The sequence below is a fragment of the Glycomyces halotolerans genome (assembly GCF_054779575.1).
Map to the genome: position 1 here is coordinate 115,344 of NZ_BAAGXZ010000004.1, position 56,666 is coordinate 172,009.

Here is a 56,666-nt window from a genome sequence, read left to right on the forward strand (position 1 = left end):
GGGCAGCGGGATGACGCGGACGCCGAGCCCGCCGCAGACGACCAGCTCGCCGGCGCGCACGTCGGACACCGGCAGCGTCCTCGCCGAGCCGTGGTCGGGCGCGACGATGATGCCGCAGTCCATCTCGGAGTTGTCGACGTCGATCCAGCCGCCGTTGACCCGCACCTGCGTGTCGAAGTTCGTCGTGGAGTAGAAGTCCTCGGGGAACACCCCGTCGCTCGGGGCCGGTTTGAGGGTCGCCACGCCGGGGTCGACCGGGTTCGCCCCGTGGGTCTGCAGCCGCATCACGATGCGTTCGAGCTGCTCGGGGCTGTCGGCCGAGACCGTCAACTGGACGTAGGACTCGTCGGTGTGGTGACGTCCCACGTCGAACCGGTCGATCGAGTAGGCCCCCGAGTATTCGAGGACGTCGTCCATCACCCGGGCGAAGACGCCCTGGTCGATCAGATGTCCGCGAAGCTCGATGGTCTTGCTGTGTTCCACGACAGATCTCCTGTGATTCCCGGTCACGACGACGCCAGTGGGGCCGTAGGTGTGCACGTTCGCCGAGTCGAGCCTAGTCCCCGCGACGGGGCCGGGGACGGCGAGTCCCTTGAAATCAGGACCGCGCCGGAGCGGCGGCCTCCTTCGCCGAGCGGATCTCCTCGGCGCTCGGCCAATGCCTGGTCACCAGCGCCATCACGCCGAGCCCGAGCAGCCCCCAGACGCCGACGACGTACGGCACCGGCACGCCGAGTTCGGCGACGGCGCCGACCGCGGCGATCGCCGCGCCCTGCGACAGCTGCAGGCCGCCGTTGGCGGCCGCTACGATCCTGCCGCGCCATCCGTCCGGGATGCAGTGCGCCAGGGTGGCGTTGAGCGGCGCCATGATCGCCGTCGACAGGCCGATGCCGATCGCGATCGCGATGACCCCCGGCAGCGGGGGATCCAGCAGGGCCGTCATCAGCACGACCGGAGCGGCGAACGCCAGCGGACGTATCAGCCGGTCGCGGATCGACGGGGACACGAAACGAGTGAACAGGAGCAGGCCGACGACCGCGGCGCCGGCGTCGATCGCCATGATCGATCCCTGCGTGATCGAACCGCCGCCCAAGTGGACCGCCCACAGCACCGCCACGCCCTCCGGCACGGCCGCGAGCGAATACAGCCCCCAGATCGCGAACGAGACCGTCCGCAGCACGCGGTTGTCGCGCAGCATCTTCAGGCCCTCGGCGGTCTCCACCAGGACATGGCGGCGCTCTTCCCGCTTGTTCACCGACGGACGGTGCTTGACCAGCGCCGCGACGGTCACGGCGCTCACGGCGAACAGGATCGCGTTGATCGCCAGAGCCGTATACGGGTCCAGGGCCGCGAGCAGGCCGCCGGCCAGATAGCCGACGATCTGCGAGATGCCGGTGGCGCTCAGATTCAACGCGATGGCGACCGACAGCGCCTCACCGGTGAGGATCTGCGCGAGCGTCGCCGTCCGCGCCGCCGAATAGGCCGGCTGGACCGCCGCGATGGCGAACACGATCACCATCATCATCGGCACCGGCATCCCCGGAATCAGCAGCAGCGCCACCAGAGCGGCCCGCAGCAGGTCGCACACCACCATCACGTTCCGGTACGCGTAGCGGTCCACGATGGCGCCCAGGATCTGCGCCAGGCCCAGATACGGCGCGAAGCTGATGGCGAAGGAACCGGCCGCCAACGCCGCCGAACCGGTGGTGCTCCAGACGAGGAACGTCACCGCCACCCGGTTGAGCATCGCTCCCGCGCTCGACAGGCAGTAAGCGGCCAGGAACGCCGCGGCCTCCCGATTGCCGAAGACGTCGCCGAAGGTGGGGGAGCGCTCCTCCTCTCGCTCGTCTGCCGGGCCTGTCCGGGGCGCTTCGGGGTTCTGATTCGACACAGGGCCTTCCTTGCCAATTTATGGCTCCGCGGGCGTCGCCATGGGTGCCAAATCTATGGCTCCGCGGGCGTCGCCATAGGGGCCTCTCCGCGGCTCCGCAATCGTCGCCGGGACCATGAGAAGCCGGAAGGGGAGGTAAGCGACAATCCTCCGCGATTGCCGCAAGTGTCACTAGTCTGACGGTGTGGCACCTCGATGTCAAGAGCCCCAGTGTGTGCAATGTGTAAAAACCGGGGCGGACGTGAGAACCCGCCCCCTCCAGGTCATATTCTGCGCCATGGCAATTCAGTTATTCATCGGGCGCGGACCCGCCGCCGCGCCGAACCGGCCCGCACGCCGCCGACCGCCGATTGGCATAGACTGCCAACGGAATTTGTAGGAACCTGCCAACAGGAGACGACGATGACCACCAGCGCCGAGTGGATCGCCCGAGACGCCGCCGCCGTCTGGCACCCGTTCACCCAGCACGCCAACTGGATCGACGACCAGCCGACCGTCGTCGACCGCGCCGAGGGCCCCTGGCTCGTCGACGTCGACGGCAATCGCCACCTCGACGGCGTCTCCTCGCTGTGGACGACCACCCTCGGCCACTGCCACCCCGACATCAACGCCGCCATCGCCGAACAGCTCTCCCGCCTCGACCACTCCACCTTCCTCGGCACCACCCACACCCCGGGCATCGAACTGTCCGAGGCGCTGCTCGCGCTCGCCCCCGAAGGACACGGTCCCCGACTGACGAAGGTCTTCTACGCCGGCGACGGCTCCTCCGCCGTCGAGGCGGCGCTGAAGATCGCCTACCAGCACTCCACCCAGACCGGCCGGGCCAAAGCCAAATTCGTGCGCCTCCAGCACGCCTACCACGGCGACACCCTCGGCGCCGTCGCCGTCGGCGGCCACGACCTCTTCCACAACGCCTACAAGCCCCTCCTGCTCGAGACCATCGGCGTCGCCTCACCCGGCGACCGCGCCCTCGGCCCCGACCGGGCCGACATCGCCGCCGCCGAACTCGCCCGCGCCATGGACGAACACGGCGAGGACGTCTGCGCGATCATCGTCGAACCGATGATCCAGGGCGCGGCCGGCATGTTCGACTACGACGCATCATTCCTGCGCACCGCCAGGGAGCTCGCCGACTCCCACGGCGCGCTGCTGATCCTCGACGAGGTCGCCACCGGCTTCGGCCGCACCGGCACGATGTGGGCCGCCGAGCACGCCGGCGTCGTCCCCGACCTCCTCACCTGCGGCAAGGGCATCACCGGCGGATACCTGCCCCTATCGGCCGTCCTCGCCGCCGAACACGTCTACGAGGCATTCCTCGCCCGACCCGGCGACACCGCGCCGCGCACCTTCTTCCACGGCCACACCTACACCGCCAACCCGCTCTGCTGCGCCGCCGCGCTCGCCAACCTCGCCGTCATGGCCGAAAACGACGTCATCGGCCAGGCCGCCCGACTCGGCGAACGGCTCGGCAAACTCCTCGAACCCCTCGCCGCCCACCCCGGCGTGGTCGAGATCCGGCGCCTCGGCACCATGACCGGCGTCGAGGTCGCCCCCGTCCGCGAACGCACCGGCTTCGAGGTCTGCCGCGCCGCCCGCGACCGCGGCGTCGGGCTCCGCCCCCTCGGCGACACCGTCATCGTCATGCCCCCCTTGACACTCGGCGACACCGAAACCGAGCTGCTCGCCACCGCCCTCGCCGAAGCGGTCGACGAGGTCTGCGCGTGAAGACCTGGGACCGCCTCGCGCGCAAGGCCGAACTGCGCTCACGCGCCGGCCTCACCCGAACCCCCCGGCCCCGCGCCGACGCGATCGACCTGGCCGGCAACGACTACCTCGGCCTCAGCCGACACCCCGACGTCGTCGCCGCCGCCACCGCCGCGCTCACCGAGCACGGCCTCGGCGCGAGCGGCTCCCGCCTCGTCCGCGGCACCGTCGAAACCCACCAGACCTTCGAAGCCGGCTTCGCCCGCCACGTCGGCACCGAGACCGCGACACTCTACTCATCCGGCTACCTCGCCAATCTCGGCGCCGTAGTCGCGCTCGCCGGTCCGGTGCTCCTCGACGAGCACGCCCACGCCTCACTCCACGACGCCGCCCGCCTGGCCGCCGTCCCGGCCGACACCTTCGCGCACAACGACCTCGACGACCTCGAACGGCGGCTGATCGAACTGCGGCCCGCCGTCGTCGCCGTCGAATCGGTCTACTCCGTGCTCGGCGACGCCGCCCCGCTCACCGAGATCCACGCCCTCACCAGCGCCCACGACGCCCTCCTCCTCGTCGACGAGGCCCACGCCATCGGCACCGTCGGACCGGCAGGAAGCGGCGGCGTCGCCGCCGCCGGCCTCGCCGGCGAACCCGGAGTCGTCATCACCGCGACGCTCTCGAAAGCGCTCGGCGCCGCAGGGGGCGTCATCGCCGGACCGGCGGCGCTGCGGCGCCACCTCACCGACACCGGGCGCACCTTCGTCTACGACACCGCGCCCCCGCCCGCGGTCATCGCCGGGGCGGGGGCCGCGCTGGCGCTCGCGCGCGCATCCGACGGGGCCCGAGCCGAACTGGCGCGGCGTGCCGCGCGAGCCGCCGCCCTGCTCGAAGCCCCCGCACCGGCCGCCGGAGTCCTCTCCCCGCCCGCCGGCGACGCCCACGCGGCCGCGGAATGGGCCGCCCGCTGCGCCGAACGCGGCGTTGCCGTCGGCTGCTTCCGCCCCCCGTCCACACCCGACCACCGCTCCCGGCTGCGGATCACGGTCAACACCGGCGTGGACGCCGACGACTTCGACAAGGCCCTGGAGACGGTCAAGGAGACGCGCCCGTGATCGAGTTCGACGGACCGGTGATCATCACCGGAACCGACACCGGAGTCGGCAAGACCATCGCCACCGCCGCCATCGCGGCCCACCTCATGGCCAAAGGCAAGAGCGTCGAAATCCTCAAGATCGCCCAGACCGGCGGCGACGACGACGCCACCACCGCGGGCCGCCTCAGCGGTGCGCCCGCCCGCTGCCTCATCGGCTACCCCGACCCGCTGGCCCCCTTCGCGGCCGCTCGGCGAGCCGAGGCCCCGCTATTGAAACTCACCGAAGTCGCCGACGAGGCCCTGGACGGCTCCGCCGACGTGACGCTCCTCGAAGGCGCCGGCGGCCTGCTGGTCCCCATGGGCGAGGGCGGTTGGACGGTTCGCGACCTCGCCGTCGAACTCGGCTGCCCCGCCGTCGTAGTCGCCCGAGCCGGCCTCGGCACGCTCAACCACACGGCCCTGACCCTCGAAGCGCTCGCCCGATGCCGGATCGCGTCCGCGGTGGTCATCGGCGCCTGGCCCCACCGTCCGGGCCTGGCCGAACACGAGAACCTCCACGACCTCCCCGGCGACCGCCTCGGCCGGATCCCCGAGGGCGCGGGCAAGCTCGAGCCGGAGGTGTTCCGGTTGAGCGTGACCGAGTGGCTGGATCTCTAAAGCGGTATCAATCTATGCAGGTTCGTCTATTGACCCGTGGGCTTGTGAGCGATAACCTCACCGAAAACCTTTTCGGACTTTTCCGTGCCGCGCTCCTCGAACGCGGCCGATACCGGAGGACCACAATGCGAAGAAGGCTCCTCGCAATCACAGGCACGACTCTGATGCTCACTTCCACGGCACTCGTCGCGAACGCCGTCCCTGGCGCGGGCGAAGCACCCGCGCCCGACCCGACGACCCTGACCATCGACGTCTCCAAGCCCGTCAAGGAGGTCGACCACGCCGCCTCCGGCTCGCTTTACGGCATCGGAGACGACGGCTGGCCGCCCGACGAGTGGATCGCCCCCACCAGCCCCAAGATGTTCACCCAGCCCCCGCCCGGCGCCACCCACCTGCCGAACGGCGAACCCGAGCCGGTCGGCGACACCCTCGACGTGTGGGAGAGCGCCTCCCGCAACGGCGCGACGGTCACCGTCCGCCTCCCCGACATCTTCCCGACCTTCCCCTACCAGTGGCTCGGAGACGAATACTGGTACGACCAGGTCGAACAGATGGTCACCGCCGTCCAGGAATCGGGCGCCGACAACATATACGGCTACGAGATCTGGAACGAACCCCAGTGGACCTGGAACGACGACTGGGGCGACTACTTCGAGATGTGGGACGACACTTACCGCCTCATCCGGGAACTCGACCCCGACACGCCCATCATCGGTCCCAGCTACGACCGCGACTACGAGAGCGGCCTGCGCGAGTTCATGGAGCACGTCGTCGAGGCCGGCACGGTCCCCGACATCGTCTCCTGGCACGAACTCGGCCCCGTCGAGGGCCTCAGCGTCGAACAGCACGTCGACTTCTACCGCGACCTCGAGGCCGAACTCGGCATCGAGCCGCGCCCCATCAGCATCAACGAATACGGCTCCCCGCGTGATGCGGGCGTGCCAGGCTGGCTCACCCGCTTCGTCGCCCGCATGGAACGCGCCGGCGTCGACACCGCCAACCTCGCCTTCTGGCACAAGCCCGGCCGCCTCTCGGACCTGCTCGTGCCCAGCGGCGGCGGCTCCGGCCCCGCAACCGACCCGCAGCCGACCGCCAACTACTGGCTCTACAAGTGGTACGGCGAGATGACCGGCCAGATGGTCGAGACCACGCCGCCGACCAACACCGGCCGCTACATCGAGATAGGCGAACCGGTCCCGCTGCCGTCCGATCGCACCGCCGGCCAGGACGGCTTCGGCAGCGCCCTCGGCCTGGGCGGCGACCACCCCAACGCCTACGTCGCACTGCCCGAGGGCATCGTGTCCGGCCTGGACGACTTCACCGTCGCCACCTGGGTCAACCTCAGCGCCGACTCCCAGTGGTCGCGCGTATGGGACTTCGGATCGGGCACCGGCACGAACATGTTCCTCACCGCCAACGACGGCAACGGACCCCGCTTCGACCTCAAGGTCGGCTCGACCACGATGACCATCGAGAGCCCGAACGGCCACCTGCCCACCGACGAGTGGGTCCACCTGGCCGTCGCCAAGACCGGCTCGGAAGCCACGATGTACATCGACGGCGAGGCGGTAGCGAGCAATCCCGACATGACCCTGAGCCCGGCCGACATGGGCGCGACCACCCAGAACTGGATCGGCGAGTCCCAGTACGGGGCCGACCCGCTGCTGCGCGGCATCGTCGACGAATTCCAGATCCACGGCAGCGGGCTCACCCAGGCCGAGATCCAGTCCCTCATGGACAGCCCGGGCGGCACCGTCGGCGGCGGCGACGTCGCCTGGTACCGCTTCGACGAGGCCGACGGCACCACCGCCCTCGACGCCTCGGGCAACGGCAACGACGCCACCGTCACGACCGGAACGACCGGGGTCGAACAGATCCCGGTGCTCGAGGGCTTCGCCAGCGCCGACACCGACACTTCCACGGCCCGAGTGGTCTTCGGCGGCGGGGAAGGCGACATCCGGCTCCAGATCAAGGGCCTCGAAGCCCTGCCGGCGGTGCACCGCAAGGTCGACGTGCAGGTCTACGCCACCGAGTGGACCGGCACCGACGGCGTCTCCGACGGCCCGACGGCGCTGTTCGAGGGGACCTACAAGGTGAAGAACGGCGCGATCTCGGTGCCCGTCCAGGGTCTCAAGGAGACCGACGCCTATCTGGCCGTCGTGACTCCATCAGGCGAGGGCCCCGACTTCGACGGGCACCAGCGCCGCCACGAGGCCGAGGAGGCGGCCGGCGGGCGCTTCTCGGTCGACCGGAGCGCGCTGGCCTCGAACAACCAGTACGCCGACCCCCGGCCCTCCGGCGGCGAGCTGACCTTCACGGTCGACGCCCCCACCGCGGGCGCCTATGACCTGGGGATCCGCTACACAATGCCGAGCGACTCCGATTCCTCGGCAGCCTTGACGGTCAACGGCACCGAAAGCGAGCTGAGCTTCGCTCCGACCGATGTCGACCACCCGTTCGCGACTCACGAGACTCAGGTCGTCCTCGCGGAAGGAGACAACGAGATCCGCCTGAACGTCGACGACGTCGGCATCGACTACCTCGACGCGGTCCCGTTCCACCAGCGGTATGAGGCCGAGAGCGGCGAATGGACCGGGGCCGACCTGGTCGAGGTGGACATGTCCGAGGGCAACTTCTTCGCGGCGTACTTCTCGGGGTCCGCCTACGTCCGCAACCTGGCCGAACCCGAGAGCAGCCTGAGCCTGCCCGTGGACGTCCCCGCGGCGGGAACCTACGAGCTGACCATCGGCTACTCGACCGCCGGCACCGAGGAGGAGCGGCGGGCCCAGATCGCCTCTGGCCACCTGCTGCAGGTCAATGGTGTTCAGGCCCAAGAGGTGACGTACACCCCGACCCAGTACCGGGACATGGTCGGGCTGACCAAGGTCACCGTCGAACTCCCCGCCGGGGCATCGACATTGACCTTCACCAAGGCGGACCGACCGGGAATCGTCGACCTCGACTACGTCGACGTCGAACTCGCCCGGTAAGGGTGCCGGAACCGGGATGCCGGGCCCAGAGCCCGGCATCCCGGTTCCGGTCGTCGGATAGTGCGAGTCCGGTTGTGCCGCAATCGGTTCAAGGGCCAAACATGAATGAATTGCCACCGGTCGGGTGATGGCAGACCAGCCCTGATCGGGGATCATTGAGGTATCGAACGAACCGGCGGAAACACACCGAAGGTTCGAAATACTTCAGGCCTCAGCGAGGAGGTGAACGGCATGGTGGCGACCAAGACTCGGCAGGCACGGTTGAATCCGGGCGAGCGGACCGAGAAGTCCGAGGCCATCCACACCGAACTCGACCGGGCCGGGGCGTTGATGAACGCCGCGCACGCGCAGGTACTCAAGCGCGTGATCGAGGCCAAGGACTGGAACATCCACCGCGACTTCGACGGCTTCTCGGCCCTCCGCGATTGGCTGATGGAGCGGTTCGACTTCCATGTGCGCATCGCCGCGGATCTCGCCGCCATCGCCCGCCTCTCCCGCAAGTTCACCGTCCTGACCGAGACCGCCACTACGGGGGCGGCGCGGATCGACCGGGTCGCCTACGCGGTCCGCCAGTTCGAACACACCACCGCCCTGCGCCGCCACGCCACCACCCCGTACCCGGCCCCGGTCACCTCCCCCTTCGATGAGCAGATCACCTGCCCGACCCCGGAGGCGCTGGCCGCCCAGTACTGCATCCACGCCCCTTTCAGCGAGTTGAAGGCGCACCTGGCCGAGCTCGAGGCAGCCCTGACCGCCCATGACGAGGTCCTCGACGACCTCTCCCAGCAGACCCTGCAGCGCCTCGACATCTGGCAGACCGGCAACGGCATGTGGGCCGTCGACGGCCTCCTGACCGGCCCGACCGGGCTCATGCTCGACAAGGCCCTCAAGACCGCCGTACCGCCACCGAGGCAGGACGAGACCGATGAAGACGGGATCCTCCCGGCCGCGGCGAACCGGAATGCCGAGGCGCTGCATCACATGCTGGGGGTCTACGGCTCGGACCCGAAAGCCACCAGGCGGCACGGGGAGACCTGTCAGCTGAACCTCACCGTCGATGTCGAGACCCTCCAAGGCGTCGACACCGGCCGGGTCCCGACGCTCGAGGGCCGCCCGATCTCCCTCGCGATGGCCCGGCTGCTGGCGTGTGAGGCCTCGGTGGTGCCGATGGTGTTCGACTACCGCGCCGGTGAGGCTCTGGAGCTGGGTCGGGCCGAGCGGCTGCCGAACGCCGCGCTGCGGCGCAAGCTGGTCGCCGAGCAGCCGCGCGGCTGCGCCTGGTCCGGCTGCGGGCGCCCGTCGGTGCAGTGCGAGGCGCACCACATCCGCCCGTGGTGGGCCGGTGGCGAGACCAATGCCGAGAACCTGATCCTGTTGTGCCGGTTCCACCACGGCAGGGTCCACACCCCGGACTGGACGGTGTCGAAGACCGCCCCGGGCCAGGCATTGACCGTCCACCACGAAGGACACGAACACCGACACGACACCACCGGCACGAGCACCGGCGGGGTCGGTGGTGAGGGCGGTCCTGTTTGCGGCTGCGAGGACTGGCGCAGCGATGCCGACCTCGACGCCGACTTCGCCGACGACATCGCGAACGTGTTCCCCACCGGCCTCTACCCCGAGGAGTGGGGGCCGAAGCTGAGGGACGATCTCAACACCGCCGCCGAAACTATCGAGCAGCAACGCCTCGAAGCCGAAATCCGGGCTTCACGGGCCCGGCTGCGAAAGAAGTTCGCGGCCCCGGCCACACAGACCGCCCCCGAGCCCGCACCAGAGGCTGCCTCAGGTAACCAGACCGAAGCTGCCTCAGGTAACCAGACTGAGCCCGACCCGAGAGGCTGGCCGCAACGCGAACCGGTATCGGCTTCGGCCTCAACGGTCTCCGATCTGGGGCCGCCCCCGTTCTTAGGCCGCCCCGCCCGGATGCCGCGGCGGGGAGGGAGCACTCATACCGCGCTCAGCTCGGCAGCCACCGGCTCTCGGGCCTTTTCCCATGCCCGGCTCCGAAAACCCCAGTCACCGCCCCGCACAGGCCCGCGATCAGCCGCCAGCAGGCCCCCAATCGGCCACAAGACTCCGCAGTCGGCCATAGCCGACAGCCGACCGACCGGCCCTCACCAACCACCCAGCACTCATCGCCGATCCGTTTGAGCCACGACCGAAACGGACCAGAACCCGCAGACCCAGCCCGCCTCAACCCCTGCCTAGTAGTCGCTGACGCTTGAAGCCCGACCCACACGAAGCCGAACCCGCAGACCCAGCTCAGCCCCACCCACCCTCGCGGTCGCCGATGAGATTTCGGTGATCGTTCCTCGGCTCAGCTTCCAAAAGCGACCAGTAGCGGAGTCGGCATTCGAAAGGAAAGGTTCTCGATGCTCGTCGGGGCCTCAACGACCTTGCAGCGGCCGAGGAGAGGCGCCAGCTCGGTCACGACGACCTCCGCTTCGAGCCTCGAGAGTTGACTGCCCAGGCAGCGGTGGGCGCCCGCGCCGAAGGCCAGATGTCGCCTGCTTCCCCGCTGACCCGGGACCATGCGGTGCGGGCATTCGGCCACGTCCTGGTCGACTCCAGCGGCCGCCAACCACACCAGGACCGATTCGCCCTTGCCGATCGGGAATCCGGCTATCTCCGTGTCCTCCGCGGCCACTCGCCGCCAGGAGGTGATCGAGGAATGCATCCGCAGACCCTCCTCGACCACCTCGGCCGGAGTCGCGTTCAGCAGCTCGGGATTCTCGATCAGCTGGTGCGCCAGGAGCGTCAGGAACTGGGACGTCGTCTCCTGCCCCGCCACCAGCAGGAAGAACAGCGCCGCCGTCGCCGCGTCTTCTCCTTCGCGATCGCGGACCTCCGCGACCGTGCCTCCCGCTCTCGCCGTCCAGGAGCGGAGTTCCCGGTGGCAGGGGCCCACGATTCGGGCCAATTCCATCTGGCGGTCCAGGTCCGGCCTGCCCCAGAAGAGCTCCAGCGCCGCCCTCGAGAATCGTTTGACCTCTTGCGTCGCCCCCACCTCCAGGCCCGCGAGCCGCGCCAGCGCCGCCAGCGGGACCTCCGAGGAGACCTCCCGGTCCAGATCCACCGTCGCTCCTCGGCGCAGCCGCCACGCGACCCCGGCGACCGTCCGCCGCACCAGTCCCGTCAGCCACGGGCGCAGCGCCTCCACGCGATCGGGCCGGAACACCTCCCCGAACGTCGCCCGGATCCGCTCGTGACTACCGGTGTCGTTGTTGGCCAGCGTCGGCGGCAACCGGAACCGGTGCCGGGTCAACTCCCGCAGCACCGCGGGAGGCAGGGGAGTGATCGCGTCGAGCGCGTTGGCGGGGGAGAAGCGCGCGTTGTCGGCCAGCACCCGCTTCGCCAGCCGATGCGACGCCACCACGACCTGTCCTTCCTGGCGGAACACGCCGGCCGCGGGTCGAGGATGTTTCCACAGCTCGAACAGCACGTGCGGAGCCTACCTCCCCCGAAAGTACGAGGTCTGCTCACGGTAATCTGCTCTCAGTCCTTCGACGCCTCCTGGCGGATCCACGGCTCGCAAGCCTTCTCGCCGAAGCTTGCCGACGCGGACCGCACCTCCCGGAAGGCGCGGAGCCCGGCCCGATTCGACGCCCCAGAGAAGGAGCAAGTCCGTTGCAGGAGTACTCCTCGCAAGCCGCCTACGACCGAGGACAGGCCGTCTGCGTCATAGGCGCCGGAGCCTCGGGCCTCATCGCGGTCAAGAACCTCCGTGAAAACGGCTTCGAAGTGGACTGCTACGAACGCGACACCGTCCTCGGCGGCCTCTGGAATCCCGAGAACCAGCACTGCCCCCTGTACCCCAACACGCACCTGGTCACCTCGCGCTCGCAGACCGAGATCCCCGACTTCCCCATGCCCGACCACTGGCCCGACTACCCCTCGTCGGCCCAGATGCTCGAGTACCTGAAGAGCTACGCCGCGCACTTCGGCCTCGGCGAGCACATCTGGTACGGCTCCGAGATCTCCCACGTCGAACCCGTCGAAGGCTCCCGGTTCGAAGTCGTCGTCAAACCCGCCGCGGGCTCGGCCGCCCGGCGCCTGCGCTACGGCGCGGTCATCGTCGCCACCGGCCACCACTGGGTCCCGAACCTGCCCTCCTACCCCGGTCAGGACCAGTTCCGCGGCACCGTGCTCCACTCCTCGCAGCTCAAGGACGGCTCGCGGCTGCGCGGCAAGAACGTCCTCGTCGTCGGCGGCGGCAACTCCGGCGTCGACATCGCCTGCGAGGCCGCCGTGGTCGCCTCCCGCTGCGTCCACTCGGTCCGCCGCGGCTACTGGTACCTGCCGAAGTACCTCGGCGGCGAACCCTCGGACTACGCGGTCGCCCGGCTCAACGCCCGGCCGCGCTGGATCCGCCGCTTCCTCACCGAGCGGGCCCTCAAAGGCCCCAAGGGCCTCGCCGCCCGGCTCGGCATGGAGACGCCCGACCACGGACACACCGACGAGGAACCGATCCGCAACGGCCGCTACATGGAGCACGTCGGCGACGGCTCCATCGAGCGGCGCGGCGAGATCGCCCGCTTCGAAGGCAACGCGGTCGCCTTCACCGACGGCGCCGAGATGCGACCGGACGTCGTCGTCCTCGCCACCGGATACAAGCCCAAGATCGGCTGCGTCCCCTCCGGCCTCCTCGGCGTCGACGGCGACTCGCCGCACTCGAAACTGCTGGCCCGCATGTTCTCCCCGCGCGTGGAGACCCTCGCCGTCGCCGGCCTGGTCGAGCCCGGCGTCGGCGTGCTGCCGATCGTCCACTGGCAGACCCACGCCATCTCGCATTGGCTGCACATCCGCAACGGCGACCCCGAGCGGGCGGTCAACTTCCGCCAGCAGGTCGTCAGCGAATCCGACCAGTACGCGGTCGAATCGACCGGGACCTCGCCGCGCCACCGGCTCGCCGTCGACGCCGAGGAGTACCTGGCCAGCCTCGGACGCATCATCGACACCCTCGAACAGGAGCCCGCGAAGTGAGCCTGCAAGCCTGGGTCCGCCGCACCCGCACCCCCGAGCCCGCGCCGGTCCGACGCGAGATCGCGGTGGTCGAGCCCGCCGACCTGTTCGACGTGGAGACCGTTGACGACCCCGACGCCTCGCCCGTGCTCTGCTGCACCGGCGACCAGGCCGGCGCCGCCGCGTTCGGGGTCCTGTGGCTCAAGCGCATCGCCGCATCGGGGCGCTACGCGGCCGCCGTGAGCGTCCGCGGCCAAGGCAACACCCCCGCGGCGCCCGGCGGACCCGAGGCGTTCGCGCACGATGTGGTCCAGGCGGCGATGACCGTCCCGCGCCAGACCGTCCTCATCGGCCACGGCCTCGGAGCCGGATGGGTCGCGCTCGCCGCGGCACGCTACCCGGCCGCCGCGGTCGTCCTCGTCTCGCCGAGGAAGCCGCCCAAGCAGCTGCCGAAACCCGTCGGCTCCCCGCCCGTGCTGCTCGTCGTGAGCGAAGCGGACGCGCAGTCCAAGGAGACGCAGGCGATCACCGACGCCTACGGAGTCGCGCCGCTGACCTTCCCCGGCGCGGCCGACGACGTCTTCAAAGGACCGGGCGCCGAGGGACTGCTCGACGCGATCCTGTCCTGGCTCCAAGGGAAGCAGGACTGAACACACGATCAGTCTCGGCACCGAGGCGGGCAGGACTGAACACACGATGAGTCCTGCCTCCGAGGCAGGCAGGACCGACTACACGATCGCGCCGTCGCCGTCGTCCTCGGCGGTGTCGTCCTTCAGACGGCTGATGAGCATCCACACCCCGACCAAGAACACCAGGAAGCCGACCAGTCGGCCCGGGTTCGTGCCCAGCGGGGCCACGTCCGGGCGCACCAGCAGCAGCACGCCGCCGAGGATGAACAGCACCCCGCCGATCGCCGGGAGGCTCGGCCACGGCAACGGCGGCGGCTCCGGAGGAACGTACTCATCCTCGTCGTCCTCGTCGTCGGGAAGCTCGGCGTCCCACAGCTCCAACAGGGTCGGTTCGTCCTCGTCGTCGCGCGGGGGAGCCGGCTGCGCCGCCGGCTCGGGAACCTCGTCCGGCCCGTTCGCGTCGAGGTCGCGGATCAGCTCGTTGAACCGCCGGTCGACGTCCTCGGGGCCCATCCCTCCGCCCGACTCGGATTCCTCTTCGCGATCAGTCATGAACACCTCGGGTCTTGGCCAACTGCCTGGTCATGAACTCGACGGTTCCGGAGAAGATCGTCTCCGCGTCGTAGTCGAGGGTCGCTACATGGTAGCTGCGCGGCAGGATCGTCGACTCGACCTCCTTCGAGCGCACCCCGGCCCGCACGATGGCGCTGTTGCGAGGATGGACGACGTGGTCGACCGCGCTGGTGAAGACGCTCAACGGGATCGTCACCCGCGGCAGGTCGGCGCGGGTGACCTTCCACAGCTGACGGGCCGACGCGAACGCCGCCAGAGGCGTCCGGTCGCTGGTCTTCTCCCGCACGTCCGGCTTGGCCAGATCCGAGCCGATCGAGCCGACGCTCGGCACGATGTAGCGCAGCACCGGAGCGAGGAACCCGTTCGGCTTGTCGTCGTAGATCGCGGGATTGACCAGCACCAGGCCGCTCAGCTCCGCGCCGCGCAGCTCGGCCAGCCGCAGCGCCAGCGAACCGCCCAGCGACAACCCGCCCGCGAACACCGGTCGGCCGAAGTCCAAGGCGCTGTCCAGACCCCGCTCGACCGCGCCGTACCACTCCGGCCAGCGCGTCCGGGCCAGCTCCCGCCACGGCAGCCCGTGGCCGGGCAGCAGCGGGGCCACGACGTTGAATCCCGCGTCGCGCAGGTGCTCGCCCCACGGGCGCATGCTCGAGGGGTCGCCGGTGAAGCCGTGGCACAGCAGCATCGTGGCCTCGGCGTCGGGACCGACGTCGAAGGTGAACGCTTCGGATCCGTTTGCCACTGCGCCTCCCGGTCGTCGTGATGCCGCCCGCCAATTCTCGCACGATCGGGCTCGCGGCGGCGAGCGCGGACCCACGGGCCTGCGGTGCATTGAACCGGGCCTATACGCTTGGCTCCGTGATCTACCGGGTGTTGAAGGCGGTGCTGGGGCCGATGCTGTGGGCGATATGGCGTCCGCAGGTCGAGGGGCTCGAGTACGTGCCCGAATCCGGACCGGCGATCCTGGCGAGCAACCACCTGGCGGTGTTCGATTCGGTGTTCCTGCCGCTGGTCGTCAAGCGGCACATCACGTTCATCGCCAAGTCCGACTATTTCACCGGCACGGGCCTCAAGGGCTGGCTGACGCGCACGTTCATGCACCTGGTCGGTGCGATCCCGGTGGACCGGACCGGCGGAGACGCCGCGCACGCTTCACTCGGCACGGGCAAGCGGGTGCTGTCGGAGGGGCAGCTGTTCGGGATCTACCCGGAGGGGACGCGTTCGCCGGACGGGCGGCTGTACCGCGGGAAGACCGGGGTGGCGCGCCTGGCACTGGAGACCGGGTCGCCGGTGGTGCCGGTGGCGATGATGAACACCGGGGAGCTGCAGCCGATCGGGAAGCGGCTGCCGCGGCTCGGCCGGGTGCGGATCAGGATCGGCAGGCCCATGGACTTCAACCGGTACAACGCCCTGGTCGGCGACCGGCTCGTGGAGCGGGCGGTGACCGACGAGGTCATGGACGCGCTGCGTGAGCTGTCCGGGCAGGACTACGTCGACGAGTACGCCGCGAAACGCAAAGACAAGGACCAGGACTCCTAGCCCCGGTCCGCTTCACCACTGACGCCTACGATTCGGCTCCGCCACTGCGCTCACTGCTCGGCTCCGCCGCTGGATTCATTGCTCGGCTCCGCCGAAACCCGCCCTCCTCCGCAGCGCCGGGAGGTCGACGACCACGATCTTGCGGCCCTCGGTGCGCAGCCAGCCGCGGTTGGCGAAGATCCCGATCGCCTGGTTGACGCTCTGACGGGAACCGCCGGCCATCTCGGCCAGCTGCGTCTGGTTCAGCTCGATGGTCGTCATCGGAGAGGAGTGCTGCTCTGCCAGGCGCACCAGGGTCTTCGCGACCCTGCCCGGCAGGTCGAGGAACACGTGGTCGCTGGACTGCTCGGTCAGGCGCCGCACGATCATGCCCATCGACCGCAGCACCGCGTCGAGCATCTTCGGGCTGCCGTGCACCAGCTCCAGGAACGACGAGCGGGCCAGTGCCAGCGCGGTGGTGTCCTCCAGGGCCTCGGCCGAGGCCGAGCGCGGCGAACCGTCGAGCAGGGAGACCTCGCCGAGCACTTCCGGGGCGCGCGCGACATGGAGCATGGCCCGCTCCCCGGTGGCGGCGGTGCGGAAGACGCTCACCGCTCCCGAGCGGATCATGATCAGGGACTCTCCGGCCTCCCCTTCGAAGAACAGCAGGCGACCGCGGCGGTAATGGCGGGGTACCGCCACATCCGCGATCTTCCGCCGGGCCTGCGGGTCGAGGCCGGCGAACATGGCTACGCCTGCTAGCGGGTCTTCAGATGGGTTTACACCCATGGTTCTTCCCCCTTCGGTGGGACCGATCCGCTGGTTCCCTCCGATGATCGCTGTCTTTTCCGTCGTTGTACAGAGCCTAGTGTCGGAAACTTCACGCTCCGTTGACGCCCGTGTTCGGACGCCGCTCCTGTCGCTCGGCCGGCTGTACGATCGACCTCGCGTATTTTATCGCTCAATGTCCGGTATTGCGGTGCACGCATGCGGAATGACTGGTCGGATACCGGCCCCCAGATCGTATGGCGTAGCGTCGACCCAAGTCCGGCGACATACGGGCGAGGACGGAGAGGGTCCGGACCCGCCGCTCGTGATCCGAGGAAAGGCCTGTGCGTGGCGTACCGATACTTCTACGACTGCGAATTCATCGAGGACGGTCGCACCATCGACCTGATCTCCATTGCCGTCGTGGACGAGGCCGGTCGCGAGTACTACGCCGTCTCCACTGAGTTCGATCCGTCGAGGGCCATCGACTGGGTGCGCCGCAACGTGCTCGACAAGCTTCCCGGCCCGGCCAGCCCGCTGTGGAAGGACCGTTCGACCATCCGCGACGAGCTCTACGACTTCCTGGTCGCGCCGGTGCGCAAGAAGACCGGCACGCATCCGGGGGAGCGGATCGAGATGTGGGCCTGGTACGGCGCGTACGACCATGTGGTGTTCGCGCAGCTGTGGGGCACCATGCCGGAGCTGCCGCGGGTGCTGCCGCGCATGACCAAGGATCTGCGGCAGCGCTGGGACGACCTGGGACGCCCGGACCTGCCGGCGGGCGACGACGTGGACCTGCACGACGCGCTGGCCGACGCGCGGTTGAATCTCGAGCGGTGGCGGGCGCTGGAGGCGGCTCGCGCGGACCTTCAGCTGCCGAGATAGGCTGAGCCGAGTTTCGGCAATGAGGCCGCCCAGTTACAAGTTCTCACTCTAGAGGAGTTCGACGCATGCGCATTGGCGTGCTCACCGGCGGCGGTGACTGCCCCGGTCTCAACGCGGTCATCCGTGCCGCGGTCCGTAAAGGCACCAAGGAATACGGCCACGAGTTCATCGGCTTCCGGTACGGCTGGAAGGGCCCGATCGAGGGCATCACTCAGCCGTTGGACTGGGACTCGGTCGAGAAGCTCCTCGACCAGGGCGGCACCGTTCTGCACTCCTCCCGCACCAACCCCTACAAGATCGAGGGCGGTGTCGAGGCGATCAAGAAGAACATGGCCGAGCTCGGCGTGGACGCCCTGATCGCGATCGGCGGCGAGGACACGCTCGGTGTGGCCACGAAACTGACCGCCGACGGCGTCAACTGCGTGGGCGTGCCGAAGACGATCGACAACGACCTGTCGGGCACCGACTACACGTTCGGCTTCGACACCGCGGTGAACATCGCGACCGAGGCGATCGACCGGCTGTGGACGACCGCCGAATCGCACGACCGCTGCATCGTCGTGGAGGTCATGGGCCGCCACGCGGGCTGGATGACGCTGCACGCCGGCATCGCCGGCGGCGCGAACGTGGTGCTCATCCCCGAGCTGGAGTTCGACATGCAGCAGGTCGCCGACTTCGTCAAGGACCGGATGGACGTCGGCAAGTCCACCATCGTGGCCGTCTCCGAAGGCGCGATCGCCAAGGGCGGCGAGATGCAGCTCAAGGACGGCGAGGTCGACGCGTTCGGCCACGTGAAGCTCGGTGGCGTGGGCGACTGGGTCGCCGAGGAGATCAAGAAGCGCACCGGCTCGGAGACCCGCGCGATCATCCTCGGGCACCTGCAGCGCGGCGGCACGCCGACCGCGTTCGACCGCGTGCTGGCCACGCGCCTGGGCCTGGAGGCCGCCGCGGCGGTCAATGAGGGCGACTTCGGCAAGATGATGGCGCTGCGCGGCACCGACGTGATCCGCATTCCGATCAACGAGGGCACCGACGTGCTCAAGACCGTCCCGGTCGAGCGTTACCGGGACGCGGAGGTCTTCTTCGGGGCCTAATCGACGCAACCGTGGGCACGCCGAGTCGTTAGACCCGGCGTGCCCACGGCCTTTTCAGGAGAAATCGGTGAGCTCCCGCAGCTCGCCGACTTCACGTTCCGCAAGACGCTGCGCGATGTCGACTTCGACGGCCACCCGGTGCCGGGCCTGGTCGCCGACTTCTACCGACGGCCGGTCGCCGGCCGGCTGCTGAGCGTGGGCGTGTACCGCTTCGGCGGCGCCGAGACGCATCGGGCATGGGGCTGGGTCGGCGAGGCGCACTGCTCGTGGCACGCCTACCGGGACCCGGCCGGCGCGTTCATCGGCCCGTTCCCCGGCTGCCCGGCGTTCCGGGTGCTCGTCGCCGACGGCCGCGCCTTCGGCTTCGACCTAGGCGGCGGGTGTCTGCGCCGCCGCTTTCTGCTCGGCGCGGGCGGCCCGGCGGGTGCAGACGATCGCCGCGACGGTGATGCCGAGCCCGATCGCTAGGCCGGCCCCCTTGAACGCGTGTGAGGCCGCCGGCGCGAACGCGAGGATCGCCACCGGTGCCTGCACTCCGCCGATCAGGGCGACGAGTGGCCATGTGCCGCGCCCGGCGCCCCACAGCAGGGCCGTCCAGACCGGGGCGACGACGATGGCGAGGCTCGCGACGTCCAGCGCCCAGTGCAGCACCGGGTTGTCCACCCGGTCGTGTTGAAATGCCGCCGCCGGTTCGGCGGCGGCCACGAGTATGCCGGCGACGGTCGCCATGAACACGAATCGACGTCCCATACCAGACCTCCCTCAGTACTACGACCCCTGAAACTACGCTCAGTAGCCGATGATGTCTGTCGGGTATCCGGCACTTCGCCCGCCGGATTTCGGCCCGCTCAGGGCCGCGTCAACGTGATCTGGGCGGCCTCGACGGTGTGGCGCAGCAGCAGCATCGTCGTCACCGGGCCGACGCCGCCGGGCACCGGCGTGATCGCGCCGGCGATCGGCGCGACCGACTCGTAGTCCACGTCGCCGACCAGGCCGCCGTCAGGAGTCGGGTTCGTGCCCACGTCGATCACCGTCGCGCCCGGCTTCACGAACTCGGGGCCGATCATCGCCGCCCGGCCCACCGCCGCGACCAGGATGTCGGCCTCCCGGCAGACCGCCGCGAGCTCCTTGGTCCGCGAATGGCAGACCGTCACCGTCGCCGACTCCGCCAGTAGCAGCAGCGCGGTCGGCTTGCCGACCACCGTCGAACGCCCGACCACGACCGCCCGGGCGCCGCTCAGCGCCGCGCCGTCGCGCCGCAGCAGCTCCAGCACCGCCGCCGACGTCGCCGGCGCCCACGTCCGCAGGCCCGCGGCCAGGCGGCCGAGACTGTGCGGATTGGCCCCGTCGACGTCCTTGTGGGGGTCGATGTGGCCGCCCAGCTCGGACAGCGACACGCCTTCGGGCAGTGGCGTCTGGCAGATGACCCCGTGGACCTCCGGATCGGCCGAGAGCTCCCGGAGCTTCGCGGCGATCTGGTCGCGGTCCGGGTCCTGCAGCTGCTCGATACGGCAGCGCAACCCCAGCTTGTCGGCGGTCTTCGCGATCGAGCGGACGTACCAGGCCGTCCCCTCGTCGTCGGTCGGCACCACCACCGCCAGCGTCGGCAGCACGCCCTCACCGCGCAGGCGCTCGGCCGCCTCGCCGACCTCCGCGCGCAGCGCCTTCGCGACCGCGCGCCCGTCGATGTCCCTCATGCCCTGATCCTCTTCGCCACCGTCTGCATGATCGCCTCCGCCTGCGCCTTCGCCTGGAGCGCCTCGTTGAGCGCGCCCGCGAGCCGCTCCCGTTCGCCCGCGTCCTTGATCGACGCCAAGTTGATGTCCACGTTCAGCGCCGCCGACTCCAGCGCCGACTTCGCGCTCGAGGCCGCCACCGCCACGTCGGAGAGCACGTTCGGGTTGGACCCGTCCAGCACCCGCCCCGACAGCCGGATCACCTCGGCGGCGACCTTCGCCGCCGCCAACGGCACCTCGGCCGCCTCGACCAGGCCCTTCTGGATCGCCGCGGTCCGCGCGGCCTTCTCCTCGTCGGTGCCCTTGGGCAGCTTGTAGGCTGCGACCACCCCCGAGAACGCCTCGGCGTCCTCCTCGGCCAGCCGCAGCGACTCCCCGCGCAGCCGCTCGGCCTCGGCCAGCGCTTCGCGCATCACCTGCTCGTGCTCTGCGAACTTCGGTTTGCCGATGGTCAGATTGCACACCATCGAGACCAGGGCCGCCCCCACGGCCGCGTTCAAACCCGCCGCGGCGCCCCCTCCGGGCGCGGGTCGTTCCGATGCCAGATCGGCCAGCCACTCTTCAATCGTCGTCTTACGCACCAGGCCAGCCTAGACGCGCCCGCAAAGATGGGATGTCCGAGTGCGCGACCCAGGTGCGCGGGTTCACCCACTGGGACGCCGAAAACAACTTTGGACCCGGGTGACGAGCCCGCGTACGATATGCGCGTGAAACGTCAATGGCATGATCTGCGCAATCCAGGACTCGTCCCCGTCGTCGCCGACGCGGAGGAGGCCGAACGCTATCAGCTGGACGCCTGGCGCGACCTTCCGCGGGAGCAGATGCCGCCGTGGCCGGACTACGCCGAGGTCGAAGAGGTCGCCGGGGTGCTCGCGGGCGTGCCGCCGATCGTCGCCCCCTATGAGGTCGATCACCTGCGCAATCTGCTGGCCGAGGTCTGCGAGGGCCGGGCGTTTGTGATGCAGGGCGGCGACTGCGCCGAGACGTTCCTCGAGAACACCGAGCACCACGTGCTCGCCAACATGCGCACGCTGCTGCAGATGGCGGTCGTGCTCACCTACGGCGCCTCCATGCCGGTCATCAAGGTCGGCCGCGTGGCCGGCCAGTACTCGAAGCCGCGCTCCAAGCCCACCGACGCGCTGGGCCTGCCGGTGTACCGCGGCGACATGTTCAACTCGCTGGAGCCCACCGAGGAGGCCAGGGTCTGCGACCCGCAGCGGATGATCCGCGCCTACGCCAACTCGGCGGCGGCGATGAACATGATCCGCGCCTACCTGCGCGGCGGACTGGCCGACCTGCAGGCCGTCCACGACTGGAACAAGGACTTCGTGCGCACCTCCGCGGCCGGCGAGCGCTACGAGGCCATCGGCCGCGAGATCGACCGCGCCGTGGCGTTCATGGCCGCCTGCGGGGTCGAGGACGACGCGCTGCACACCGCCGAGGTCTTCGCCTCCCACGAGATGCTCGCCATCGAGTACGACCGGGCGCTCACCCGCATCTTCGACGGCAAGGTGTACGGCCTGTCGGGCCACATGCTGTGGAACGGGGAGCGGACCCGGCAGCTGGACGGGGCCCACCTGGACTTCCTGTCGCGCCTGGCCAACCCGGTCGGCTGCAAGATCGGCCCGACCGCCACGCCCGAGTGGGTCGTGGAGATGTGCGGCAAGCTCAACCCCGAGAACCTGCCGGGCAAGCTCGTGATCATCACCCGCATGGGGCACAAGAACGTCCGCACGGTGCTGCCGCCGATCATCGAGAAGGTCGAGGCCGCCGGCTGCAAGGTCGTGTGGCAGTGCGACCCGATGCACGGCAACACCTACGAGGCCGCCTCGGGTTACAAGACCCGGGCGTTCGACCAGGTCGTCGACGAGGTGCTCGGGTTCTTCGAGGTCCACCGCCAGACCGGCACGCACCCGGGCGGCATCCACATCGAACTGACCGGCGAGGACGTCACCGAGTGCGTCGGCGGCGCCCAGGAGATCCGCGACGACCAGCTGTCCGACCGGTACGAGACCGCCTGCGACCCGCGATTGAACACCCAGCAGTCGCTGGAGCTGGCGTTCCTCGTCGCGGAGATGCTGCGTCACTAGGGCGCGCACCGTGCCGCGAATGAGCGCATTCGACCTGTTCCAGCTCGGCGGAGTGTTCCCCGGCGTCTCGCCGGCGGCGACGCTCCGCCGAGCCGTCGCTTACGCGCGGTCCGCCGAACGGGCCGGTTTCGCGGGGACGTGGGTCGCCGAGCACCATTTCATCGAGTACGGGGCCAACCCTTCGGCCACGCTCCTGGCCTCGCACCTGCTGGCCGCGACCGAGCGCCTCCAGGTCGGGACGGCGGTCGCGGTGCTGTCGAACCGGCACCCGGTGGCTCTGGGGGAGGAGGCCGCGACTTTGGAGGCGCTGGCGCCGGGCCGGTTCCGGCTCGGCGTGGGCCGCGGCGGCCCCTGGATCGATCTGGCGGTGCTCGGCTCGGGACTGGAGCGGTTCGAGCGCGGCTTCGAGGAGGGGCTGCGGCTGCTGGTCCGGTGGCTGTCGGGTGAGGCGGAGGTCGAGCACGCCGGGGAGTTCTTCGACGTGCCGCCGGTGCGGGTCATGCCTCCGGGCGCGGGCCGGCCGGTGTGGGTCGCGGCCACGAGCGCGGGCACGGCCGGACTCGCCGGGAGACTCGGGCTGCCGCTGCTGCTGGGCATGCACGCGAGCGACGAGGAGCACGTGGCGCTGATCGGGGCCTGGGAGCGCGAGGCGGAGGCCGCCGGTTTCGATCCGGCCGGGGTCGAGCACGTCTCGACGCACTTGGCGCAGGTCACCGACGGGCCCGCCGCGACCGCTCGCCTGCGCGAGTCCTTGACCGAGCTGCTCACTCGCGGCGTCGGCCAGTACGTGAGCCTCAAGCCCGGCCGGAGCGAACGCGACCATGCGGCCTATGTGGACTGGATGATCGGGCGGCACGCGGTCGGCTCGCCCGCAATCGTGGCCGAGCGTCTGGCCGAATCGGCCGCGGCGACCGGCGTCGGACGGCAGCTGCTGCTGGTCGAGGGCAGGGGCGACCGGGCCGCGGTGCTGGAGAACATCGCCGCGCTCGGCGAGGCGCTCAATAGGGCGCCGGAGCGGGGTGCGGCTGGAGCGGCCGACGGCCGCCCTGCCTGAACCACTGGTTCGCCGAGCCCGTGAACAGGCAGATCATGGTGATCGCCGGCATCGCCAGCGACAGCAAGGCCCAGACCAGGTCCGAGGTGTCCACGGGCTTCCCGGCCCGCTCCTCGACCTGGAATCCGGTGTAGACGGCGATGAAGCCGAAGTTGATCGTCGCGAGCATGATCGCGATCGTCATGACCTGCGCCCAGCGCCGCCCGGCGCCGATCTTGGCGGCCAGGATGCCGAACAGGATCGCGGTCCCGACGATGCCGAGGACCACGACCGCCGCTAGCGTCACCAGGTTCTCTGCGCTCTCGGTGACGTCGCCGGTCATGCCGATCTCGGCGAGCAGTCCGGACCAGAACAGGGCGATGAACGTCCCGCCGGTGCCGCAGCAGACCAGCAGCGAGAACTGGATCCACATGAGGGTCTGCGCCGCGGTGACGGTGCCGGGCTTGCGGAGCAGCGGCTCGGGCCGCGGGGACTGCGGCGGCGTCACGGGCACTCCCTCCGACGATCGGGGCGACGCCTCAGTGTAGTGGGGCACCGCCATCCGGTCACCGGCCGAGCGACCACTCCAGGGCACCGAGGACGGTCGTGTCCTGGAAGTCGAAGTCTTTGGACCGCAGGACGGTGGGCCTTACCCTCGCCCCCCGGAGCAGCTCTTGGGCGACCTCGCCGGCGACGAGCTTCGCGGCCCAGCCGGGGATGACCCAGGGCGCGGGCCGGTGCAGCACCGCCGCCATCGCGCGGGTGAACTCGCGGTTGGTCGTCGGCGTGGGTCCGACCAGGTTCACCGGTCCGGTCACCTCGCCTTCGAGGAGGAAGCGCGCCGCGCCGACCCAGTCGCGCAGCGAGATCCACGGCATGTACTGGCGGCCGTCGCCGAAGCGTCCGCCGAGGAGGTACCGGAAGGCCGGCACCAGTTTGGCCAGCAGCGGGCTGCCGGGGCCGAGGACGTGGCCGGTGCGCAGCCGGACCACGCGAGCGCCGGCCTCCTGGGCCGGGCCCGTGGCCGACTCCCAGGCCAGGCAGGTCTTGCCGAGGTAGTCGGACGAGGCCGGAGTGGACTCGTCGACCGGCACGTCGGCCCTGTCGCCGTACCACCCGGTCGCCGAAGCGTTGACCAGGAGCGGGACCTCGGCCCGCGCGACCGCTTCGGCCAGGACCCTGGTGGGGACGACGCGGCTGACGCGGATGCGTTCCTTGTAGGCCGCGTTCCAGCGGCGACCGCCGACCGGCGCGCCGCACAGGTTCACGACCGCGTCGACGCCGTCGAGGATGGCCGGGTCGAGCGGGTTGCGGTACGGGTCCCAGCCGATCTCGTCGTCGTCGCCGGGCGTGCGTCGCACGAGCCTGACGATGTCGTGGCCCTCCAGGGCCAGCCGCAGGGCGGTGCCGAGGTAGCCGCTCGATCCGGCGATGACGATCCTCATGCCCCGAGCCTAGTCACAGACCGAGCCTCGATGGGTCGAGCCTGCCGAGTGGGACCTGCCAGTCGACGCCGGCCTTGATCCCTTCGATGAGCGACCTCTGGAGAGTGTTCTCGGTCGGGAGCAGCTCGACCGGCGTCCCGGGGGTGGCGGTGAAGACGAACCGCCAGACGTCGTCGTGGCCGTTGGTGCCGGGCTGCGAGCGCGGACCGATCAGGTCGAACAGGGCCGCGAACTTCAGGATGTTCGACCGCTCGGGCAGCCAGTCGCGCAGCTGGGGGTCCAGCAGCCAGGACGTGCAGGTGAACGTCAGGTCGGCGGCGCGGCCGAACCGCTCGGGGAAGGTGGCGGGGAAGAACTCCATCGCCTCGGCGACCGATGCGCGCACGGCCTCGGGCCCCAGCGATCCGCCTTCGCCGCGGATGTGGAGGCCGATCAGCGGGGACCTCTCGGTGCCCTCGAGGCAGAACTGCAGGCGTCCGAGCTGGTAGAGCGAGCCGCGGACGTGCGCGGTGAACCAGAACGACACGTCGAGGCCGGGCCGCCCGTACAGGGCGCGGTTGAGGCGAAGTTTCTCGCCGACGTCCTCGAGGATCGGGCGTGAGCGCTCCTCGGGGACGCCGAGCCGCCGGTGGTGGTCGCGCATGAGCGGCACGGCCGCGAGGACCGGGAACAGGCCCAGCAGCGGGTGGTCCTCGGGGGGTTTGGGCCAGGTGAGCCATTTGCGGCCGCCCATGTCGGCGGCGATCGACTGGTACATCCGGTCGGCCAGTTCGAGCGCGTCGCCGTCGAGCCGGTCGAGGGCCGCGATGGCGGCCTCGGTGTCGTCGCGGTCGGCGCGGCACCATTCGGTGAGCAGTTCCTCGACGCGGTCGGCGCCGGGGAGGGGGAACGGCCGGACGCGGCCAGCCGGCGGGAGTTCGTTGATCACCGACACATGTCACCACGGGCCCACCCGGCCCGGACGGGCCGGGTGGGCGGCCATAGTCTGGTTTCGTGCGACGGTTGCTGACGCCTCCATGGCTCGTCCTCCACTTCTTCGCGGTGGTGCTGACGGCCGGCTTCGGCGTGCTCGGCTGGTGGCAGCTGGGCCGCGCGCAGGCCGGGAACGCGATCAGCTGGGGCTACGCGTTCGAGTGGCCGCTGTTCGCGCTGTTCACGGTGGCGCTGTGGATTCGCCAGATGCGCCTGGAACTGCGCCGGGACGAGCCCGAGGACCGTCGCCGCCGCGGCGAGCCGCCGCCTGTGACCTCACCGTTCGAAGCCGAGATCGTCCGGGCCAGAGAGGCCGGGACGGACCAGGAGAGCTCTGTATGAACGCCGCTTTGAAACGCTTCCGCATCGTCGCCTGGATCGTCGGCACGTTCCTGATCGCGCTCATGTTCGTGGCCATGCCGATGAAGTACTTCGGCGGCGACGACACGCTCGTGCGGGTGATCAGCCCGATCCACGGCCTGTGCTACATGGTGTACCTGGTGCTGGCGTTCCACCTGGCGCAGCAGGCCGGCTGGCGGTTCTGGCCGCAGACGGTGGGGCTGCTGCTGGGCGGCACCGTCCCGGTGGCGTCGTTCTTCGTCGAGCGTTGGGCGCACCGCAAGATCCTCGCCGACCACCCGCAGGCGGCCGACCCGAAGGTCCGCCAAAGCGCATAGGCCCCGAACGGGCAGGGCGGGGCCTCGGTCGCGTGTCGCGGCCGTCAGGCGAAGCCGAACAGCGGCGGGAACAGCAGGACCACCGTCCAGGCCCACAGGGCGTATACGGCGAGGTAGTCGGTCTGCCAGCGTTCGAGCCGGGCGAAGCGCCTGCGGCCGCGGACGACGGCCAGGTACAGCCACGCCGACCAGGCGAGGTTGGCGAAGAGGACGACGTTCTCGCCGAGCGCGGCGGTCTTGTTGGCGCTGAATCCCCATTCGCTGATGCGGCCGGTGATGGCGATGAGCACCATGATGTCGATGAGCAGGGCGCTGATGACCAGGGCCAGCTGCATCCAGTCGAAGAGGCCGGGCCGGGCCTGCGGGTCGCGGGCGGAGATCGCGTACAGCACCAGGCCGAGCACGACGACCAGCAGCAGGTCGAACAGGATCAGCATGTCGCGTTCGACGTCGATGCCGCTGTCGGTGACGATGATGGCGGTCAGGACGGCCAGGAGCGTGGCGGCGAACAGGGGCGTGAAGACGCGGGTGAGCACGGGCGCCATGTTCTCGACGACGCTCTGCTTGGCCTCGACCAGCCATGCGGCGACCACGACGGCGGCCATGGCCCCGCACGGCAGGAGCCAGGACTGTATGAAGTGCTCGGCGTTGAGGCCGATGGCTTCGAACGTGCCGAGCGTGATCGCGGTGAGCACGCCGCCGCCGAGTGCGATGAGCACGAAGTAGATGAACCATTCTCCGGTGAATCGGATGAAGTCCATGCGCCGGCGTTCGGAGCGCCACTCGCCGGCGGTGTAGGCCAGTCCGACGACCAGCCAGAGCGCCAGGGGCAGGTGGAGTGCCGTCAGCACGGTCGTCTGGCCGTCGTCGGCGACCGGGTAGGCGTTGGCGCCGACCGCGCCGAGGGCGAACAGCGCGGCCATGACGCCCATGGTGCGCAGGCCGACGCGGCGGCGCCACGCGAAGTAGACCGTCAACGGCGCCAGGGCGAACAGGCCGAGGTTGCGCGCGTAGAAGCCTTCGGCGGTGGCGAAGTCGAGGCCGAACCAGGAGGGGGCCTTGATGGCGAGCGCTCCGAGGGCGGCGCAGGCGATCATGGCCAGCAGTTCCCGTCTCGGTCCGCTCGGGGCCGACGCTGCGGGGCCGGTGGGGAGGACGAGCTGCTTCCACAGGCGGTCGGAGTGCTCGCGGGCGAACTCGCGGGAGAGCTCGTCGAGGCCGCCCATGCGTTTGACGGCGATGAGGAAGGACTCGTCGGGCCGCAGCCCGGTCGCGCCCAGGTCGGTGATCCGGCCCCTCAGGTGGTCTTCGAGTTCGTCGACGTCGGTGTCGTGGACGGCGCGGCGGCGGCGCATGTAGGCGCGCCATTCGGCGATCTGGGCTTCCAGGTCGGTGTCGCTCTCGGCGGTCATCGGTCAGCCTTCCAACGCCGGGGCCGGGCCCGGTTCGAACGACCGGGCGGCGTCCCAGACGCCCTGGAGGGCGTCGACGACGGCGGTCCACTGGCGGCGCTGCTCGGCCAGTTCGGAGCGGCCGTCGTCGGTGATGCGGTAGTACTTGCGGCGGCGGCCCCCGGACGGCGTCCGCCAGGTCGACTCGACGTAGCCGAGCCGCTCGAGGCGGTGCAGCAGCGGGTACAGCAGCCCTTCGGTCCATTCGAGGCGGCCTCCGGACCGCTCGGCGACCTGTTTGAGGATCGCGTACCCGTAGCTCTCCTCTTCGGCGAGGATTCCCAGCACCAGTGGGGTGGCCGAGGCGGCGACGAGGTCTTTGGCGATGCGCATGCACGCCCTCCTTACCCTAGAACTGTGATGCATAATAGTTCTAGGGTCAGTGGTCCGTCAAGCCGCGATCGTTCCCGTTGCCGGGGCCGCGCGCAGAACCGCCTCCGGTCGCGGGGCCGGAGGCGGTCAAGTGGAAGTGCGGCTAGTCGCCGCTGGCGAGGTAGGAGCCGGCCTTGACCTGCTCCCAGTCGAGGTCCCAGGAGGTGAAGCCGTCGCCCTGCGGCAGCCCCAGACCGGTGTTCTGGACGACGACCGGGTCGCCCCAGCGCACGAAGTTGTAGAGCCACTCGCCCATCTCGTCGGTGACGTTGATGCAGCCGTGCGAGATGTTCTCCTTGCCGAGCGCGTCGGCCGCCCACGGCGCGCCGTGGATGAACTGGCCCGAGAAGGTCAGGCGCATCGCCCATTTGACGTCGGTCTCGTAGTCGTAGAGCTCGGAGACGAACGTCGACTCCTCCTCGCGGCTCATGATGATCATGTGCCCGGAGTAGGACCGGGCGTCATGGCCGTCGATCTCGCGGGCGCCCAGCGAGATCGGGATGGTCTGGACGATGGCGCCGTCCTGGTAGGCGCGCAGCTGCTTGGTGGAGTCGTCCGCCTCGAGCCGCCGCAGCTCGGTGTCGGTGCTGAAGCTGCGGACCACGTCGTACTCGCCGAAGCGCCCGCCCAGGTCCATGCCGCCGATCCCCAGACGGACGTCGACCCGGGTGCCCGGCTGCCAGTACTCCTTGGGCCGGTACTCGAGGGCGCGGCCGGTGATCCAGTGCCAGGAGCCTTCCTGGGCCGGCTCGGAGGAGACGAACAGGCGCCGCTCGACGGCGGCGCGCCGGTCCTCGGGGACCTCGAAGCCCGCCTCGAAGCGGAAGGCCAGGACGCCGGCCTGGCCGACGACCATGTCGTTGCCGGGCAGGTAGTCCTCGATCGTGACCCGGTCGGGCGGTGAGGAGATGGTGGTGAAGGTCGACGACACCGTGACCGGGACGCCGGCGTCGTCCTCGGCGCTGACCGAGGCGGTGTACGTCGCGTCCCACTCGAGCGGGTCCGACGGCACCCAGGTGGTCCCGTCGGGGTGCATGTCGCCTTTGACGGCGTTGCCCTGGGCGTCGGTGAGCTCGAAGCCGGTGAACTCGCCATCCTCGACCGTCCAGGAGATCTCGGTGGCGGCGGTGGCGTCGGTCGCCCCGTCGGCGGGCGTGACGGTCACCTTGGCGGCGCTGGTCGGCTCCTCGCTGGCCTCGTCGCCTTCGCCGTCGCTGATGGTGCCCGACTCGTTCGAGCAGGCAGCTAGAGTGACGGCGGCCACACCAGCGGTCAGTGCGCCGCGTCTGGTGAGGGGGGAACGTCCGATCATCATGCCTCCCACAGTACACAGCGCGAGCCTCCTTCACGCGTGCGCGGAGACGCTAGCGGATGGACAGGTGGACGTGGTTGGTGTGGTCCGAGGAGGGGTCGCCACCTGCGAGGGAGTACGACTTCCAGCCGCTGGAGGGCATCCAGATCTGGCGATACCAGATGACGTATTGCACGCCGAGTTCGCTGGCGTTCTCCACCAGCCAGGCGGCCAGGTTGTCGCCGTAGGCCTTGTCGTCGCCGTAGGCGTCGCCGCCGAAGCCGCCGGCCTGGGCGGAGAAGTCGCAGGCCCGGCCCTTGGGGTGCTCGCCCCACGAACCGTTGCGGTAGCAGCTGACGAAGCGGGTGAATCCGGCGATCTGGGACTGCTCCAAGGCGTGGAGCGTGCGCGGGGTCAGGCACCCGCCGGTGGTCGGATCGTCCTCGGTGCACCCCTCCCAGGGAAGGGTTCCGTCCGAGTTGCGCGGCGCGTCCTCCGGGTCGGGGAAATCGCCCGGCGAGGGGCCCACCGCGCTGTCGCCGCCGGAGGCGGCCAGTTCGCGGGCCGCCTCGTCCCTGGCGGCCTCCATCTGCGCGGCCAGGTCCTCCTGCTCGGCGATGTTGTCGTCCAGGGTCTGCTGCGTGGCCTCGATCTCGGCGAGCCGGTCGATGAGCTGGTTGAGCTTCTCGGCGCGCGACTGGCCGAGGAACTCCAGCATGGTCATGGCGTTGAGCGAGTCGGTGGGGCTCCCGGAGGCCATGAGCGCGGCGGTCGACTGGAGGTCGGAGGTGGTGTAAGCGATGTAGGCGTACTCGTCGAGCTCCTCGTTGAGCCGCGCCACCTCGGCCTCGGAGTCCTCCAGCTCCTGCTCGAGGTCCTCCTGCTCCTGCTGGAGGGCCGCCAGCTCGTCCTGGGCGTTGAGGTAGTCCTCGATCGCCTGGCTCAGCCCGGCCGAGGCCGAATCCTCCTGCGCCGTGGACTGGGAGGCGGGGGCGACCAGGAACAGGACGGCGGCGACGGCGACGACGGGCAGGGTCAGCAGCCGTCGGACAGGATGCGGGTCATCAGTCTTCGCGGCGACGTTCAAGGCGGGAGGATCCTTCGGGAGCTTGCGGCCGACTGGGCGGTTCGGCGTTCAGGGTAGAACGCGAGCCTTGTTCCGCGGTGCCCGGGGTTCGGCGGCGACCGCACGTAGTCCGACTGCTACGAAAACCGGCCTCAGTGATATGGCTCCGATTACTCGGACCTGCCGCAACGCCGTCGGACTGGTAAGGTTGTTCGAAATTGAACCACTCGCCGTCGCCGAGTGAACGCGGTCCGGAAGGGAGGTCGGGAATGAGCGAGGGCAGTTTCGAGGGCCGATGGCTCGCGCCGGACGTCAACGCCGTCTGGAACAAGTTCCTGACCGTCACCCACCGCCTCGAGCACCACCTCGACCGGCGCCTCCAGACCCACCACGGGATCACCCACACCCAGTACGAGATCCTCGTGCGCCTGGCCGACGCCGACAACAGCGCGCTGCGCATGAGCGAGCTGGCCGAACGCATCGTCACCGCCAAGAGCGCGGTCACCTACCAGGTGGGCAAGCTCTGCGAGGCCGGCCTGGTCGACCGCAGCAAATGCGACCAGGACAGCCGCTCCACGTGGGTCCACCTCACCGCCGCCGGGCGCGAGCGCCTCGAGCAGGCCGCGCCCTGCATCCTGTCGCTGGTCCGCGAGCTCTTCCTCGACTCGATCAACTGCGACCAGGCCCGCGAGCTCAACAAGCTCCTCGAGACCTGGTCGGCCAACCTCGACGACGTCGACGCCCGATCGGACTCCGAGAAGCCCCAGTGATCATTTGCGGTGCGGCGCGCCGGTGTAGGGTCAGGCCGTGTCAACGTTTCCGCGTCCTCGCAGCACCGGTCCCTACCGGGTCGCCGACCTCGCTGACCTGGTCCCCGACGCGGCCGGATCGGACCTGACCGTCACCGGCGTCAGCCTCGCCGACGCCCTCGTCGAACCGGGCGACCTCTACGCGGCCCTGCCGGGCTCGCGCCGCCACGGAGCCGAGTTCGCCGCCCGCGCCGCCGAGCGCGGCGCCGTGGCCGTCCTCACCGACGCCGCCGGCGCCCGGATCGTCGGCGACCGGCTCCCGGTCCTGGTCACCGAGGACCCGCGCGAACTGACCGGCGCCGTCGCCTCCCGCGTGTGGGGCTACCCCTCGCAGCGGCTCAACCTCATCGGCATCACCGGCACCAACGGCAAGACCTCCACCGCCTACCTGGTCGAGGCCGCCCTCGCCGAAGCCGGCCGCGTCACCGGCATCATCGGCACCGTCGAGACCCGCATCGCCGGCGAGCGGATCAAGACCGAGCGCACCACCCCCGAGGCCCCCGAACTCCAGGCGCTCCTGGCCGTCGCGCTCGAACGCGGCGTCACCGACGTGGTCATGGAGGTCTCCAGCCACGCGCTCGTCCTCGGCCGCGTCGCCGGATGCTCCTTCGCCGCCGCCGGATACACCATGTTCGGCACCGACCACCTCGACTTCCACGCCGACCTCGACGACTACTTCAACGCCAAGGCCAGGCTCTTCGACGGCAGGGCCCGCACCGAGATCCTCAACGCCGACGACCCGCGCGTCGCCACCCTCATCGGCGAACACACGCTCACGTTCTCCCTGAAGGACCCCGAGGCCGACTACGTCGCCGACCGCATCGCCACCGACGGCTTCGACCAGACCTTCCGCCTGCGCGGCACCAAACGGCACGCCCGCTGGCCGGGCCCGGCCGTGGAGGCGAACGGCCTGGTCCACATGCCCGGCCGGCACAACGTCGCCAACGCCGCGCTCGCAGCGGCACTGGCCGAAGCGGTCGGCGTCGACCTGCCCCAGGCCCTGACCGGCATCGCCGCCTGCCGCGGCGTCCCCGGCCGCATGGAGCTGGTCTCCGGCACCGCACCCGTCCGCGGCGTGGTCGACTACGCCCACAAGCCCGAGGCCATCAGCGCCGTCCTCGAGGCCCTCCGCGAGTCCACGCCCGGCCGCGTCATCGCCGTCCTCGGCGCCGGCGGCGACCGCGACCGCTCCAAGCGCCCCCTCATGGGCGCCGCCGCCGCGTCCGCCGATCTGGTGATCGTCACCGACGACAATCCGCGCACCGAGGACCCCGCCCGCATCCGCGACGAGGTGGCCGCCGCCGTCGAGGCCGTGCCCTGCCGTAATATTCCGGGGCGGGAGACCGCCGTCCGCGAGGCCGCGGCGATGGCCGCCCCGGGCGACACCATCGCCTTGCTCGGCAAAGGCCACGAGACGATCACCGAGACCGCCGCCGGACCGGTGGAGGGCGACGACCGCGAGCTGCTGGCCAGGGCCCTGCGCGATGTCGGCTGGGTCGAGCCGGCGGCGGCGGACCGCGCGCGAAGTGGGCCCGGCGGAGCGAGTCTCTCGAGCCGCAAGTTCACACCGCGCGCTTAGCAGCGAACCGAACAGGAGGAGACCGCCGAGTGATCCCCATGAGCCTGGCCGAAGTCGCCGCCGCAGTCGGAGGCGAGCTGAGCGAGACGGCCGACCCCGAGGCCGTCGTCACCGGCGGGATCGAATACGACTCGCGCAAGATCGGCCCCGGCGGACTGTTCCTGGCGCTTCCCGGCCGGCAGGTCGACGGCCACGACTTCGCCGACGTGGCCGCCGAGCGCGGCGCCGTCGCCACCATCGCCAGCCGCGAGATCGCCCGCCCGGCCGTCTACGTCGAAGACGGCCTCCGCGCCCTCGCCGAACTCGCCCGCACCGTCGCCCGCCGCAGCGGCGCGACCGTCGTTGGCGTCACCGGCTCCAACGGCAAGACCTCCACCAAGGACCTCATGGGGCAGCTGTGCGCCTCCCTCGGCCCCACCGTCGCCACCGAGGCCAACTTCAACAACGAGCTCGGCCACCCCTACACCGTCTGCCGCGTCGAACCCGAAACCCGCTACCTCGTGCTCGAACTGGCCGCCCGCGGCGTCGGCCACATCACCGAACTGTGCGAGATCGCCCCGCCCGACATCGGCGCGGTCCTCAACGTCGGCATCTCCCACCTCGACGGCTTCGGCGACATCGAGACCACCGCGCGCGCCAAGAGCGAACTGCCGCGGTTCCTCGCACCCGAAGGCACCGCCGTCCTCAACGCCGACGACCCCCGCGTCGCCCGCATGGCCGAACAGACCCGCGCGACCGTCGTCACCTTCGGCGTCGAACACGACGCCGACATCGTCGCCACCGGCATCGACCCCGGCGACGGCCGCCACCGCTTCACCCTCCGCACCCCCGACGGCGAAGCCGAAGTACGACTCCGCCTCTGGGGCGGCCACCACGTGTACAACGCGCTCGCCGCCGCCGGAGTCGCCTGGCGGCTCGGCGCGAGCCCCGAGCACATCGCCGCGCGCCTGTCCGAAGCCGGACGCCGATCCGAGCGGCGCATGGACGTCTACACCCTTCCCGACGGCACCACCGTCATCGACGACTCCTACAACGCCAACCCCGCCTCGATGGGCGCGGCCGTCCGCGCACTCGGGCAGGTCCCCACCACCGGACGGCGCATCGCCGTCCTCGGCCTCATGGCCGACCTCGAAGCGCTCAGCGACGACTGCCACCGCCGCCTCGGCGAGCAGGCCGCCGAAGCCGGCGTCGACGAAGTCATCGCCGTCGGCGACGGCACCGAACCCATCCTCGCCGGATTCCGCGGCGACCGCCCCAACCCCGCCGACGGCGCCGAAGACGTCGCCGAGGCCACCCACGTACCCGACCAGACCGCGGCCGTCGAACTGCTGCGGACCCGGCTGCGCCCCGGCGACACCGTCCTGGTGAAAGGCTCCCGCTACCGCACCTGGGACGTCGCCGACTTCCTGCGCGCCAAGGAGGACAACCGACAGTGAGAGCTGTAATCATCGCCGCGTTCGTGGCGTTCGCGCTCACCATGGCGCTCACCCCCGTCGCCGCCCGCGCCTTCCGCAGGCTCAAGGCCGGCCAGCCCATCCGCACCGACGGCCCCCAGACCCACCTCACGAAGGCCGGCACCCCCACCATGGGCGGTGTCGTCTTCATCTTCACCACCGTCGTCGCCTACGTCGTCGGCCACCTCGTCCTCATGGCCCTGCCCGAGGCCGAGACCGAGCAGTTCTCACGGCCGACCAACTTCACCGCCACCGGCATCGTCCTCATCGGCCTGTTCGTCGCCTGCGGCTTCGTCGGCTTCATCGACGACTGGCTCAAGATCCGCAAGAAGCACTCCGGCGGCATCTCCGGCAGGATGAAGATCCTCGGCCTCACCATCGCGGCCATCGTCTTCGGCGTCATCGCCCTCTACTACACCGGCTCGGTCGACGACCCCGCCATCTCCGATACCGTCGCCACGCCCTTCCTGTCCTTCACCCAGGACATCACCGACCTCCCGCTGACCAAGATCGGCGCGGTCATCCTCTTCGTCTTCGTCGTCAACGCCACCGCCAACGGCGTCAACCTCACCGACGGCCTCGACGGCCTCGCCACCGGCGCGTCCATGATGGCCTTCGCCGCCTACCTCATCATCGGCTTCTGGCAGTACCGGCACTGGTGCGGCGGCGCCGGCGAGAACCTCTCCCCGAACTACTGCTACGACGTCCGCGACCCCCTCGAGATCGCACTCATCGCCGGAGCCGCCGCCGGAGCCATGTTCGGCTTCCTGTGGTGGAACACCTCGCCCGCCAAGATCTTCATGGGCGACTCCGGCGCCCTCGGCCTCGGCGGCCTCATCGGCGGCCTCGCCCTCGCCTCCAAGACCATCCTGCTGCTGCCGATCATCGGCGCCCTGTTCGTCATCATCACCTTCAGCGTGATGATCCAGATCACCTCGTACAAGCTCACCGGCCGCCGCGTCTTCCGCATGGCCCCCCTCCAGCACCACTTCGAACTCGCCGGATGGTCCGAGGTCAACATCGTCGTACGCTTCTGGATCATCGCCGGCATCGGCATGGCCATCGGCCTGGGCTTCTTCTTCGCCGACTTCCTCCGAATCGCCGGCTAGGCCATGGAGATCGCCGACCACCTCCTCGTGGCGGGCACCGGCGTCGCCGGCGCCGCCAGCGCCGAAGCCCTGCTCGCACTCGGCAGGCGCGTCAGCGTCTACGACCGGCGAGCCTCCGAACGGCTCGACGCCCTGGCCGACGCCGGCGCGCGCGTCTACACCGACGAGGACTTCGACCCGGATATGTTCGCGTCGGTCGGCCAAGTCGTCGTCTCACCCGGCTTCTCGCCGAGCCACCGGCTCGTCCGAGCCGCCCGGGCCGAGGGCCTCGAAGTGTTCTCCGAGCCCGAACTCGCCTGGCGTCTGCGAGCACCCGACGCCCCGCGTTGGCTCGCCGTCACCGGCACCAACGGCAAGACCACCACCACGACCATGCTCGCCGCGATGCTCGAGGCCGGCGGCCTGCGCACCGCCGCGCTCGGCAACATCGGCCAGCCCCTCGTGTTCGCCGCGAACGGGCCCTACGACGTCCTCGCGGTGGAACTGTCGAGCTACCAGCTGCACTGGTCGCACCACCTCGCCCCCACCGCCGGGGCGGTGCTCAACCTCGCCCCCGACCACCTCGACTGGCACGGCGGCTTCGACGCCTACGCCGAGGCCAAGACCGCCGTATGGCGCGGGGGAGCGGCCGTGGTCAACCTCGACGACCCCGCCGTCGTCGCCCTCGGAAAGCGCACCGACGCCGAGACCACCGGCTTCACGCTCGCCGAGCCGGCGCCCGGCGAGTTCGGGGTCGCGCTCGGCCACCTTGTGGACTACACCGGCGGAAAGCCCGAGCGGATCTGCTCGGTCGACGACGTGCGGCCCGCCGGGGCCCACAACGTCGCCAACGCGCTGGCCGCCGCCGCGCTCGCCGCCCGCGTCGGCGTCGGGCCCGAGGCCGTGGCCCGGGCGCTGCGCGCCTACACGCCCGAACCGCACCGCAACGTCACCGTCGCCGAGGCCGGCGGCGTCACCTGGGTCGACGACTCGAAGGCGACGAACCCGCACGCGGCCGCCGCCGCGCTCGCGGCCTACGACTCGGTGGTCTGGATCGCCGGCGGCCAGCTCAAAGGCGTCGACATCGACGGCCTCGTCGAACGGTTCGCCCCCCGCATGCGCGCGGCCGTCCTCATCGGGCAGGACCGGGCCGCGATCGCCGACGCGCTGGCGCGACACGCCCCCGACCTCCCCGTGACGGTCCTGGACGGCGGGGACGATGCGGTCATGATCGACGTCGTCGCCGCGGCCGAGACCCGCGCCGAGGCCGGGGACACGGTGCTCCTGTCGCCGGCCGCGGGCTCCTACGACATGTTCGCGAACTACGCCCACCGCGGCGACGCCTTCGCGGCCGCGGTCAGGCGGACCCTCGGCACGGCGGACGAGGGCGGAGCCGAGTGAGGACCGGGTTCACCGAGATGCTGCGCGGCCTGCTCGGCAGGCCGCTCGCCTCGTACTACCTGCTGCTGTCCTCCAGCGCCCTGCTGCTGACCATCGGTCTGGTCATGGTGTTCTCGGCGACCATGGTCGAGTCCTACGCCGAGCACGGCTCGGCGTTCCAAGTCATCGTCCGGCAGGCGACATGGGCGCTCATCGGCCTGGTGGCGTTCTGGATCGCCCAGCGGCTGCCGCTGCGCACCTACCGCGCGCTCGCCCGCCCGCTGCTGGTGCTGTCGCTGCTGCTCGGATTCATCCTGCTGGCCCCCGACTTCGGGAACTCCGTCGTCGGCACCGACGACCTGTGGATCCACGTGGGGACGATCCAGTTCCAGCCCGCCGAGCTGGCGAAGTTCGCACTGCTGCTGTGGGTCGCCGACTCACTGGTGCGACTGGGCCCCAACATCGCCTCGTGGCGCGAACTGGCCATCCCCATGTTCCCCATCGTCGGGCTGTCGATGGTCGTCATCGGCTACTCCGACCTGGGCACCATGCTCATCATCGTCGCCATGTTCATCGGCCTGCTGTGGTCCGCCGGCGTCCCGATGCGGATCCTCGGGGCACTGTTCGCGGTGGCGCTGGCCGGATCGGCGCTCCTCATCGCGTTCCAGCCCTACCGGATGGCGCGCCTGCTCTCGTTCTACCGGCCGCGCGAATTCGCCGACGACGAGAGCTACCAGGCGATCCAGGGCTACTACGCGATCGCCGACGGCCGATGGTTCGGCGTCGGGCTCGGCGAGAGCCGCCAGAAATGGGAATGGCTTCCGAACGGCCACAACGACTTCATCTTCGCGCTCATCGCCGAGGAACTCGGCGTCGTCGGCTGCCTGGTGATCCTGGCGCTGTTCGGCGTCCTGGTGTACACCGGCTTCCGCATCGCCCGGCGATCGGTCGACCCGTTCCGCACCCTCCTCGCCGCCGGCGTCACGATCTGGCTGGCCGGGCAGGCGTTCATCAACATCGGCGGCGTCCTCGGCCTCATCCCCATCACCGGGGTCCCGCTGCCGTTCATCTCCGACGGCGGCACGGCGCTGGTCGTCGTGCTCGCCGCGGTCGGCATGCTCGCCGGGTTCGCCCGCGCCGAACCCGACGCCGCCGCGGCACTGCGGGCGCGCAATCCGTCCCGCCTCGTACGATTCCTGTGGGCCCCCCTGCCGCCCGCGCCCCGCGACAACCCCGATACCGACACCGTCCCTTCGACCAGAAAGCCTTGACGTGCCTCAGCTACGATCGGTCGTCCTCGCCGGAGGCGGCACCGGCGGCCACATCTACCCGCTCCTGGCCTACGCCGACTGCCTGCGCCGCCACGACCCCACCGTCCGCGTCACCTGCCTCGGCACCGAGAAGGGCCTCGAGAACGACCTCATCCCCAAGGCCGGATACGACCTTCGCAACGTTCCCGCGCACCAGTTGCCGCGCAAGGTCAACGTCGACCTGCTCCTGACCGCTCCGAGGATGCTCAAGTCCATGAAGGCCACACGCGCGATCCTCGACGAGGTGGAGGCGGACGTCGTGGTCGGATTCGGCGGCTACGTCGCCGTGCCCGCCTACCTCGCCGCCTGGCGCCGCAAGACCCCCATGGTCATCTTCGAGTTCAACGACCCGCCGGGGGTCGCCAACAAGCTGGCGCTCAAGTTCAGCGACAACCTCGCGCTCGGCTTCCCGCACCTGCCGCAGACCTCGCCGCTGCTGGCCGACGGCACCATCACCGGCGTGCCGCTGCGGCCGGAGATCTCACGGCTCGACCGGGCCGCCCGGCGCGCCGAGGCCTGCGCGCACTTCGGTCTCGACCCGGGCCGGCCGACCCTGTTCGTCTACGGCGGATCCCAGGGCGCCAACTCGATCAACCAGGCCGTCTCGGGGGCCGCCCGGTCGCTGACCGGACGCGGCATCCAGGTCCTCCACATCATCGGCGCCCGCCGCGACGAGCCGGTCCACGTGCCGAACGACCTGCCGGTCGCCTACCGCACCCTGCCGTACCTGGACCGGATGGACCTCGGCTATGCCGCCGCCGACATGGTCATGGGCCGCGGCGGCTCCATGACCGTCGCCGAAGTGACCGCGCTGGGGCTGCCGACCGTGTTCGTGCCCATGCCGTGGGGCAACAAGGAGCAGTACCGCACCGCCGGCCCGGTCGTGGCCGCCGGCGGCGCCGTCTTCTGCGACGACGAGAACCTCAACCCGTCCTGGATCGAGGCCAACCTCATTCCGCTCATGAGCGACCGTGCGAAACTGGCGGCGATGGCCCAGGCCTCGGCCGCGTTCGGACGCCGCGACGGCGACGAGGCGCTGAGGCAGTTCACGCTGAAAGCCGTGGACCGATGAGGCACGGGACGCTGAAAGCCGTGGACCGATGAGGCACGGGACGCTGAAAGCGGTGGAGCGACGATGACCAAGGACCCCAACGACCTGTCCTCGCCGATCGACGAGGGCGTCACCGCCGAGGACCTCGGCCGGACGCTGTTCATCGGCGTCGGCGGCGTCGGCATGAACGGGCTGACCCGCCTGTACGCCACGCGCGGACTGCCGGTTTCCGGATCGGAGACCAAGGACTGGCCGAGCCTGCCCGAGCTCGAACGGCTCGGCGTGGAGCTCCACCGGGAGCACGCCGCCTCCAACCTCGACGGCATCGACACCGTGATCCGGTCGACCGCGATCAACGACCGGCACGTCGAAGTGGTCGAAGCGCGCGAACGCGGCATCCCGGTCATGCACCGCTCCGAAGCGCTGGCGGCGGCGATGACCGGACGCCGGTCGGTGGTCGTGACCGGCACCCACGGCAAGACCACCACCACCGCGATCATCGTCCAGATGCTCGAGCACGCGGGAAAGGACCCGTCGTACGTCAACGGCGGCGAGATCATCGGCGCCCACACCGGCGCGCACGGCGACGGCGAGTACTTCGTGGCCGAGGCCGACGAGTCCGACCGGTCGTTCCTGCGCTACCGGCCCGAGGTCGGCGTGGTCACCAACATCGACCTCGACCACCTCAACACCTACGGCGACGTGGAGTCGCTGACCGTGGCGTTCGATCGGTTCTGCCGCAACACCGGCAAGGACGGCCTGCTGGTGCTGTGCGCCGACAACCCGGGCACCGCCGCGCTGGCCGAGCGCTTCCGCGGTGAGGGCCGCACCGTCGCCACGTACGGCTTCGCCGAGGCGGCCGACATCCGGGTCGGCGAGGTCGAGTCCCACAAGGACGGCGTCGACTACTCGGTGCTGGTGCACGGGGAGCGGCTCGGCCGGTTCCACCTGCCGATGCCGGGCGCGCACATCGCGTTGAACTCGGGCGCGGCGATCGCGGTGGGCCTGCACCTCGGCCTCGACGCGGACACCATCGCCAAGGGCATCGCCTCGTTCGGCGGTGTCAAGCGCCGCTTCGAGAAGCGCGGCGAGACCGGCGGATTCCACGTCTACGACGAGTACGCCTACCACCCCACGGCGATGACCGCTGCGATCGAGACGTTGAAGGAGGTGGCCGCGCCCGGCCGCCTGATCGTGGTGTTCCTGCCGTACCGGGTCTACCGGACCGTGGAGATGCGCGCCGAGATCGCCGAGGCGCTCGGCAAGGCCGACAAGGTCGTGGTGATGGAGATCTTCGGGCCCGGCGAGGAGATCCCCGAAGGGGAGGGCGGCGCGAAGCTCGCCGAGGTCATCGACCTTCCCGAGGAGGACAAGGTCTTCGTCGCCGATTGGGACGACGTCCCCGCGGCCGTGAGAGGCCTCGCCTCCGCGGGCGACATCGTGGTGACCATGGGCGCCCCGCCGATTTCGCTGATGCCCGACGACATCCTGCGCTGACCGACCGGGCCCGCGGAGCGGCCGCGGGCCCGGAATCGGGCTCTAGGCGGCGGCGCGGCCGTGGCGCCAGTAGCCCATGAAGGCGCCGCATGCCTTCGGCAGCCCCAGGTCTTGGCGGACGGTGCGGCGCAAGGTCTTGACGACACCGGCCTCGGCGGCGATCCACACGTAGGAACCGCACCCCGCCGGCTCGGCCGGCAGGTCCCACAGGGTCTCGCTGTCGACGTCGATCTCCTCGACCGCTTCGGGCGTCCTGGGCAGGTCGAGTCGCTTCGCGGCCTCGGCCACCGCGGGCACCAGCCGGTCTCCCCACGCGCCGCCGTCCCGGGGCAGCCAGTGCACCGCCAGCTCGGGCGGGCCGTCCAATTCGAGCGCGTCGGCGGGCTCGGGCACCTCGATGAACGCGTTGCCGCGGGCCGTGATCGGGAGCCGCTCGAGGATCGCCGCGATCGCGGGCGCGGCGGTCTCGTCGCCCGCGATGAGCAGCTCGGCGCCGTCGGGAGCGTGGAAGTCGACGCCGCCGTGGACGCCGTCGAAGCGCGCGTCCGGACCCAGCAGCACCAGCTCGTCACCGATGCGCGCGTTGCGGGCCCAATGCAGCGCGGGGGCGGCGCATCCGGGCTCGGGTTCGTGGAGGACCATGTCGACGTCGACTTCGGCGGCCTCCCGGCGCACCGCCCGGACGGTGTAGGTGCGAACCTGGCACTGCTCGTCCTCCGGCAGGGCCCGCAGCTCGGAGTACCAGCGGTCGCTCGTCGGCAGCTTCGCGAAGCCGCACGCGGGGGCCGGGAAGATCAGTTTGATCCGCTGGTCGTACCCGTTGTCGGCGAAGTGCCGCAAGGCATCGGCGGTGAACGTGACGCGCAGGAACGACGGGCTCAGGTGCCGCAGCCCCTTCACCCGGGAGCGGAACGGCTGCCAGGGACGGACGGTCTCGAGAGCCGGGTCGGCGGTCTGCGTCGTCACGCGCATCTCCTCCATCAGGGTAAGGTTTGCCTAACCTTATACGAGCTCGCGGGCATGTCGCCACCCCCGTCCGGCGATCGCGTGGCATCATCGAGCGATGCGGGGTCGACGCGAGCAGACCGATCAGGGCCCGTGGCGACTGGTCCACGTCGTACGGCGCGGTGTCCCGGGCCGCCGCGCGCGCCTGTGGCTCATCGGGATCGTCGCCGTGGTCGCGACCGCCTTGATCGTCGTCCTGACCACGCCGCCGTTCGCCGTCAAGGACGTCCGCGTCACGGGTACGAGCATCCTCGATCCGGCCGTCGTGGCCGAGGCCGCGGACGGTTCGCTCGATCGGTCGATTCTGCTCGCCGATCTCGACGCCATCGCCTCCGAAGTGGCCTCACTTCCGGAGGTGAAATCAGTCGACGTCGCTCGGTCATGGCCGAGCGGAGTGCTCATCAAGGTGACCGAGCGCGAACCATATCTGGCCGTGCCGACCGGCGACGAGACTTTTCTCATGGTCGATTCCGAAGGAGTCGTCTTCGACGAAGTCGCCGAAATATCCGAGACAATTTGGAACGTCGACCTCGCCGCGCCGGGCCCGGACGACCTGGCCACCCGCGAGTCCATCCAAGTCCTGCAATCACTCCCGTCCGACCTCGCCGACGAGGTCGAACGGGTCGAGACGCCCTCCCCGGCCGCGGTCACCCTGTATCTCGAAGGTGGACGGACGCTCGTGTGGGGGGACGGAAGTCGAAACGACGAGAAATCCCGCATCGCCGATCGATTGTTGGCGAGCGGGTACGAACATGTCGATGTCAGCGCACCGGATGCACCCACTGTGAGTTAGCGTTAGGGGGAACGGGCGTGTTCGCACATCCCGTTTGTCGCACCATGGGGCCGGTCAGGGAAGGAAGGCAGCCGCGATGACACCACCGCACAACTACCTCGCCGTCATCAAAGTCGTTGGAGTCGGAGGCGGCGGGGTCAATGCTGTCAACCGGATGATCGAGGCTGGGCTCAAGGGAGTCGAGTTCATCGCGATCAACACCGACGCACAGGCGCTGCTGATGAGCGACGCCGACGTGAAACTCGACGTCGGCCGCGAGCTCACTCGCGGCCTCGGCGCCGGAGCCAACCCGGAGGTCGGGGCGAAGGCCTGCGAAGACCACCGCGACGAGATCGAAGAGGTGCTCAAGGGCGCCGACATGGTGTTCGTCACCTGTGGAGAGGGCGGCGGCACCGGAACCGGCGGCGCGCCGGTCATCGCCAACATCGCCCGCAAGCTCGGCGCGCTCACCATAGGCGTCGTCACCCGCCCGTTCGCCTTCGAGGGCAAACGGCGCCAGACCCAGGCCGTGTCGGGGATAGAGGATCTCCGCAACGAGTGCGACACCCTCATCGTCATCCCCAACGACCGCCTCCTCCACCTCGGCGACCGCACCATCTCCATGATGGACGCCTTCCGCCTCGCCGACCAGGTACTGCTCTCCGGTGTCCAGGGCATCACCGACCTGATCACCACGCCGGGGCTCATCAACCTGGACTTCGCCGACGTCAAGAGCGTCATGAGCGGGGCCGGATCGGCGCTGATGGGCATAGGCTCGGCCAGAGGGGAGAACCGCGCCGTGGAAGCCGCCAGAGCCGCGATCGAATCGCCGCTGCTGGAACAGAGCATGGAAGGCGCGCACGGGGTGCTGCTGTCCATCGCGGGCGGCTCGGACCTCGGCCTGTTCGAGATCAACGACGCCGCCGAACTCGTCTCCGACTGCGCCCACACCGACGCCAACATCATCTTCGGCGCGGTCATCGACGACGCCCTCGGCGAGGAGGCCCGCGTGACGGTCATCGCCGCCGGCTTCGAGACCGACAACGCCGAATTCGAACTGGCCCAGCCCAGCCGGATCGGCGCCGGCGCGCCGGAGCCGGAGAAGAAGCCCGAGCCGCCGGCCGAACCCGAGCCGCTGCGCGAGTCCGCCGCGCCGGAGCCGCGCAAGGTCCTGTTCGACGACGTGGACGTCCCGGACTTCCTCAAGAATGGCTCCTGACACCGAGCGACGAGAGCAGCTGAGGGCCAACCTGGCCCGGACCCGCGCGGACATCGACGCCGCCTGCGCCGAGGCGGGGCGCGAACCGGAGTCGGTGCGGCTCATCGTCGTCACCAAGACCTTCCCCGCCTCGGACGCCGCGGCGCTGGTCGAGGCCGGCCAGGCCGACCTGGGGGAGAACCGCGACCAGGAGGCCGCGCCGAAGGCCGCCGCGCTCGCCGAGGCCGGCTTCGATGCCCGCTGGCACTTCGTGGGCCAATTGCAGCGCAACAAGGCCCGCTCGGTCGCCGAGTACGCCCACTGGGTCCACTCGGTGGACCGGGCGCGGCTGGTCGACGCCCTCGACAAGGCCGCCGCCTCCCATGACCGGGACCTCAACGTGCTCCTGCAGGTCAGTCTCGACGACGACACCTCGCGCGGCGGGACCTCGATCGGCGACCTCCCGGTCCTGGCCGAGAAGGCCGCGGCGGCCGAGCGTCTGCGGCTGCGCGGGGTGATGGCCGTGGCGCCGCTCGGCTGGGAGCCGGCCAAGGCCTTCGAACTGCTCGCCGACTGCTCAGCGGTGGTGCGGCGCATCGAGCCGTCGGCAGTGGAGATATCGGCGGGCATGAGCGGCGACTTCGCCGCCGCCGTCGCATGTGGGGCCACAATGGTCAGACTGGGGAGAAACGTACTCGGTGAACGTGAACCGATGGCGTAAGGTATGGGCATTCGATACCGGTCCTCCCCGCGTCCGGCGGGTATTGGATCAAAAACACATCCGTGTAAGGAGTCGGCGCTAGGATGAGACCGCGTACCTGACTCAACAGGGGCGGCCCGAGGAGGGAGCACGATCGATGGGCGCGATGCGGAAGGCAGGCGTATGGCTCGGCCTCATCGAAGACGAAGAGGACCGCGGCTATCCCGCCTACGACGACAACGACGAATTCGCTGATGAAGAGCCGGCCCGCAGCCGCCACACCCAGCGCACCACCGGCCGGATCGGGCGCGGCGACGATCGAGGCACCGTCCGGCAGCTCAACCGCGGGTCCGGATCGGTGACGCCCCTGACCCGGGACAACCTGGCCTTGGCCGACGTGCCGCCGGTGCGTCCGGTGCCCTCGGAGGAGGAGTCCCGGCAGAACTACCGGATCACCACGCTGCACCCGACGACGTACAACGAGGCCCGCACCATCGGCGAGCGCTACCGCGACGGCACCCCCGTCATCATGAACCTCTCGGAGATGGAGGAGGCCGACGCCAAGCGTCTGGTCGACTTCGCCGCCGGGCTCATCTTCGGCACCCGCGGCTCCTTCGAGCGGGTGACGAACCGAGTGTTCTTGCTCTCTCCCCCGCACGTGCAAGTGACCGCCGAGGACAAGGCGAAGATCGCCGAGGGCGGTTTCTTCAACCAGTCCTGACTGAGGGATACTGCCTACCGTGAACCTGGCACTGCAGCTGATCTATCTGGCGCTCTTCGTCTTCTACCTGTTCCTTCTGGCGCGTCTGGTCGGCAGCGTGGTCGTCCAGTTCTCCCGGAGATGGCAGCCCGGACCCCGGGCCGCCGCGCTGCTCGAGTCCGTCTTCAGCGTGACCGACCCTCCCCTGAAGGGGTTGAGGAAGGTGATCCCGCCTCTCAGGCTTGGTAGTGTATCGATTGATCTGGCGTTCCTGGCGCTGCTCTTGATCGTGTGGATCCTGATGGATTTCGTCATCGGACGGGCGATCGTGTAGTGGCGGTGGGGGAGTGGTGCGAGACCCGTATGGTGTCCTGTGGCCTGCCGCCAGGCGATTAGCGAGAAGGAGTTTCGAATGCCGCTGACCCCAGCAGACGTTCACAACGTCACGTTCAAGAAACCCATGCTCGGAAAGCGCGGATACGACGAGGACGAGGTCGACGGCTTCCTCGACGAGGTGGAGCGCGAACTCGCACGCCTCAGCGATGAGAACGGCGAACTTCGCGCTCAGCTTGAGAGTCTCCGCGCCGGTGCTCCCCCCGGGGCCGCCGACCACGCCGAGATGGCCGCCGCACTCGATCGGGTGCAGCGGGAGAAGCACGCCGCCGAGCAGCAGGTTCGTGAGCTGGAGGCAGAACTGCACGAGACCCACCAGCAGATGGTGGCCGCTCAGCAGCAGATCCAACAGCTGCAGCAGCAGCTGGAGCAGCGCAGTCCGCAGGGCGAGGGCGGTGCCGGCGGCGAGCAGGAAGCGCTCCGGCTGCTCATGGTCGCCCAGCGCACCGCCGACGAGCACTTGGAAGACTCGCGTCGCGAGGCCGACAACCTGGTCACCGAGGCGCACCGCGAAGCCAAGTCCATGATGAGCGAGGCCCAGCACGAGTCCAAGACCATGGTCACCGAGGCGCAGCGAGAGGCCGAGTCCATGGTGGCCGACGCCCGTTCGCAGGCCGAGGACCTGGTCGGGCAGGCCCGCGACAAGGCCGAGCGCCTCGAGATCGAGGCCGAGCAGGAGCGCCAGAAGGTCATGGGCGCCCTCGAAGAGAAGCGCGCGTCGCTGCTCAAGCACATCGAGGAGCTCAAGACCTTCGAGCGCGAGTACCGGACCAGGCTGAAGCTCTACCTCGAGAGCCAGCTGCGCGACCTCAACGGCCAGCAGCGCGACGACGACTCCTCGGTCGAGGAGGCCGCGTCGGTCGAGAACGAGCGCACCGGGAAGGGCCCGTCGAGGTCGGGGAGCTTCGCCGGCCTGCCGGGGGCTCGCGGCTGACGAATCTCGGAGGTCCGATCGATTCCAGGCCATAACCTGAACGGGCGTCGCCTCGTTAGACATAGGTGAGCGGGCGGGGGCCGAGCCGACATGCGGCTCGAACGGCCCCCGCCGCCACTCATGCGTTCAGAGGGGCGGCCCGGCGGGCCGCTCGGGACCGCGCGACAGGGTGGAGACCCGTCGCGCTGGGGGAGGCGACTCGTCGTGATCGTCAGCAGCCTGCTGATCCTCGTCACTGCGGCGGTCTTGTTGACCATCGGCCTGGCCACCGGCAACAACCAGCTGCTCGCCGCCTCGATCGCGGCCAGCATGGGCGCCGGACTGGCGCTCTACGTCGGCGCCTCCGCCCGAGCGCGGCGCCGTCCCGCCTCGCACCGGCGCCCGGCCGCCGACGACACTCAGGAACTGTCCCGGATCGGCCTGTCCGACACGCCGACCACCGAGATCCCCGTCGTCCGCGGCCGCGTCTTCGAACCGACCGACTACGTCGTCGATCGCGAGCCCGAACTCCGCTTCGAGACGCCGCCGCGCCAAGGCGGCGCCGCCGCGGCCGGGCCGGGTCGGCGCGACACCACCGGCCAGCCGGGTGACGAGCCCGCCGAGCAGCACATGTCCCGGGTCGACGCCGCCGCGCTCATGCGCCTGGACGCCCAGGTCTCGGTCGTCGACGGCCGGCCCCGGTTCCACCACGGCGGCTGCGTCCACCTGGTCGGCCGCGACCCCGAGCCGCTGCCGGTGGCCGAGGCCGTCGAACTCGGCTTCACGCCCTGCTCGCTGTGCGAGCCGGTCACCCGGCTCCTGACCGCGCCGGCCACGCTCGCCGGCCGCTGACCGGTACGGACAGTCCGTGACCAAGTTCCCGAAGTAATTGACCTACTTGCAGGTCTTGCGTATCCTGTGAGCTTAATTGCGCGGCGTGCGTCCTCATTGCGGAGCTCACCGCGCATTGTCCTCGTCTTGACGAGGTGTCATGAGGTACGCGAATTGGGGAGCCAGGATGCACGACGCCCGATCCGGAGCGGATGAGCGTGCGCGCTTCCGGACTGCCTTGAACCGACCGGAACCGGAACCGACACACCCCTCCAGAGGCCCGTCATGAGTGCTGCCAAGAAAACCCAGAAGAAGGCCGCGAAGCAGGCGTCGAAGAAGGCGGTGAAGAAGAAGACCACCGCCAAGGGGTCGGCCGCCAAGCAGGCGACGGCGAAGAAGACCGCCTCGAAGCCGGCCGGCGACGGGAGCGCTCCGGGCGCCGGGGCCGACGCCCCCGCCCACCGGACCGAATCCGAGCAGGCCGAACTGCGGACCGCGCTCAAAGAGCGGCTCGACGAGCTCGTCGAAGAGCAGCAGCGCTTCATCGACTCGATCGCCACCGCCCAGCGCGAACGGCTTTCGGACACCGCCGGCGACGACCAGATCGACTCCGGCTCCAAGACCGTCGAACACGAGCACGAGGTCGCCTTGGCCGGCGCCATCTCCGAGCGCATCCGCCAGGTCAGCCATGCGCTCGAGCGGCTCGACGACGGCGACTACGGCATATGTGAGAGGTGCGGCAACCCGATCCCGGCGGCGCGCTTGGCCGCGTTCCCGTCGGCTACGCTCTGCGTCAGTTGCAAACAGCTGGAGGAACGACGCTGAGCGAGGACACGCACTCCGACACCGCCGAAGCCGACGCCCAGGAGCAGGAGGACCGGACGCCCAGTCCCGACGACCGCACGCCGAAGCGCAGGCCCGGACTCATGCTGGCCTGCTACCTGATCGCCGCCGCCGCGATCGGCCTGGACCAGATCACCAAGGCGCTCGCGGTCGAGCGCCTCGACCCGGACGAACCGATCCGGATCCTCGGCGGACTGGTCTACCTCAGCCTGACCTGGAACCCCGGCGCGGCCTTCAGCATCGCCACCGATTACACGTGGATCCTGGCGATCATCGCCACCTGCGTGGTGGCCTTCCTCATCGTCCTGGCGCGCAAGATCGTCTACCCGGCCTGGGCCGTCGCGATCGGCCTGGTGCTCGGCGGCGCGGCCGGCAACCTCGTCGACCGGGTCCTGCGCGAGCCGTCCGACCCGTCGACCTGGTTCGACGGCGGCCTGCGGCACTTCTTCACCGAGTCCGGCATCGGGACCGGGCACGTGGTCGACTTCATCAGCGTCTTCCAGCCGCACGGGCAGGCGTTCCCGATCTTCAACCTCGCCGACTCCTCGCTGGTGTGCGGGGTGGCGCTCATCATCCTGCTGGAGCTGACCGGCCGCGGCTTCTCGCCGGCGGCCCGCGGCCACACGACCGAGGAGGGCGAACGGTGATCCTCGAGCGCCAGACGCGCTCGCTGCCGGTCCCCGAGGGCTTCGAGGGGCAACGGGTCGACCAGGTGGTCTCACGGCTGATGGGCCTGTCGCGCACCGTCGCCGCCGAACTGGTCACCTCCGGCGACGTCACCGTCGACGGACGGCCCTGCTCCACCAAGTCCGAGCGCGTCATCGCCGGCGCCTGGCTCGAGGTGACCCTCCCGCCGCCGCCGGCCGACGTGGCGACCGCCCGCGCCGAGCCGGTCGAGGGACTGAACGTGCTGTACGCCGACGACGACATCGTCGTGGTCGACAAGCCCGTGGGCGTCGCCGCCCACGCCAGCCCCGGATGGACCGGCCCGACCGTCACCGGCGGCCTGGCCGCCGCCGGGCACCGGCTCAGCAGCCACGGCGCCGAGGAGCGCCAAGGCATCGTGCACCGCCTGGACGTGGGCACCTCCGGGGCCATGGTCGTCGCCAAGAGCGAGCGCGCCTACTCCGAACTCAAGCGGGCCTTCAGGGAGCGCCGCGTCTCCAAGCGCTACCGCGCGGTGGCCCAAGGGCACCCCGACCCGCTGTCGGGCACGGTCGAGGCGCCGATCGGACGGCACCCGCGGCACGACTACAAGTGGGCCGTGGTCGCCGACGGCAAGCCGAGCGTCACCCACTACGACACCCTCGAGGTCTTCCCCGGCGCCTCGCTGATGGACGTCGGCCTGGAGACCGGCAGGACCCACCAGATCCGCGTCCACTTCTCGGCCCTCGGGCACCCGCTGGTCGGCGACGCCACCTACGGAGCCGATCCCACCATGTCCGAGAAACTGGGCCTGACCAGGCAATGGCTGCACGCCTACCGGCTCGAGTTCGTCCACCCCGGAACAGGAGTCACCGTCACCTTCGAGAGCGAGTACCCCGACGATCTCCAGTCGGCGCTGGCGCGGTTGCGGGCCGACCAATGAGGGACCACTAGACTTCAGGTGGACCGATAACGGCGGACGCGACGATGCGCCGCACGTAATGCATGCCTCACCCGCGGCGCCGCCCGCCCAGCGATTCACAACGGGCCTTGAGGAATCGTTGTGTTCTAATAGTCGCGGGTGGTAGTTGTCCGGCCGGGAAAGGCGTGGTCATTCTGCCTGGCCGAGAGGAGGTTGCGCGTGGGCTCACCCGAAGCTTGGAGCGGTGATCGCGGGGATTCCGGTTCCCGCTGGAAGAACCTGCTCGGACGCGGACGCGGCCGAGGCGGCGCCCAGCAGACGCCGTCGCCCCCGCCACGGGAGACGTACGCCTCGCCGCCGCCACAGGAGCGGTACGCCTCCCCTCCGCCGTCCCCCCACCCGACCTCGGCCCCGTCCGCCGGACGCCGACCGGTGCCCCAGCAGCTGCCGCCGCAGACCCCGCCGCGCGTCGTCCCCCAAGGGCTCCCCCCGCAGGCGCCCCGGCGCCAGCCCGTCCCCGACGGCCGGCCCGATCCGGCCACGGTCGAGCGGCTCCGCCGCGAACTCGGCCGCAGCCAGGTCATCGCCTTCATCAACCCCAAGGGCGGCGTCCACAAGACCACCGCCACGGTCCTGTCGGCCGCCGCGATGGGCACCGCCCGAGGCGGCGGAGTGATCGCCTGGGACGACAACGAGCTGCGCGGCACGCTAGGGCTGCGCGCCGGCTCGGCGCGCCACGGCCGCACCATCCGCCACCTCGTCGAGCACCTCGACCAGGTCGAGGCCGCCGGCGTCAATCTGCCCGAGCACCTCGACGAGTTCCTCCGCCACTCCGCCGACGGCTCCTTCGACGTCCTCGCCGGCGACGAGGACCCCAAGCTCCAGCGCCAGCTCGACCCGACCACGGTCCTGCGGGTGCTCGACATCCTCACCCGCACCCACCAGATCGTCTGCATCGACACCGGCAACAACGTCGAGTCCGCCAACTGGCGCACCGTCGTGTCGTCCGTGGACCGCCTCGTGGTCACCACCGTGCCCCGCGAGGACGCCGCGTTCTCGGCCGACTGGATGCTCGACCTGCTCGAAGAGAACGGCTACGGCCACCTGGTCCGCGACGCGGTGACGCTGCTGTCGATGCCGACCCCGAACTCCGGGCCGCTGCTGGAGGACCTGCGCAAGCACTTCGCCTCGCGGACCCGCGCCGTCGCCGTGGTGCCCTACGATCCGGCCCTGGAACCGGGCGCGAAGATCGAGTTCTCCGCCCTGCGCCCCGGCACCCGCCTGGCCTGGTTCGAAGCCGCCGCCACCATCGTCGACGGCCTTTAGGGCCCGTTCAATAGCCACGGCCGGGCCGTATCCGGCCCGCCCGTCGCCCACCGCCACCCGAACTCGACGCCGCCTCGCGGCACGAGCCATGTGCCCGCTCGCTGCGTTGTCAGGCGGCCCGGTCACGACCCCGGCAGCCGGACCGCCTTCGGCGCCCTTGGCGAAGCCTGCGAGCCATGAACCAGCCCGGCGAGCGAACGAATGGACTCGGATTCGAGCTCGCCGGGAGTCGTCGAAGGCGCCCTGGGCCTGCGGCCCGGGAGCCGCTTGCGCCGCTGTGGCAGGATCATCGGCGTGACAGACGACGTCGAGCGCACCGCCGAACTCCGGCCCGGCGACGACCGGGCCGACGAGCACGCACCGCCCCCTGCCCGACAGCGCCGCACCCTCGGCCGGGACCTCCTGGCCGCCGGCGTGCTCGCGGTCGTGCTGACCTCCCTCGGCTTCCCCTTCGCCATACTCTGGCAGCTCATCACCCCCAGAGTGGAAATCGTCACCCTCGACGGCGGCTGGGCCCACGCCGAGTCCTACACCGACGGCTACGTCATGGCCGACCTGTACTTCTCCGGCCTCGGTCTCGTCCTGGGCATCGTGGTGGCGCTCGTCGCCTGGTCGGCGATGCGCGACCGGCGCGGCCCGGCGGTCATGCTCGGCCTGGTGATCGGCTCGGTCGCCTGCCAGGTCGTCGCCTGGCGCCTCGGCCGCCGCGAATGGGAGCAGTTCTGGGACGCCGTCCAGCAGGCCCCGCCGGGCGTGCACATGTGGCGGCCCCCGTCGGTCCTGTTCGTCGAGCTCGACCCCGCCTCGGCCTGGAACTCGATCAAGGTCGGCGATGTCACAGCGGCGCTCGGTTCGCTCCAGCTCGGCGCGCTGGCGGTGATGGCCCTGGCGGCGGTGTTCACCTACACCGTCTGCGCAGGCTGGTCGCGCCGGTCCAGCCTTCGGTCCGGCGTTCCCGAATAGCGGTATCCCTGTAGCGGCCGAACCGGCGCCAACTACGCTTGTAGCGTGCTCAGACGCATCGACCTTTCAGGAGCCGTAGCCGACTACGCCGTCCGCGCCCTGCGCGAACTGCTGCCTCGCGCCGCCTTCGACGTGAACGCCGCCCTGCGGCAGATCCAGCCGCTGCTGGACGACATCGCCGACCGCGGCGAAGACGCGGTCGTCGAGACCGTCGAACGCTTCGACGGCGTGCATCTGGAGCACCTGCGCGTCCCCGAGGCCGCCGTCAAAGCCGCCGTCGCCGAACTCGACCCGGCCCTGCGCCGCGCCTACGAGACCTCCATCGAGCGGGTCCGCGCCGCACACGAGGCCCAACGACTCCCCGAGGTCGTCACCGAGGTCGCGCCCGGCGGCGTCGTCACCGAGCGCTACCTGCCGGTCGGCCGGGTCGGGCTGTACGCGCCCGGCGGGCTCGCCGTGCTCGCCTCCAGCGTCATCATGAACGCCGTGCCCGCCCAGATCGCCGGCGTCGAGTCCGTCGCGCTGGCCTCCCCGGCGCAGAAGACCGCCGGCGGCCTGCCCGACCGCGGCATCCTGGCCGTGGCCGGCCTGCTCGGCATCGACGAGGTCTACGCCGTCGGCGGCCCGGCCGCCGTCGGCATGTTCGCCTACGGCGCCGGAGAGTGCGAACCGGTCGACATGATCACCGGCCCGGGCAACATCTACGTCACCGCCGCCAAACGGGCCGTCAAGGGCCTGGTCGGCATCGACGCCGAAGCGGGCACCACCGAGATCGCGATCGTCGCCGACGCCGGAGCCGACCCCGCCCACGTCGCGGTCGACCTCATCAGCCAAGCCGAGCACGACCCGGCCGCCGCCAGCGTCCTCATCACCGACTCGACCGCTCTGGCGGACGCCGTCGACGCCGAACTCGAGCGGCGCGTGCCGGCCACCCGCCACCGCGAACGCATCGCCACCGCCCTGGCGGGGGAGCAGTCCGGCGCGATCCTCGTCGCCGACATGGACGAGGCGCTCGCCGTCGCCGACGCCTACGCCGCCGAGCACCTGGAGATCCAGACCGCCGACGCCCGCTCCATGGCCGACCGCGTCCGCAACGCCGGAGCGATCTTCGTCGGCGCGTACTCGCCGGTGTCCCTCGGCGACTACTGCGCCGGCTCCAACCACGTCCTGCCGACCGGCGGATGCGCCCGCCACTCGGCCGGCCTCAGCGTCCACACCTTCCTGCGCGGGGTGCACATCGTCGACTACTCCCGCGAAGCGCTCGCGCAGGTGGCCGACGACGTGGTGGCCTTCGCCGAATCCGAGGACCTCCCCGGCCACGGCGAGGCCGTCTCGGCGAGGTTCCCCTCATGAGCGAGATCGAGAAACTGCTGCGCGAGGACCTGCGCGGGCAGTCGCCTTACGGCGCGCCGCAGCTCGAGGTCCCGGTGCAGCTCAACACCAATGAGAACGCCTACGCGATCCCCGACGACGTCGCAGAGGTGGTCGAGCGGTACCTCGCGGCCCAGGTCCGGGGCCTCAACCGCTACCCCGACCGCGACGCCGCGGCCCTCCGCGACGACCTCGCCGCCCACCTCGCTCGAACAGCGGGCGGCCACGGCCTCACCGCCGACCGCGTATGGGCCGCCAACGGCTCCAACGAGATCCTCCAGCAGCTGCTCCAGGCCTTCGGCGGCCCCGGACGCACCGTCCTGGGCTTCATGCCCTCCTACTCGATGCACCCGCTGCTGGCGCGCGGCACCGGCACCGCCTTCGTCGACGCCGGACGCGAGGCCGACTACACGCTCAGCCCCGGCTACGTGCGCGACGCCATCGCCGAGCACGACCCGGACCTGGTCTTCCTCGTCTCGCCGAACAACCCGACCGGCACCGCGCTCGAACCCGACGTCATCGACGCCGCCTACGAGGCCGCCCGAGGCATCGTCGTCGTCGACGAGGCCTACGCCGAGTTCGCCCGCGACCCCGGGAGCACCGCGCTCGGCCGACTCGAGGGCCGCCCGCGCCTCGTGGTCACCCGCACCATGAGCAAGGCCTTCGCCTTCGCCGGAGCCCGAGTCGGCTACCTCGCCGCCGACCCCGAACTGGTCGAGAAGCTCCTGCTGGTGCGCCTGCCGTACCACCTCTCGAGCCTCACTCAGGCCGCCGCCCGCGGGGCACTGGCCTGCGCCGACAAGCTCCAGGCCGAAGTCGACGAACTCAAGCGCCAGCGCGACCGGATCGTCGACCACCTCCGCGCCAAGGGACTCCCGGTGGCCGACTCGGACGCCAACTTCGTCCTCATCGGGGGCCTCGCCGACGCGCCCGCCGTCTGGCGGGCCGTCCTAGAGCGAGGCGTCCTCGTACGGGACGTCGGACTCCCCGGCCGACTGCGCGTCACCGCCGGCAACGAAGCAGAGACCACCGCATTCCTGGACGCCATCGACACCGTGATGGCGCAGCGACCAGCATTGTTCGAGGAGCAGCAACAGTGAGCCGCCAAGCCCGCATCGTCCGGAGCACCGGAGAGACCCACGTCGACGTCCACGTCGACCTGGACGGCACCGAGAAGACCGTCGAGGTCGCCACCGGCGTCGGGTTCTTCGACCACATGCTCCACCAGCTCGGCAAGCACGGCGGCTTCGACCTCAAGATCGACGTCAAGGGCGACCTGCACATCGACGCGCACCACACCATGGAGGACACGGCCATCGCGCTCGGCCAGGCCTTCGCCGAGGCCCTCGGCGACAAGGCCGGCGTCGTCCGCTTCGCCGACGCCTCCGTGCCGCTCGACGAGGTCCTCGCCCGCGCCGTGGTCGACCTCTCGGGCCGGCCGTACACGGTCCACGAGGAGCCGGTCGACATCGCCCCGATGATCAACACCGACTACCCGACCTCCATGACCCGGCACATCCTGGAGTCCTTCGCCTACCACGCGCGGATCTGCCTGCACATCAGCGTGCTCCGCGCGGCGAACCCGGGCCAGAAGCCCGACGCCCACCACGTCGTCGAAGCGCAGTTCAAGGCCCTGGCCCGCGCGCTGAGGCACGCCACGCGCATCGAAGGCGACGAGATCCCGTCGACCAAGGGCGTGCTGTGAACGAGTACGTCGGCCCGATCCTGCTCATGGCCCTGGCCGGCGTCCTCCTCGGAGGCGCCCAAAGCCTGCGCAAGAACGAGAAGACCGCCGCCTCCATCGTCTGCGCCGTCATAGCGGCGGCCGCCTTCCTCGGCGGCCTCTACCTCATCTACGGCTAGGAGAGACCAGTGGCCAAGCCGAGCGTCGCCCTGTTCGACTACGGCTCGGGGAACCTCCGCTCCGCCTTCCGCGCGCTCGAGCGCGCCGGAGGCGACGTGGCGCTCACCAGCGACCTCGACGCCGCCAGGCGCGCCGACGGCCTCGTCGTGCCCGGCGTCGGCGCCTTCGCCGCCTGCATGGCCGGCGTCGCCGAGCACGGGCTCGACGCGGTCATCCGCGAGCGCGCCGCCGCCGAGGCCCCCGTGCTCGGCATCTGCGTCGGCGAGCAGGTGCTGTTCGCCGAGGGCGTCGAGCACGGCGTCGAGACCGCGGGCGTGGGCGTCTTCGAGGGCCGCGTCGACCGGCTCGAGGCCGACCGGGTGCCGCACATGGGGTGGAACACCGTCGAGGCCCCGGCCCGGATGCGGCTGTTCGCCGGCATCGACCCGGCCGAGCGGTTCTACTTCGTCCACTCCTACGCCGCCAAGAGCGCGCCTCCCGGCGCGCTGGCGGCGATCACGGTCCACGGCGAGCCGTTCATCGCCGCCGTCGAACGGGGGCCGGTCGCGGCCACCCAGTTCCACCCGGAGAAGTCCGGCGACGCCGGCGCCGCCCTGCTCGCCAACTGGATCAAAGACCTTAGGGGCTCATGATGAACACTCTGCAACTCCTGCCCGCCGTGGACGTGACCGGCGGCAAGGCCGTCCAGCTCGTGCAAGGCGTCGCCGGCTCCGGCAAGCAGTACGGCGATCCGATCGAGGCGGCGCTGGAATGGCAGCGCCAAGGCGCCCAGTGGCTGCACCTGGTCGACCTCGACGCCGCTTTCGGCCGCGGCGACAACCACGAGCTGCTCGCGGAGGTCGTCGCGAAGGTCGACATGCGGGTCGAGGTCTCGGGCGGCATCAGGGACGACGAGACGCTGGGGCGCGCGCTCGACTCGGGTGCGCGCCGGGTCAACATCGGCACCGCTGCGCTGGAGAACCCCGACTGGTGCGACCGGGTCTGCGGCGAGTACGGCGACCGGGTCGCGATCGGCCTCGACGTCAAGGGCGGCCGTCTGGCCGCGCGCGGCTGGACCCGGGAGGGCGGCGAGCTGTTCGCGACCCTCGAGCGCCTCGAGCGCGCCGGCTGCGCCCGCTACGTGGTCACCGACGTCAAGAGCGACGGGATGCT

The 56,666-nt window shown here is 70.5% G+C and carries 57 protein-coding genes and 1 pseudogene (2 of these 58 cut by a window edge); 41 read left to right on the forward strand and 17 right to left on the reverse strand.

Annotation, left to right across the window (positions count from 1 at the left end; genetic code table 11):
• Both ACYVL2_RS05365 and ACYVL2_RS05370 read right to left on the reverse strand, forming a co-directional pair.
• Window positions 1-483: the 5' end (the start) of an ornithine cyclodeaminase, nickel-pincer nucleotide-dependent gene (locus tag ACYVL2_RS05365; protein WP_460540951.1), read on the reverse strand. The gene continues 762 nt to the left of window position 1, outside the view; only the first 483 of its 1,245 coding nucleotides appear in the window; it begins with the start codon at window positions 481-483; its stop codon lies beyond the left edge, outside the window.
• Between the two features lie 115 nt (window positions 484-598).
• On the reverse strand, window positions 599-1,891 hold the full coding sequence (locus ACYVL2_RS05370; protein ID WP_460540953.1) for an MFS transporter: 1,293 nt from the start codon (window positions 1,889-1,891) through the stop codon (window positions 599-601).
• Between the two features lie 402 nt (window positions 1,892-2,293).
• Between ACYVL2_RS05370 and bioA the strand changes: the two genes are divergently transcribed.
• The 5 genes from bioA to ACYVL2_RS05395 all read left to right on the forward strand — a co-directional run bounded on the left by bioA (window position 2,294) and on the right by ACYVL2_RS05395 (window position 10,489).
• Window positions 2,294-3,616 (forward strand): PLP-dependent aminotransferase family protein, encoded by a 1,323-nt coding sequence (bioA, locus tag ACYVL2_RS05375; protein WP_460540955.1) that lies wholly within the window; start codon window positions 2,294-2,296, stop codon window positions 3,614-3,616.
• Window positions 3,613-4,707, forward strand: coding sequence for a PLP-dependent aminotransferase family protein (locus tag ACYVL2_RS05380; RefSeq protein ID WP_460540957.1), 1,095 nt, complete (start codon window positions 3,613-3,615; stop codon window positions 4,705-4,707). The genes bioA and ACYVL2_RS05380 overlap by 4 nt, the downstream gene beginning before the upstream one ends.
• The gene (gene bioD / locus ACYVL2_RS05385) at window positions 4,704-5,345 is read left to right on the forward strand and encodes an ATP-dependent dethiobiotin synthetase BioD (RefSeq protein WP_460540959.1); all 642 of its coding nucleotides are present in this window, start codon (window positions 4,704-4,706) and stop codon (window positions 5,343-5,345) included. The genes ACYVL2_RS05380 and bioD overlap by 4 nt, the downstream gene beginning before the upstream one ends.
• A gap of 164 nt (window positions 5,346-5,509) precedes the next feature.
• Complete coding sequence (locus tag ACYVL2_RS05390; RefSeq protein WP_460540961.1) at window positions 5,510-8,335, forward strand: LamG-like jellyroll fold domain-containing protein; 2,826 nt, start codon at window positions 5,510-5,512, stop codon at window positions 8,333-8,335.
• A 231-nt stretch (window positions 8,336-8,566) separates the two neighbouring features.
• On the forward strand, window positions 8,567-10,489 hold the full coding sequence (locus tag ACYVL2_RS05395) for an HNH endonuclease signature motif containing protein (protein WP_460540963.1): 1,923 nt from the start codon (window positions 8,567-8,569) through the stop codon (window positions 10,487-10,489).
• 166 nt (window positions 10,490-10,655) lie between these two features.
• Here the strand turns inward: ACYVL2_RS05395 and ACYVL2_RS05400 are convergent, their stop codons facing one another.
• The gene (locus ACYVL2_RS05400) at window positions 10,656-11,780 is read right to left on the reverse strand and encodes a cytochrome P450 (protein WP_460540965.1); all 1,125 of its coding nucleotides are present in this window, start codon (window positions 11,778-11,780) and stop codon (window positions 10,656-10,658) included.
• A 185-nt stretch (window positions 11,781-11,965) separates the two neighbouring features.
• Between ACYVL2_RS05400 and ACYVL2_RS05405 the strand changes: the two genes are divergently transcribed.
• Together ACYVL2_RS05405 and ACYVL2_RS05410 are read left to right on the forward strand one after the other, a co-directional pair.
• Window positions 11,966-13,321 carry a flavin-containing monooxygenase gene (locus tag ACYVL2_RS05405; RefSeq protein ID WP_460540967.1) on the forward strand — a complete coding sequence of 452 codons (1,356 nt, stop codon included), beginning with the start codon at window positions 11,966-11,968 and terminating at the stop codon, window positions 13,319-13,321.
• Window positions 13,318-13,950: an alpha/beta fold hydrolase gene (locus ACYVL2_RS05410; protein WP_460540969.1), complete on the forward strand. Its 633-nt coding sequence runs from the start codon at window positions 13,318-13,320 to the stop codon at window positions 13,948-13,950. The genes ACYVL2_RS05405 and ACYVL2_RS05410 overlap by 4 nt, the downstream gene beginning before the upstream one ends.
• A 78-nt stretch (window positions 13,951-14,028) precedes the next feature.
• Here the strand turns inward: ACYVL2_RS05410 and ACYVL2_RS05415 are convergent, their stop codons facing one another.
• Both ACYVL2_RS05415 and ACYVL2_RS05420 read right to left on the reverse strand, forming a co-directional pair.
• A complete protein-coding gene (locus tag ACYVL2_RS05415) occupies window positions 14,029-14,481 on the reverse strand; it encodes a hypothetical protein (protein WP_460540971.1) in 453 nt (150 codons plus the stop codon).
• Window positions 14,474-15,244 carry an alpha/beta hydrolase gene (locus ACYVL2_RS05420; protein ID WP_460540972.1) on the reverse strand — a complete coding sequence of 257 codons (771 nt, stop codon included), beginning with the start codon at window positions 15,242-15,244 and terminating at the stop codon, window positions 14,474-14,476. Before ACYVL2_RS05420 ends, ACYVL2_RS05415 begins: the two co-directional genes overlap by 8 nt.
• Before the next feature lie 116 nt (window positions 15,245-15,360).
• On the opposite strand from ACYVL2_RS05420, the gene ACYVL2_RS05425 reads away from it, so the two are divergent.
• Entirely contained in the window at window positions 15,361-16,041 is a 681-nt protein-coding gene (locus tag ACYVL2_RS05425) for a lysophospholipid acyltransferase family protein (RefSeq protein ID WP_460540974.1), read from the forward strand.
• Window positions 16,042-16,116: 75 nt separating this feature from the next.
• Here ACYVL2_RS05425 and ACYVL2_RS05430 read toward each other — a convergent pair whose 3' ends face one another.
• Window positions 16,117-16,809: a Crp/Fnr family transcriptional regulator gene (locus ACYVL2_RS05430; RefSeq protein ID WP_460540976.1), complete on the reverse strand. Its 693-nt coding sequence runs from the start codon at window positions 16,807-16,809 to the stop codon at window positions 16,117-16,119.
• Between the two features lie 327 nt (window positions 16,810-17,136).
• Here ACYVL2_RS05430 and ACYVL2_RS05435 point away from each other — a divergent pair, with 327 nt between their 5' ends.
• From ACYVL2_RS05435 to ACYVL2_RS05445, 3 genes are all read left to right on the forward strand, one after another.
• Complete coding sequence (locus tag ACYVL2_RS05435) at window positions 17,137-17,673, forward strand: polyadenylate-specific 3'-exoribonuclease AS (RefSeq protein ID WP_460540978.1); 537 nt, start codon at window positions 17,137-17,139, stop codon at window positions 17,671-17,673.
• Between the two features lie 65 nt (window positions 17,674-17,738).
• Entirely contained in the window at window positions 17,739-18,767 is a 1,029-nt protein-coding gene (locus ACYVL2_RS05440; protein ID WP_460540980.1) for a 6-phosphofructokinase, read from the forward strand.
• Window positions 18,768-18,806: 39 nt separating this feature from the next.
• Window positions 18,807-19,235 carry a hypothetical protein gene (locus tag ACYVL2_RS05445; RefSeq protein WP_460540982.1) on the forward strand — a complete coding sequence of 143 codons (429 nt, stop codon included), beginning with the start codon at window positions 18,807-18,809 and terminating at the stop codon, window positions 19,233-19,235.
• Here the strand turns inward: ACYVL2_RS05445 and ACYVL2_RS05450 are convergent.
• The 3 genes from ACYVL2_RS05450 to ACYVL2_RS05460 form a co-directional block, all read right to left on the reverse strand.
• Complete coding sequence (locus tag ACYVL2_RS05450) at window positions 19,137-19,517, reverse strand: hypothetical protein (protein WP_460540984.1); 381 nt, start codon at window positions 19,515-19,517, stop codon at window positions 19,137-19,139. The genes ACYVL2_RS05445 and ACYVL2_RS05450 overlap by 99 nt on opposite strands.
• 98 nt (window positions 19,518-19,615) lie before the next feature.
• Window positions 19,616-20,464, reverse strand: coding sequence for a bifunctional 5,10-methylenetetrahydrofolate dehydrogenase/5,10-methenyltetrahydrofolate cyclohydrolase (locus ACYVL2_RS05455; protein ID WP_460540986.1), 849 nt, complete (start codon window positions 20,462-20,464; stop codon window positions 19,616-19,618).
• A complete protein-coding gene (locus ACYVL2_RS05460; protein ID WP_460540988.1) occupies window positions 20,461-21,084 on the reverse strand; it encodes a cyclodeaminase/cyclohydrolase family protein in 624 nt (207 codons plus the stop codon). The genes ACYVL2_RS05455 and ACYVL2_RS05460 overlap by 4 nt, the downstream gene beginning before the upstream one ends.
• A gap of 147 nt (window positions 21,085-21,231) precedes the next feature.
• On the opposite strand from ACYVL2_RS05460, the gene ACYVL2_RS05465 reads away from it, so the two are divergent.
• Complete coding sequence (locus tag ACYVL2_RS05465) at window positions 21,232-22,593, forward strand: class II 3-deoxy-7-phosphoheptulonate synthase (RefSeq protein WP_460541220.1); 1,362 nt, start codon at window positions 21,232-21,234, stop codon at window positions 22,591-22,593.
• Window positions 22,594-22,612: 19 nt separating this feature from the next.
• Window positions 22,613-23,647: an LLM class flavin-dependent oxidoreductase gene (locus ACYVL2_RS05470; protein WP_460540990.1), complete on the forward strand. Its 1,035-nt coding sequence runs from the start codon at window positions 22,613-22,615 to the stop codon at window positions 23,645-23,647.
• Here ACYVL2_RS05470 and ACYVL2_RS05475 read toward each other — a convergent pair.
• From ACYVL2_RS05475 to ACYVL2_RS05485, 3 genes are read right to left on the reverse strand one after another with little or no spacing between them, the layout of a single operon-like run.
• Window positions 23,592-24,134: a hypothetical protein gene (locus tag ACYVL2_RS05475; protein WP_460540992.1), complete on the reverse strand. Its 543-nt coding sequence runs from the start codon at window positions 24,132-24,134 to the stop codon at window positions 23,592-23,594. The two genes, ACYVL2_RS05470 and ACYVL2_RS05475, sit on opposite strands and share 56 nt — an antisense overlap.
• A gap of 58 nt (window positions 24,135-24,192) precedes the next feature.
• Complete coding sequence (locus ACYVL2_RS05480) at window positions 24,193-25,071, reverse strand: epimerase (protein ID WP_460540994.1); 879 nt, start codon at window positions 25,069-25,071, stop codon at window positions 24,193-24,195.
• Window positions 25,072-25,084: 13 nt separating this feature from the next.
• Entirely contained in the window at window positions 25,085-25,999 is a 915-nt protein-coding gene (locus ACYVL2_RS05485; protein ID WP_460540996.1) for an acyltransferase domain-containing protein, read from the reverse strand.
• 65 nt (window positions 26,000-26,064) lie between these two features.
• Here ACYVL2_RS05485 and ACYVL2_RS05490 point away from each other — a divergent pair, with 65 nt between their 5' ends.
• Window positions 26,065-26,385 carry a hypothetical protein gene (locus tag ACYVL2_RS05490; protein ID WP_460540998.1) on the forward strand — a complete coding sequence of 107 codons (321 nt, stop codon included), beginning with the start codon at window positions 26,065-26,067 and terminating at the stop codon, window positions 26,383-26,385.
• Window positions 26,382-26,720 (forward strand): DUF3817 domain-containing protein, encoded by a 339-nt coding sequence (locus ACYVL2_RS05495; protein WP_460541000.1) that lies wholly within the window; start codon window positions 26,382-26,384, stop codon window positions 26,718-26,720. Before ACYVL2_RS05490 ends, ACYVL2_RS05495 begins: the two co-directional genes overlap by 4 nt.
• Window positions 26,721-26,764: 44 nt before the next feature.
• Here the strand turns inward: ACYVL2_RS05495 and ACYVL2_RS05500 are convergent, their stop codons facing one another.
• From ACYVL2_RS05500 to ACYVL2_RS05515, 4 genes are all read right to left on the reverse strand, one after another.
• Complete coding sequence (locus ACYVL2_RS05500) at window positions 26,765-28,132, reverse strand: permease prefix domain 1-containing protein (protein ID WP_460541002.1); 1,368 nt, start codon at window positions 28,130-28,132, stop codon at window positions 26,765-26,767.
• A 3-nt stretch (window positions 28,133-28,135) separates the two neighbouring features.
• Window positions 28,136-28,504, reverse strand: a complete 369-nt coding sequence (locus ACYVL2_RS05505) for a PadR family transcriptional regulator (protein WP_460541004.1) — start codon at window positions 28,502-28,504, stop codon at window positions 28,136-28,138.
• 142 nt (window positions 28,505-28,646) lie between these two features.
• Entirely contained in the window at window positions 28,647-29,858 is a 1,212-nt protein-coding gene (locus ACYVL2_RS05510) for a L,D-transpeptidase (protein ID WP_460541006.1), read from the reverse strand.
• A 49-nt stretch (window positions 29,859-29,907) separates the two neighbouring features.
• The gene (locus ACYVL2_RS05515; RefSeq protein ID WP_460541009.1) at window positions 29,908-30,921 is read right to left on the reverse strand and encodes a coiled-coil domain-containing protein; all 1,014 of its coding nucleotides are present in this window, start codon (window positions 30,919-30,921) and stop codon (window positions 29,908-29,910) included.
• A gap of 248 nt (window positions 30,922-31,169) precedes the next feature.
• Here ACYVL2_RS05515 and ACYVL2_RS05520 point away from each other — a divergent pair, with 248 nt between their 5' ends.
• The 8 genes from ACYVL2_RS05520 to murC all read left to right on the forward strand — a co-directional run bounded on the left by ACYVL2_RS05520 (window position 31,170) and on the right by murC (window position 41,068).
• On the forward strand, window positions 31,170-31,670 hold the full coding sequence (locus tag ACYVL2_RS05520) for a MarR family winged helix-turn-helix transcriptional regulator (RefSeq protein ID WP_460541011.1): 501 nt from the start codon (window positions 31,170-31,172) through the stop codon (window positions 31,668-31,670).
• A gap of 37 nt (window positions 31,671-31,707) precedes the next feature.
• Window positions 31,708-33,288 (forward strand): Mur ligase family protein, encoded by a 1,581-nt coding sequence (locus tag ACYVL2_RS05525; protein ID WP_460541013.1) that lies wholly within the window; start codon window positions 31,708-31,710, stop codon window positions 33,286-33,288.
• A gap of 29 nt (window positions 33,289-33,317) precedes the next feature.
• On the forward strand, window positions 33,318-34,724 hold the full coding sequence (locus ACYVL2_RS05530; RefSeq protein ID WP_460541015.1) for a UDP-N-acetylmuramoyl-tripeptide--D-alanyl-D-alanine ligase: 1,407 nt from the start codon (window positions 33,318-33,320) through the stop codon (window positions 34,722-34,724).
• Window positions 34,721-35,851 carry a phospho-N-acetylmuramoyl-pentapeptide-transferase gene (mraY, locus tag ACYVL2_RS05535; protein WP_460541017.1) on the forward strand — a complete coding sequence of 377 codons (1,131 nt, stop codon included), beginning with the start codon at window positions 34,721-34,723 and terminating at the stop codon, window positions 35,849-35,851. Before ACYVL2_RS05530 ends, mraY begins: the two co-directional genes overlap by 4 nt.
• A 3-nt stretch (window positions 35,852-35,854) precedes the next feature.
• A complete protein-coding gene (gene murD, locus ACYVL2_RS05540; RefSeq protein WP_460541019.1) occupies window positions 35,855-37,231 on the forward strand; it encodes a Mur ligase family protein in 1,377 nt (458 codons plus the stop codon).
• Window positions 37,228-38,481: an FtsW/RodA/SpoVE family cell cycle protein gene (gene ftsW, locus ACYVL2_RS05545; protein WP_460541021.1), complete on the forward strand. Its 1,254-nt coding sequence runs from the start codon at window positions 37,228-37,230 to the stop codon at window positions 38,479-38,481. Before murD ends, ftsW begins: the two co-directional genes overlap by 4 nt.
• A 1-nt stretch (window position 38,482) precedes the next feature.
• Window positions 38,483-39,592: a UDP-N-acetylglucosamine--N-acetylmuramyl-(pentapeptide) pyrophosphoryl-undecaprenol N-acetylglucosamine transferase gene (locus tag ACYVL2_RS05550; RefSeq protein WP_460541023.1), complete on the forward strand. Its 1,110-nt coding sequence runs from the start codon at window positions 38,483-38,485 to the stop codon at window positions 39,590-39,592.
• A 63-nt stretch (window positions 39,593-39,655) separates the two neighbouring features.
• A complete protein-coding gene (murC, locus tag ACYVL2_RS05555; RefSeq protein ID WP_460541025.1) occupies window positions 39,656-41,068 on the forward strand; it encodes a UDP-N-acetylmuramate--L-alanine ligase in 1,413 nt (470 codons plus the stop codon).
• Between the two features lie 42 nt (window positions 41,069-41,110).
• Here murC and ACYVL2_RS05560 read toward each other — a convergent pair whose 3' ends face one another.
• Window positions 41,111-42,034, reverse strand: coding sequence for a siderophore-interacting protein (locus tag ACYVL2_RS05560; protein WP_460541027.1), 924 nt, complete (start codon window positions 42,032-42,034; stop codon window positions 41,111-41,113).
• A 97-nt stretch (window positions 42,035-42,131) separates the two neighbouring features.
• Here ACYVL2_RS05560 and ACYVL2_RS05565 point away from each other — a divergent pair, with 97 nt between their 5' ends.
• The 18 genes and pseudogenes from ACYVL2_RS05565 to priA all read left to right on the forward strand — a co-directional run.
• Window positions 42,132-42,866, forward strand: coding sequence for a cell division protein FtsQ/DivIB (locus tag ACYVL2_RS05565; RefSeq protein WP_460541029.1), 735 nt, complete (start codon window positions 42,132-42,134; stop codon window positions 42,864-42,866).
• 76 nt (window positions 42,867-42,942) lie between these two features.
• A pseudogene (gene ftsZ, locus ACYVL2_RS05570) lies at window positions 42,943-43,882 on the forward strand (cell division protein FtsZ); the annotation flags it as partial.
• 171 nt (window positions 43,883-44,053) lie between these two features.
• A complete protein-coding gene (locus ACYVL2_RS05575; protein WP_460541031.1) occupies window positions 44,054-44,764 on the forward strand; it encodes a YggS family pyridoxal phosphate enzyme in 711 nt (236 codons plus the stop codon).
• A 136-nt stretch (window positions 44,765-44,900) separates the two neighbouring features.
• Entirely contained in the window at window positions 44,901-45,464 is a 564-nt protein-coding gene (locus ACYVL2_RS05580) for a cell division protein SepF (protein WP_460541033.1), read from the forward strand.
• Between the two features lie 19 nt (window positions 45,465-45,483).
• The gene (locus tag ACYVL2_RS05585) at window positions 45,484-45,777 is read left to right on the forward strand and encodes a YggT family protein (protein WP_460541035.1); all 294 of its coding nucleotides are present in this window, start codon (window positions 45,484-45,486) and stop codon (window positions 45,775-45,777) included.
• A 78-nt stretch (window positions 45,778-45,855) separates the two neighbouring features.
• Complete coding sequence (locus tag ACYVL2_RS05590; RefSeq protein ID WP_460541038.1) at window positions 45,856-46,770, forward strand: DivIVA domain-containing protein; 915 nt, start codon at window positions 45,856-45,858, stop codon at window positions 46,768-46,770.
• A 204-nt stretch (window positions 46,771-46,974) separates the two neighbouring features.
• Window positions 46,975-47,601 (forward strand): hypothetical protein, encoded by a 627-nt coding sequence (locus ACYVL2_RS05595; protein WP_460541040.1) that lies wholly within the window; start codon window positions 46,975-46,977, stop codon window positions 47,599-47,601.
• Between the two features lie 321 nt (window positions 47,602-47,922).
• On the forward strand, window positions 47,923-48,405 hold the full coding sequence (locus tag ACYVL2_RS05600) for a TraR/DksA family transcriptional regulator (protein ID WP_460541222.1): 483 nt from the start codon (window positions 47,923-47,925) through the stop codon (window positions 48,403-48,405).
• Window positions 48,378-49,070 carry a signal peptidase II gene (locus ACYVL2_RS05605; RefSeq protein ID WP_460541042.1) on the forward strand — a complete coding sequence of 231 codons (693 nt, stop codon included), beginning with the start codon at window positions 48,378-48,380 and terminating at the stop codon, window positions 49,068-49,070. Before ACYVL2_RS05600 ends, ACYVL2_RS05605 begins: the two co-directional genes overlap by 28 nt.
• Window positions 49,067-50,011 (forward strand): RluA family pseudouridine synthase, encoded by a 945-nt coding sequence (locus ACYVL2_RS05610; protein ID WP_460541044.1) that lies wholly within the window; start codon window positions 49,067-49,069, stop codon window positions 50,009-50,011. Before ACYVL2_RS05605 ends, ACYVL2_RS05610 begins: the two co-directional genes overlap by 4 nt.
• Before the next feature lie 198 nt (window positions 50,012-50,209).
• The gene (locus ACYVL2_RS05615) at window positions 50,210-51,316 is read left to right on the forward strand and encodes a MinD/ParA family ATP-binding protein (RefSeq protein ID WP_460541046.1); all 1,107 of its coding nucleotides are present in this window, start codon (window positions 50,210-50,212) and stop codon (window positions 51,314-51,316) included.
• Window positions 51,317-51,610: 294 nt separating this feature from the next.
• Window positions 51,611-52,279, forward strand: coding sequence for a DUF2567 domain-containing protein (locus ACYVL2_RS05620; RefSeq protein WP_460541048.1), 669 nt, complete (start codon window positions 51,611-51,613; stop codon window positions 52,277-52,279).
• A gap of 45 nt (window positions 52,280-52,324) precedes the next feature.
• Window positions 52,325-53,632 carry a histidinol dehydrogenase gene (gene hisD / locus ACYVL2_RS05625; protein WP_460541050.1) on the forward strand — a complete coding sequence of 436 codons (1,308 nt, stop codon included), beginning with the start codon at window positions 52,325-52,327 and terminating at the stop codon, window positions 53,630-53,632.
• Window positions 53,629-54,750 carry a PLP-dependent aminotransferase family protein gene (locus tag ACYVL2_RS05630; RefSeq protein ID WP_460541052.1) on the forward strand — a complete coding sequence of 374 codons (1,122 nt, stop codon included), beginning with the start codon at window positions 53,629-53,631 and terminating at the stop codon, window positions 54,748-54,750. The genes hisD and ACYVL2_RS05630 overlap by 4 nt, the downstream gene beginning before the upstream one ends.
• The gene (hisB, locus tag ACYVL2_RS05635) at window positions 54,747-55,355 is read left to right on the forward strand and encodes an imidazoleglycerol-phosphate dehydratase (RefSeq protein ID WP_460541054.1); all 609 of its coding nucleotides are present in this window, start codon (window positions 54,747-54,749) and stop codon (window positions 55,353-55,355) included. The genes ACYVL2_RS05630 and hisB overlap by 4 nt, the downstream gene beginning before the upstream one ends.
• Window positions 55,352-55,513, forward strand: coding sequence for a hypothetical protein (locus ACYVL2_RS05640; protein ID WP_460541056.1), 162 nt, complete (start codon window positions 55,352-55,354; stop codon window positions 55,511-55,513). Before hisB ends, ACYVL2_RS05640 begins: the two co-directional genes overlap by 4 nt.
• A 9-nt stretch (window positions 55,514-55,522) precedes the next feature.
• Window positions 55,523-56,146 (forward strand): imidazole glycerol phosphate synthase subunit HisH, encoded by a 624-nt coding sequence (hisH, locus tag ACYVL2_RS05645; protein WP_460541058.1) that lies wholly within the window; start codon window positions 55,523-55,525, stop codon window positions 56,144-56,146.
• Window positions 56,143-56,666, forward strand: partial view of a bifunctional 1-(5-phosphoribosyl)-5-((5-phosphoribosylamino)methylideneamino)imidazole-4-carboxamide isomerase/phosphoribosylanthranilate isomerase PriA gene (gene priA, locus ACYVL2_RS05650; protein ID WP_460541060.1) — the 5' portion only. 208 nt of this gene lie beyond the right edge of the window; the window shows 524 of its 732 coding nt (coding positions 1-524); its start codon is at window positions 56,143-56,145; its stop codon lies beyond the right edge, outside the window. The genes hisH and priA overlap by 4 nt, the downstream gene beginning before the upstream one ends.

What these genes read in the sequence shown, in the direction of transcription:
- ACYVL2_RS05520 (WP_460541011.1), top strand. Translation starts at nt 31,170, where the DNA reads ATGAGCGAGGGCAGTTTCGAGGGCCGATGGCTCGCGCCGGACGTCAAC.
- ACYVL2_RS05500 (WP_460541002.1), bottom strand. Translation starts at nt 28,132, where the DNA reads ATGACCGCCGAGAGCGACACCGACCTGGAAGCCCAGATCGCCGAATGG.
- ACYVL2_RS05480 (WP_460540994.1), bottom strand. Translation starts at nt 25,071, where the DNA reads ATGAGGATCGTCATCGCCGGATCGAGCGGCTACCTCGGCACCGCCCTG.
- ACYVL2_RS05630 (WP_460541052.1), top strand. Translation starts at nt 53,629, where the DNA reads ATGAGCGAGATCGAGAAACTGCTGCGCGAGGACCTGCGCGGGCAGTCG.
- ACYVL2_RS05415 (WP_460540971.1), bottom strand. Translation starts at nt 14,481, where the DNA reads ATGACTGATCGCGAAGAGGAATCCGAGTCGGGCGGAGGGATGGGCCCC.
- murD (WP_460541019.1), top strand. Translation starts at nt 35,855, where the DNA reads ATGGAGATCGCCGACCACCTCCTCGTGGCGGGCACCGGCGTCGCCGGC.
- ACYVL2_RS05565 (WP_460541029.1), top strand. Translation starts at nt 42,132, where the DNA reads ATGCGGGGTCGACGCGAGCAGACCGATCAGGGCCCGTGGCGACTGGTC.
- ACYVL2_RS05590 (WP_460541038.1), top strand. Translation starts at nt 45,856, where the DNA reads ATGCCGCTGACCCCAGCAGACGTTCACAACGTCACGTTCAAGAAACCC.
- ACYVL2_RS05580 (WP_460541033.1), top strand. Translation starts at nt 44,901, where the DNA reads ATGGGCGCGATGCGGAAGGCAGGCGTATGGCTCGGCCTCATCGAAGAC.
- ACYVL2_RS05450 (WP_460540984.1), bottom strand. Translation starts at nt 19,517, where the DNA reads ATGGGACGTCGATTCGTGTTCATGGCGACCGTCGCCGGCATACTCGTG.
- ACYVL2_RS05505 (WP_460541004.1), bottom strand. Translation starts at nt 28,504, where the DNA reads ATGCGCATCGCCAAAGACCTCGTCGCCGCCTCGGCCACCCCACTGGTG.
- ACYVL2_RS05455 (WP_460540986.1), bottom strand. Translation starts at nt 20,464, where the DNA reads ATGAGGGACATCGACGGGCGCGCGGTCGCGAAGGCGCTGCGCGCGGAG.
- ACYVL2_RS05575 (WP_460541031.1), top strand. Translation starts at nt 44,054, where the DNA reads ATGGCTCCTGACACCGAGCGACGAGAGCAGCTGAGGGCCAACCTGGCC.
- ACYVL2_RS05440 (WP_460540980.1), top strand. Translation starts at nt 17,739, where the DNA reads ATGCGCATTGGCGTGCTCACCGGCGGCGGTGACTGCCCCGGTCTCAAC.
- ACYVL2_RS05395 (WP_460540963.1), top strand. Translation starts at nt 8,567, where the DNA reads ATGGTGGCGACCAAGACTCGGCAGGCACGGTTGAATCCGGGCGAGCGG.
- murC (WP_460541025.1), top strand. Translation starts at nt 39,656, where the DNA reads ATGACCAAGGACCCCAACGACCTGTCCTCGCCGATCGACGAGGGCGTC.
- ACYVL2_RS05390 (WP_460540961.1), top strand. Translation starts at nt 5,510, where the DNA reads ATGCTCACTTCCACGGCACTCGTCGCGAACGCCGTCCCTGGCGCGGGC.
- ACYVL2_RS05470 (WP_460540990.1), top strand. Translation starts at nt 22,613, where the DNA reads ATGAGCGCATTCGACCTGTTCCAGCTCGGCGGAGTGTTCCCCGGCGTC.
- ACYVL2_RS05510 (WP_460541006.1), bottom strand. Translation starts at nt 29,858, where the DNA reads ATGATGATCGGACGTTCCCCCCTCACCAGACGCGGCGCACTGACCGCT.
- bioA (WP_460540955.1), top strand. Translation starts at nt 2,294, where the DNA reads ATGACCACCAGCGCCGAGTGGATCGCCCGAGACGCCGCCGCCGTCTGG.
- ACYVL2_RS05430 (WP_460540976.1), bottom strand. Translation starts at nt 16,809, where the DNA reads ATGGGTGTAAACCCATCTGAAGACCCGCTAGCAGGCGTAGCCATGTTC.
- ACYVL2_RS05495 (WP_460541000.1), top strand. Translation starts at nt 26,382, where the DNA reads ATGAACGCCGCTTTGAAACGCTTCCGCATCGTCGCCTGGATCGTCGGC.